Origin of the sequence: Microbulbifer guangxiensis, assembly GCF_021729075.1 — a bacterium.
Taxonomy (GTDB): domain Bacteria; phylum Pseudomonadota; class Gammaproteobacteria; order Pseudomonadales; family Cellvibrionaceae; genus Microbulbifer; species Microbulbifer guangxiensis.
The window spans coordinates 115,344-171,023 of record NZ_JAJSAQ010000004.1 but is presented as its reverse complement, the minus strand read 5'-3'; the positions used below and the strand labels follow the sequence as shown (position 1 = coordinate 171,023).

The 55,680-nt window shown below is 60.7% G+C and carries 54 protein-coding genes and 1 other RNA gene (1 of these 55 cut by a window edge); 29 read left to right on the top strand and 26 right to left on the bottom strand.

The window, feature by feature from the left end; translation table 11 throughout:
- The first annotated feature begins 243 nt into the window (after positions 1-243).
- From LVD12_RS10320 to LVD12_RS10310, 3 genes are all read left to right on the top strand, one after another.
- Positions 244-2,016, top strand: coding sequence for an ABC transporter transmembrane domain-containing protein (locus tag LVD12_RS10320; RefSeq protein ID WP_237067628.1), 1,773 nt, complete (start codon positions 244-246; stop codon positions 2,014-2,016).
- Between the two features lie 519 nt (positions 2,017-2,535).
- Positions 2,536-4,224, top strand: a complete 1,689-nt coding sequence (locus LVD12_RS10315; protein WP_237067627.1) for an Hsp70 family protein — start codon at positions 2,536-2,538, stop codon at positions 4,222-4,224.
- A complete protein-coding gene (locus tag LVD12_RS10310) occupies positions 4,224-5,090 on the top strand; it encodes a J domain-containing protein (RefSeq protein WP_237067626.1) in 867 nt (288 codons plus the stop codon). The genes LVD12_RS10315 and LVD12_RS10310 overlap by 1 nt, the downstream gene beginning before the upstream one ends.
- Before the next feature lie 159 nt (positions 5,091-5,249).
- On the opposite strand, the gene LVD12_RS10305 is transcribed toward LVD12_RS10310, so the two are convergent.
- From LVD12_RS10305 to LVD12_RS10265, 9 genes are all read right to left on the bottom strand, one after another.
- Positions 5,250-5,498, bottom strand: coding sequence for a VF530 family protein (locus LVD12_RS10305; protein WP_255771836.1), 249 nt, complete (start codon positions 5,496-5,498; stop codon positions 5,250-5,252).
- A 149-nt stretch (positions 5,499-5,647) separates the two neighbouring features.
- Positions 5,648-6,367, bottom strand: coding sequence for a polyamine aminopropyltransferase (locus tag LVD12_RS10300; RefSeq protein WP_237067625.1), 720 nt, complete (start codon positions 6,365-6,367; stop codon positions 5,648-5,650).
- A gap of 157 nt (positions 6,368-6,524) precedes the next feature.
- Positions 6,525-8,060, bottom strand: a complete 1,536-nt coding sequence (locus tag LVD12_RS10295) for a cryptochrome/photolyase family protein (protein WP_237067624.1) — start codon at positions 8,058-8,060, stop codon at positions 6,525-6,527.
- Positions 8,061-8,078: 18 nt separating this feature from the next.
- The gene (locus tag LVD12_RS10290; RefSeq protein ID WP_237067623.1) at positions 8,079-9,389 is read right to left on the bottom strand and encodes a DASH family cryptochrome; all 1,311 of its coding nucleotides are present in this window, start codon (positions 9,387-9,389) and stop codon (positions 8,079-8,081) included.
- Positions 9,386-9,565, bottom strand: coding sequence for a DUF2256 domain-containing protein (locus LVD12_RS10285; RefSeq protein WP_237067622.1), 180 nt, complete (start codon positions 9,563-9,565; stop codon positions 9,386-9,388). The genes LVD12_RS10290 and LVD12_RS10285 overlap by 4 nt, the downstream gene beginning before the upstream one ends.
- A gap of 28 nt (positions 9,566-9,593) precedes the next feature.
- Positions 9,594-10,790 (bottom strand): CaiB/BaiF CoA transferase family protein, encoded by a 1,197-nt coding sequence (locus LVD12_RS10280; RefSeq protein ID WP_237067621.1) that lies wholly within the window; start codon positions 10,788-10,790, stop codon positions 9,594-9,596.
- A 32-nt stretch (positions 10,791-10,822) separates the two neighbouring features.
- Positions 10,823-11,971, bottom strand: a complete 1,149-nt coding sequence (locus tag LVD12_RS10275) for an acyl-CoA dehydrogenase family protein (protein ID WP_237067620.1) — start codon at positions 11,969-11,971, stop codon at positions 10,823-10,825.
- A gap of 59 nt (positions 11,972-12,030) precedes the next feature.
- Positions 12,031-14,190 carry a 3-hydroxyacyl-CoA dehydrogenase NAD-binding domain-containing protein gene (locus LVD12_RS10270; RefSeq protein ID WP_237067619.1) on the bottom strand — a complete coding sequence of 720 codons (2,160 nt, stop codon included), beginning with the start codon at positions 14,188-14,190 and terminating at the stop codon, positions 12,031-12,033.
- Positions 14,191-14,205: 15 nt separating this feature from the next.
- Complete coding sequence (locus LVD12_RS10265) at positions 14,206-15,414, bottom strand: acetyl-CoA C-acetyltransferase (protein ID WP_237067618.1); 1,209 nt, start codon at positions 15,412-15,414, stop codon at positions 14,206-14,208.
- A 261-nt stretch (positions 15,415-15,675) separates the two neighbouring features.
- Here LVD12_RS10265 and LVD12_RS10260 point away from each other — a divergent pair, with 261 nt between their 5' ends.
- Complete coding sequence (locus LVD12_RS10260; RefSeq protein ID WP_237067617.1) at positions 15,676-16,872, top strand: OmpA family protein; 1,197 nt, start codon at positions 15,676-15,678, stop codon at positions 16,870-16,872.
- Positions 16,873-16,944: 72 nt separating this feature from the next.
- Here LVD12_RS10260 and LVD12_RS10255 read toward each other — a convergent pair whose 3' ends face one another.
- Positions 16,945-17,979, bottom strand: coding sequence for an AraC family transcriptional regulator (locus tag LVD12_RS10255; RefSeq protein ID WP_237067616.1), 1,035 nt, complete (start codon positions 17,977-17,979; stop codon positions 16,945-16,947).
- A gap of 111 nt (positions 17,980-18,090) precedes the next feature.
- On the opposite strand from LVD12_RS10255, the gene LVD12_RS10250 reads away from it, so the two are divergent.
- Positions 18,091-18,453 (top strand): helix-turn-helix domain-containing protein, encoded by a 363-nt coding sequence (locus tag LVD12_RS10250; RefSeq protein WP_237067615.1) that lies wholly within the window; start codon positions 18,091-18,093, stop codon positions 18,451-18,453.
- Positions 18,454-18,518: 65 nt separating this feature from the next.
- Here the strand turns inward: LVD12_RS10250 and LVD12_RS10245 are convergent, their stop codons facing one another.
- From LVD12_RS10245 to rpiA, 3 genes are all read right to left on the bottom strand, one after another.
- Positions 18,519-18,893 carry a DUF4168 domain-containing protein gene (locus LVD12_RS10245; protein ID WP_237067614.1) on the bottom strand — a complete coding sequence of 125 codons (375 nt, stop codon included), beginning with the start codon at positions 18,891-18,893 and terminating at the stop codon, positions 18,519-18,521.
- A 190-nt stretch (positions 18,894-19,083) separates the two neighbouring features.
- The gene (locus LVD12_RS10240; RefSeq protein ID WP_237067613.1) at positions 19,084-19,716 is read right to left on the bottom strand and encodes a transglycosylase SLT domain-containing protein; all 633 of its coding nucleotides are present in this window, start codon (positions 19,714-19,716) and stop codon (positions 19,084-19,086) included.
- A gap of 73 nt (positions 19,717-19,789) precedes the next feature.
- On the bottom strand, positions 19,790-20,464 hold the full coding sequence (gene rpiA, locus LVD12_RS10235; protein ID WP_237067612.1) for a ribose-5-phosphate isomerase RpiA: 675 nt from the start codon (positions 20,462-20,464) through the stop codon (positions 19,790-19,792).
- 173 nt (positions 20,465-20,637) lie between these two features.
- Between rpiA and ilvA the strand changes: the two genes are divergently transcribed.
- Both ilvA and LVD12_RS10225 read left to right on the top strand, forming a co-directional pair.
- The gene (gene ilvA / locus LVD12_RS10230; RefSeq protein WP_237067611.1) at positions 20,638-22,152 is read left to right on the top strand and encodes a threonine ammonia-lyase, biosynthetic; all 1,515 of its coding nucleotides are present in this window, start codon (positions 20,638-20,640) and stop codon (positions 22,150-22,152) included.
- Between the two features lie 240 nt (positions 22,153-22,392).
- Positions 22,393-22,533 carry a hypothetical protein gene (locus tag LVD12_RS10225; protein ID WP_162493443.1) on the top strand — a complete coding sequence of 47 codons (141 nt, stop codon included), beginning with the start codon at positions 22,393-22,395 and terminating at the stop codon, positions 22,531-22,533.
- 80 nt (positions 22,534-22,613) lie between these two features.
- Here the strand turns inward: LVD12_RS10225 and LVD12_RS10220 are convergent, their stop codons facing one another.
- The 4 genes from LVD12_RS10220 to LVD12_RS10205 all read right to left on the bottom strand — a co-directional run bounded on the left by LVD12_RS10220 (position 22,614) and on the right by LVD12_RS10205 (position 24,100).
- Positions 22,614-23,249 carry a 5-formyltetrahydrofolate cyclo-ligase gene (locus LVD12_RS10220; protein ID WP_237067610.1) on the bottom strand — a complete coding sequence of 212 codons (636 nt, stop codon included), beginning with the start codon at positions 23,247-23,249 and terminating at the stop codon, positions 22,614-22,616.
- A 60-nt stretch (positions 23,250-23,309) separates the two neighbouring features.
- Positions 23,310-23,489, bottom strand: a non-coding RNA gene (gene ssrS / locus LVD12_RS10215) — 6S RNA.
- A gap of 87 nt (positions 23,490-23,576) precedes the next feature.
- On the bottom strand, positions 23,577-23,897 hold the full coding sequence (locus tag LVD12_RS10210; protein WP_237067609.1) for a cell division protein ZapA: 321 nt from the start codon (positions 23,895-23,897) through the stop codon (positions 23,577-23,579).
- Positions 23,897-24,100 (bottom strand): TIGR02449 family protein, encoded by a 204-nt coding sequence (locus LVD12_RS10205; protein ID WP_237067608.1) that lies wholly within the window; start codon positions 24,098-24,100, stop codon positions 23,897-23,899. Before LVD12_RS10205 ends, LVD12_RS10210 begins: the two co-directional genes overlap by 1 nt.
- A gap of 306 nt (positions 24,101-24,406) precedes the next feature.
- Here LVD12_RS10205 and LVD12_RS10200 point away from each other — a divergent pair, with 306 nt between their 5' ends.
- From LVD12_RS10200 to LVD12_RS10165, 8 genes are all read left to right on the top strand, one after another.
- Positions 24,407-24,967 carry a UPF0149 family protein gene (locus LVD12_RS10200; RefSeq protein ID WP_237067607.1) on the top strand — a complete coding sequence of 187 codons (561 nt, stop codon included), beginning with the start codon at positions 24,407-24,409 and terminating at the stop codon, positions 24,965-24,967.
- Positions 24,967-26,295 (top strand): Xaa-Pro aminopeptidase, encoded by a 1,329-nt coding sequence (gene pepP, locus LVD12_RS10195; RefSeq protein WP_237067606.1) that lies wholly within the window; start codon positions 24,967-24,969, stop codon positions 26,293-26,295. The genes LVD12_RS10200 and pepP overlap by 1 nt, the downstream gene beginning before the upstream one ends.
- The gene (locus LVD12_RS10190; RefSeq protein ID WP_237067605.1) at positions 26,292-27,566 is read left to right on the top strand and encodes an FAD-dependent oxidoreductase; all 1,275 of its coding nucleotides are present in this window, start codon (positions 26,292-26,294) and stop codon (positions 27,564-27,566) included. The genes pepP and LVD12_RS10190 overlap by 4 nt, the downstream gene beginning before the upstream one ends.
- Positions 27,567-27,678: 112 nt before the next feature.
- Entirely contained in the window at positions 27,679-28,914 is a 1,236-nt protein-coding gene (locus tag LVD12_RS10185) for a UbiH/UbiF/VisC/COQ6 family ubiquinone biosynthesis hydroxylase (RefSeq protein ID WP_237067604.1), read from the top strand.
- A 120-nt stretch (positions 28,915-29,034) separates the two neighbouring features.
- A complete protein-coding gene (locus LVD12_RS10180; protein ID WP_237067603.1) occupies positions 29,035-30,039 on the top strand; it encodes a rhomboid family intramembrane serine protease in 1,005 nt (334 codons plus the stop codon).
- Positions 30,036-31,142 carry a CNNM domain-containing protein gene (locus LVD12_RS10175; protein WP_237067602.1) on the top strand — a complete coding sequence of 369 codons (1,107 nt, stop codon included), beginning with the start codon at positions 30,036-30,038 and terminating at the stop codon, positions 31,140-31,142. Before LVD12_RS10180 ends, LVD12_RS10175 begins: the two co-directional genes overlap by 4 nt.
- Positions 31,143-31,282: 140 nt before the next feature.
- Entirely contained in the window at positions 31,283-31,582 is a 300-nt protein-coding gene (locus LVD12_RS10170; protein ID WP_237067601.1) for a hypothetical protein, read from the top strand.
- 110 nt (positions 31,583-31,692) lie between these two features.
- Complete coding sequence (locus tag LVD12_RS10165) at positions 31,693-32,259, top strand: CBS domain-containing protein (RefSeq protein ID WP_237067600.1); 567 nt, start codon at positions 31,693-31,695, stop codon at positions 32,257-32,259.
- Positions 32,260-32,284: 25 nt separating this feature from the next.
- On the opposite strand, the gene LVD12_RS10160 is transcribed toward LVD12_RS10165, so the two are convergent.
- A complete protein-coding gene (locus LVD12_RS10160) occupies positions 32,285-32,971 on the bottom strand; it encodes a 2OG-Fe(II) oxygenase (protein ID WP_237067599.1) in 687 nt (228 codons plus the stop codon).
- Between the two features lie 254 nt (positions 32,972-33,225).
- Between LVD12_RS10160 and gcvT the strand changes: the two genes are divergently transcribed.
- On the top strand, positions 33,226-34,314 hold the full coding sequence (gene gcvT / locus LVD12_RS10155) for a glycine cleavage system aminomethyltransferase GcvT (protein ID WP_237067598.1): 1,089 nt from the start codon (positions 33,226-33,228) through the stop codon (positions 34,312-34,314).
- Between the two features lie 100 nt (positions 34,315-34,414).
- Complete coding sequence (gcvH, locus tag LVD12_RS10150; RefSeq protein WP_237067597.1) at positions 34,415-34,801, top strand: glycine cleavage system protein GcvH; 387 nt, start codon at positions 34,415-34,417, stop codon at positions 34,799-34,801.
- 112 nt (positions 34,802-34,913) lie between these two features.
- Here the strand turns inward: gcvH and ptsP are convergent, their stop codons facing one another.
- Positions 34,914-37,172: a phosphoenolpyruvate--protein phosphotransferase gene (gene ptsP / locus LVD12_RS10145; protein WP_237067596.1), complete on the bottom strand. Its 2,259-nt coding sequence runs from the start codon at positions 37,170-37,172 to the stop codon at positions 34,914-34,916.
- Positions 37,173-37,267: 95 nt separating this feature from the next.
- A complete protein-coding gene (locus LVD12_RS10140) occupies positions 37,268-37,906 on the bottom strand; it encodes an RNA pyrophosphohydrolase (RefSeq protein WP_255771823.1) in 639 nt (212 codons plus the stop codon).
- Positions 37,907-38,108: 202 nt separating this feature from the next.
- Between LVD12_RS10140 and LVD12_RS10135 the strand changes: the two genes are divergently transcribed.
- Positions 38,109-38,774, top strand: a complete 666-nt coding sequence (locus tag LVD12_RS10135; RefSeq protein ID WP_237067595.1) for a histidinol-phosphatase — start codon at positions 38,109-38,111, stop codon at positions 38,772-38,774.
- A gap of 54 nt (positions 38,775-38,828) precedes the next feature.
- A complete protein-coding gene (locus LVD12_RS10130) occupies positions 38,829-40,010 on the top strand; it encodes an imelysin family protein (protein WP_369413380.1) in 1,182 nt (393 codons plus the stop codon).
- A 101-nt stretch (positions 40,011-40,111) separates the two neighbouring features.
- Here the strand turns inward: LVD12_RS10130 and mepK are convergent, their stop codons facing one another.
- From mepK to LVD12_RS10105, 5 genes are all read right to left on the bottom strand, one after another.
- Positions 40,112-40,657, bottom strand: coding sequence for a peptidoglycan L,D-endopeptidase MepK (gene mepK, locus LVD12_RS10125; protein WP_237067594.1), 546 nt, complete (start codon positions 40,655-40,657; stop codon positions 40,112-40,114).
- Positions 40,658-41,010: 353 nt separating this feature from the next.
- Complete coding sequence (locus LVD12_RS10120) at positions 41,011-42,216, bottom strand: L,D-transpeptidase family protein (protein ID WP_237067593.1); 1,206 nt, start codon at positions 42,214-42,216, stop codon at positions 41,011-41,013.
- A gap of 3 nt (positions 42,217-42,219) precedes the next feature.
- Entirely contained in the window at positions 42,220-43,491 is a 1,272-nt protein-coding gene (locus LVD12_RS10115) for a L,D-transpeptidase family protein (protein ID WP_237067592.1), read from the bottom strand.
- A gap of 171 nt (positions 43,492-43,662) precedes the next feature.
- The gene (locus LVD12_RS10110; protein WP_237067591.1) at positions 43,663-45,618 is read right to left on the bottom strand and encodes a L,D-transpeptidase family protein; all 1,956 of its coding nucleotides are present in this window, start codon (positions 45,616-45,618) and stop codon (positions 43,663-43,665) included.
- A gap of 332 nt (positions 45,619-45,950) precedes the next feature.
- Positions 45,951-46,772, bottom strand: coding sequence for an NRDE family protein (locus LVD12_RS10105; RefSeq protein WP_237067590.1), 822 nt, complete (start codon positions 46,770-46,772; stop codon positions 45,951-45,953).
- Positions 46,773-46,903: 131 nt separating this feature from the next.
- On the opposite strand from LVD12_RS10105, the gene lgt reads away from it, so the two are divergent.
- The 10 genes from lgt (at position 46,904) to LVD12_RS10055 (ending at position 55,443) form a co-directional block, all read left to right on the top strand.
- Positions 46,904-47,740 (top strand): prolipoprotein diacylglyceryl transferase, encoded by an 837-nt coding sequence (gene lgt / locus LVD12_RS10100; protein WP_237067934.1) that lies wholly within the window; start codon positions 46,904-46,906, stop codon positions 47,738-47,740.
- Between the two features lie 3 nt (positions 47,741-47,743).
- Positions 47,744-48,577 (top strand): thymidylate synthase, encoded by an 834-nt coding sequence (locus LVD12_RS10095; RefSeq protein WP_237067589.1) that lies wholly within the window; start codon positions 47,744-47,746, stop codon positions 48,575-48,577.
- Positions 48,578-49,090, top strand: coding sequence for a dihydrofolate reductase (locus tag LVD12_RS10090; protein WP_237067588.1), 513 nt, complete (start codon positions 48,578-48,580; stop codon positions 49,088-49,090).
- A gap of 273 nt (positions 49,091-49,363) precedes the next feature.
- Positions 49,364-50,146 (top strand): DUF3450 domain-containing protein, encoded by a 783-nt coding sequence (locus tag LVD12_RS10085; RefSeq protein WP_237067587.1) that lies wholly within the window; start codon positions 49,364-49,366, stop codon positions 50,144-50,146.
- Entirely contained in the window at positions 50,143-51,525 is a 1,383-nt protein-coding gene (locus tag LVD12_RS10080; protein WP_237067586.1) for a MotA/TolQ/ExbB proton channel family protein, read from the top strand. The genes LVD12_RS10085 and LVD12_RS10080 overlap by 4 nt, the downstream gene beginning before the upstream one ends.
- A gap of 14 nt (positions 51,526-51,539) precedes the next feature.
- The gene (locus LVD12_RS10075; RefSeq protein ID WP_237067585.1) at positions 51,540-52,067 is read left to right on the top strand and encodes a MotA/TolQ/ExbB proton channel family protein; all 528 of its coding nucleotides are present in this window, start codon (positions 51,540-51,542) and stop codon (positions 52,065-52,067) included.
- A gap of 126 nt (positions 52,068-52,193) precedes the next feature.
- Entirely contained in the window at positions 52,194-52,595 is a 402-nt protein-coding gene (locus LVD12_RS10070; RefSeq protein WP_237067584.1) for an ExbD/TolR family protein, read from the top strand.
- Between the two features lie 5 nt (positions 52,596-52,600).
- Positions 52,601-53,224 carry an energy transducer TonB gene (locus tag LVD12_RS10065; RefSeq protein WP_237067583.1) on the top strand — a complete coding sequence of 208 codons (624 nt, stop codon included), beginning with the start codon at positions 52,601-52,603 and terminating at the stop codon, positions 53,222-53,224.
- Positions 53,225-53,235: 11 nt separating this feature from the next.
- Entirely contained in the window at positions 53,236-54,564 is a 1,329-nt protein-coding gene (locus LVD12_RS10060) for a tetratricopeptide repeat protein (protein ID WP_237067582.1), read from the top strand.
- Positions 54,565-54,792: 228 nt separating this feature from the next.
- Positions 54,793-55,443 (top strand): energy transducer TonB, encoded by a 651-nt coding sequence (locus LVD12_RS10055; protein WP_237067581.1) that lies wholly within the window; start codon positions 54,793-54,795, stop codon positions 55,441-55,443.
- A 66-nt stretch (positions 55,444-55,509) separates the two neighbouring features.
- Here the strand turns inward: LVD12_RS10055 and ilvD are convergent, their stop codons facing one another.
- A protein-coding gene (gene ilvD, locus LVD12_RS10050; protein WP_237067580.1) for a dihydroxy-acid dehydratase crosses the window boundary here: on the bottom strand, positions 55,510-55,680 show its 3' portion. Its footprint extends 1,665 nt past the window's final position; 171 of the gene's 1,836 nt are visible here — the last part of the coding sequence; the start codon falls outside the window, past its right edge — the gene reads right to left on this strand; it ends in the stop codon at positions 55,510-55,512.

Below are 55,680 nucleotides of genomic sequence, written 5' to 3'. Positions count from 1 at the left end.
CCTGACAGCCCTGCGGTTTTTTCAATGACACCATGCGGGAGAAAATCCTGCCTTTTAGAGACACTGTAATGAGGACATCTGCCGGGGTGGGCGTCCTTGCTGATATCTTTCCGCTTTTTTGGCCGTTACTATGTTTTAGCGACGTCCATCTGGCTCATCTAAAAGTTGTCTTCCATGCCGAATCTTGATGAACCTGACACCGGTCAGGATCTGAATAATACAAATTCCGGGGCCTCCGAGAGAATGAGTACCAGTGCCATGGCAGTCGTGCTATGGGGGTTTGTGCGCCCTTATAGGAGCACTATTCTCTGGGCAGGCCTGGCACTGGTATTTACGGCGGGCATCACCCTGTCCATCGGGCAGGGGATCAGAATTCTGGTCGATCAGGGCTTCATGGCGGGTTCAAGTGCCGCGCTGGGGAATGCCGTACTGGTGCTGATGGTTCTGGCTCTGCTGATGGCGGTGGGCACCTATGCGCGCCACTACCTGGTGTCCTGGTTGGGGGAGCGAGTGGTGGCGGATCTGCGCAAGGCCGTCTTCGACCATATCGTGACCCTGCACCCGAGTTACTTCGAGACCAACCGCAGTGGTGAGATCATGTCCCGTCTCACCACCGACACCACCCTGCTACAACATATCATTGGCACCTCCTTCTCCATGGCGCTTCGCAGTGCATTGATGTTTCTCGGTGCCCTGATACTGCTTTTGTTTACCAACCTCAAGTTGAGCCTGATGGTACTGGTGGGGGTGCCGCTGGTCCTGTTGCCTATCGTCCTCTATGGCCGCCGGGTCCGCAGGTTGGCCCGGGCCAGCCAGGACTCGATTGCTGACGTGGGCAGTTACGCCGGTGAGATCATCCAGCACATCAAGACCGTGCAGAGCTATACCCGCGAGGATCATGAAAAGCAGGCATTCGGACGCGAGGTGGAAACCGCATTCCAGGTGGCCCGGCGACGTATCCGCCAGCGCTCCCTGCTGATTGCCACGGTTATCCTGCTGATGTTCGGCGCTGTCAGCGGCCTGTTGTGGATTGGGGGTAACGATATGATTGCCGGGCGCATGAGCGCCGGTGACCTGGCCGCGTTCGTGTTCTACGCCATGCTGATGGGCTCCGCTGTGGCGACGATCTCGGAGGTCTACAGTGAGCTGCAGAGGGCGACCGGCGCCACCGAGCGGCTGGTGGATCTGCTGAATGTGGAGGCGGACATCCCCATGAGCGCGGGTGAGCCGGTATCGGAAAAGACGCTCCGGGATGCCGAAGCCGAAGTCGCCTTCGAGGCAGTGGTGTTCAGCTATCCCTCGCGACCTGATCAGGCCGCAGTCCGGGGGCTCAGCCTGGTTGTGGAGGCGGGCAAGAGCCTGGCCCTGGTCGGCCCCTCTGGTGCGGGCAAGTCTACGCTGCTGGAGCTCTTGCAGCGCTTCTACGACCCCCAGAGCGGGCGTATCACACTGGATGGTGTGGATATCCGTGAAATAGATACCGGAACCCTGCGCCGGCAACTGGCAGTTGTGCCGCAGCAACCGGCGCTGTTTACTGCCGATGTCTGGTACAACATCCGTTACGGCAGGCCGGATGCCACCGATGAGGAAGTGATCGCGGCAGCCAGGGCCGCCCATGCCCATGAATTTATCCAGCAATTACCGGACGGCTACGACAGTCACCTGGGAGAACAGGGCACCCGCCTGTCCGGTGGCCAGAAGCAGCGCCTCGCTATTGCGCGTGCCATTCTGAAAGACCCCAAAATTCTGTTGCTGGACGAAGCCACCAGTGCGCTGGATGCCGAGAGTGAATATCACGTGCAGCAAGCGCTAAAGACAGTGATGAAAGGCCGTACCACGATCATCATCGCCCACCGATTGGCGACGATCCTGCACGCAGACAGTATCGCCGTGCTGGATCGGGGAGAGCTGGTGGCTCAGGGTGGACATGAGGAACTCCTGCAGGCTTCACCTCTTTATAAACGGTTAGCTGACTTACAATTCCAGACTGATCGCCAGAAAAACGCTATCGATTAACGTGCGGACAACTCGGAAGCCAGAGGTACAACCAGAGAGAGGTATTGAGAGCTCAGATAGCGCTCTCCAAGTACTGAAGATAGGCACCATGGTTTTAAAGCCTGCCTGTGGCGACTAGGGCATCTTCACTCCCTTGTTGATTGGGTTCGGTCCTCATTCAGGGCTGCGAGGGACTTTTACTCTCTGGGTCCTCTGGCTCAGATCTCGGTTAACTGCCTGTCGCAGTTTCGGCCCGCTTCAAAGGGCAGTGTCAGTTTCTCCAGGAAAATCCCTGCAAATGTCGGCTCGATGATTGTCATGATGTGACATCCACAGTGGTTAATCCCTGTTACTAAAATTCAGGGCTGGGAATATTCATGGTAATGCGAAGTTTGGATGCACAGCTCGTGGATTGACGTGCCAACAGCAAGATTGGTGCGACCTTTTCTGGATTCGCAGGCTATATTATCAGGCTGCTGGAGCAGTTGAGTTTGATGCCGCAGCGTACATTCCCGTCATTATAAAAATTGAAGGGCAGACATGACCGTTCTTGCTATTGACCTCGGTACCACCAACAGCGCCTGTGCCGTCTGGCGTGGTTCGGAAGTAAAAGTGATACCGAACCGTATCGGGGAGCTGCTTACGCCATCGGTTATCGGCGTGGATCAAGACGGGGACATTCTCGTTGGGCAGGCTGCCAAGCAGCGTCTCATCACCCACCCTGAACAGACCGTTTCTGTCTTCAAGCGGTTGATGGGTACCAGTCACCGAATTGAAATTGGTTCCCTAAAACTCTCGGCCCCCGAGTTGTCCTCACTGGTACTGAAATCCTTGAAGGAAGATGCGGAACAGTTCCTTGGCGAACCGGTGACCGAAGCAGTTATTAGCGTGCCTGCCTACTTCAATGATAATCAGCGTCATGCAACCAAGCGCGCTGGGGAGATGGCGGGTCTTGAAGTACGCCGCATCATCAATGAGCCAACCGCGGCAGCCATGGCTTATGGACTGCACGAGCAAAAAGAGGGGTTGTTTGTAATCGTGGACCTGGGGGGAGGCACACTGGATGTCACCCTGCTTGAGTTCTTTGAGGGTGTGATGCAGGTCCATGCCAGTGCCGGCGATAATTATCTGGGTGGCGAAGATTTTGTGAACGAGATGGTTGAGGCAGCATTGAAGTCGACGGGTTGCGATCGAACCTTACTGACTCGTAACGAGCGCCATAAGCTACACATGAAAATGGAGACGGCGAAACGAAGGATTGGTGGTGAGCCTCAGCAATTAACATTTACTGTCGCAGGCGAAGAGCAGGCTCTGACAGTGGATGGAGAATGGTTCAATCAACTGGTCCTGCCCCTGCTGCTGCGCGTGCAGAAGCCGATCGAGAATGCAATCCGCGATGCAGGAATCTCGGTCCAGGAGGTCGATGAGGTGATCCTGGTCGGAGGCTCCACGAGACTCGCAGCAGTGCGATCTGCCGTTGGCAAGCTCTTCCGGCGCTTGCCGGCGACCACCATAGATCCTGATTTTGCCATTGTCAGGGGTGCAGCAGTACAAGCGGGGCTGATAGAGAAAGATGCTGCCCTTGATGATCTGGTTCTGACAGATGTCTGCCCTTTTACTCTTGGTATTCAGGCGGTTGAATTTGTCGAATCAAGGTATGTTGAGGTGTTTTGCCCGATTATCGAGCGTAACACCACTGTACCCGTGAGTCGCGTAGAGCGCTTTGGTACAGTTCAGGACTCGCAGACTGAAATTACCGTGAAAATCTTCCAGGGAGAGAGTCGTAATCTCTCGAAAAACGTTCTGCTGGGAAGTCTTGACGTAAAAGTTCCCGCAAACAAGGCGCATGAGGAGTCTATCGACGTCCGATTCAGTTACGATATGAACGGAATTCTGGACGTGGATGTGGTAGTCAACAGTACCGGGAAGAGATACAACAGGGTAATCAAAAACTCACCAATGGACCTGAGCGAAGAAGAGTTCAGGAAATCACTGGACCGCCTCAGCAGGCTCAAGTTCCATCCTCGCGATCAGGAGGTAAACCGGGTGCTGCTGGCGAGAGCGGAGCGATTGTACGAATCTCTGCTGGGTGACGATCGGAAAAACGTCGGTGATATCATTGCGGCTTTTGAGGGCGCCCTGAGCACACAGGACGAAATCATCATTGCCAAGGCACGCAAAGTCATGGCGCGTAGAATTGAAGAATTCGACCTGGAAGAGTGGCACTAATGAACTGCTGGTCTGTGTTGGGTATCCCGGAAGGCAGTGATCGCGCTCTCATCAGAAAAGCCTACGCCAAGCTTATCAAGCAGTATCGTCCTGACGAATACCCGAAAGAGTTCCAGCAATACAATGAAGCCTACGAACTGGCAATGGCTTCACTGCGGGATCCACAAACATCGGCTGAATTTGGGGCGGAGCCGGCTGAGGTCGCTCTTAATGGGAAAGCCTGTAATGGTCAGGGTCATTACGTTGAAAGCCTGGCCGAAGAGTTCTTTTCCGGGGGGGCGATCAGTGACGAGTCTCGAGAGGATGATGAGCTGCAAAATATCCTGTGTCATTTGCATCGGATACTCTCAGGCCCCGATCCAGCAAACGTTATGCACTGGGATTTCCTGGTGAATTGTGATCGGCTGCTCGATACAGATTTCCGATATCGATTAACAGGGGAAATTTTTTCAGCGATCGGCCAGTACAACCATGCTCTGGAACTTGATCCCTCCCGGAAGATCGGTGAAGACGTGATGTGGTGCCTGGATCGTTACCTCAATTTTATTGGGAGTGAGCATGGGGACTACCCCCAGGTAACCCTGGTGGAATGGTGTGCTTTGGAGCTTCCTTCGGAAGGGAGCAATCCCAGTGCCCAGGCGGAAAGCCTTCACGGTGTCAGGGGTGGCAAAATTCGAGCACCTGCTGAGGATGATGCATTGCCCGTTTGGGCGCGTATTGTGAAGGCTGTTTTGTTTGGTGTAATCGCATCTACAGTGATTCTGGGTGTGGTGATGATGGCAGTCAATGGCGGTGGAATATTTATCTACGTATTTATGCTCGTCGCTATCGTTCAATTTCTAACAGTATTACTGAAAAAATATTAATCATTTGTGCATTGATTTGCTGTTCTTGGGCGTGCCCTGGATTGGTATTTTATTGACGCTGAAAGGAAAACCGGTCCCTGTTACCAGGAAAGTAAGGGCCGAGTGCAACAGGTGACTCCAGTCTTTGAATTGGCGACTGTAGAGCATGAGTGGGTGGGGCTAGTCATGATTAGTTTTCCATGGATTTTTCTGCGTGAATGTCGTCAGGTAGAGATCTTCCACCTTGCTCCGGGCCCATGGTGTCCTGCGCAAAAACTTCAGGCTTGACTTCAGAGATGGATCATTCTTGAAGCAGTTGATGTCGATCCGCTGAGCCAGACCGTCCCAGCCATAGTATTGCTCCAGCCTCTCGACCATGGTGGCGAGTTTGATCCCGTGCAGGGGGTTGTTGGGCTGACTTTGTTGCATGACAGGGAGAGCGCATCAGCTAGCGGAATGTATCCCCAGTATAGGCTTCTATGGGCGTGTAGCTGAAGCCGAAAATTCAGGGTGCTGACTCGTCCATTACTCCTGGCACTACTTGCTGGAAACATCAGGGCAAAAGAGACGAGCTCACGTTATTTGACGCAGACATAGACCGAATTTGTCGATTCGCCATTCAGAAATGGGTTGTAGAAAGAAACCACATGGGAGGTGACGGACGTGAAAACGGTTTTCAATACGTTCTCAAAGCCAGCATCTGGCAGGTTCTGTGACCACATGGCGAAGACGCCGTTGGGTTTGAGCTGCTCTGCCATGAGCGCCAGATTGCTGGTGGTGTAGAAATCGGCATTGTCATCGTGCAGGTATTCGCTCGGAGAATGGTCGATATCGAGCAGGATTGCATCAAGTTTCCTGCCGGGATTGTTAGGGTCAAAGCCGGTTGTCGGCGCTGTAGCCATATCGAAAAAGCTGCCGAGGATATAGCGACTGCGGTTGTCTGCATTGAGAGTTTTTCCCAATGGTACCAGCTCATCCCTGTGCCAGCCGATAACGGTTTCAAGGGCTTCCACGATCAGCAGCTCCTTGACCCTTGGGTCCTGCAATGCGGCTACTGCAGTATAACCGAGGCCCAGACCGCCGACGACGACACTCAGGCCGTCACCGCGCGCGGCAGCCAGGCCAAGGGTCGATAGCGCTTCCTCAGCATCGACAAACATGCTGGACATCAGGAACTCTTCGCCCAGCTTGACCTCATAAATGTCCCTGTCCCCAAGTGCAGGGATCCGTCGCCGGCGTAGCGAGATCTCTCCCAGTGGGGACTGCTGGCTGTCAATTTCTTTAAAGAGGCTGGGCACGTTCAATGCATCCTGATGTGGTTCCTGGGGTAGTCATCCTACCTGAACAGGACTGCATTCTGCGAAAATTGGCATCAAATCCTGCAGCCGACGGGGAGTAATGCGGTACCGGAACGACTGTGACCTGTGTGCGGGTGAAGCCGCCAGGTCTGGATAACTAATAGCGATCCGGGCTGCGAAGGATCTCTCGTGCATGACTTTGCAGTGCTGCCAGTTGGTCGCTATCCATCTTGTCGAGGGTGCTCAGCATCATTGCCATGCGCTGGTTGCCCTCAAAATATTCTCGTTTCTCGGCAAGGAAGTTCCAGTACAGACTGTTGAAGGGGCAGGCGTCTTCGCCGGTTTTCTCTGTAACGCGGTAACGGCAGCCCTCGCAGTAATTGCTCATCTTGTGGATGTAGCTGCCGCTGCTGACATAGGGCTTGGTAGCCACCAGTCCGCCATCGGCGAACTGGCTCATGCCACGAGTGTTTGGCATTTCTACCCATTCGATGGCATCGATATAGATGCCCAGGTACCAGGCATCCACCTGATCGGGGTGTACGCCCAGCAGCAGGGCGAAATTGCCTGTGATCATCAGCCGCTGGATATGGTGGGCATAGGCGTGGTCCAGGCTGTTTCGGATGGCATGATGCAGGCAGTTCATCTGCGTGTCGCCGCTCCAGTAGAAGTCAGGCAGGTTGCGCTGGTTATCCAGCCGGTTGCAGCGGCGATAGCCGGGCATCTCTTTCCAGTAGATACCACGCATGTACTCCCGCCAGCCCAGGATCTGCCGTACGAATCCTTCGACCTGGCTGATCTCGATGTCTCCCTTGTTGGCTTCCCAGTGCTCGATCACCGTATCGATCACTTCCAGCGGTTGTAGTAGCTTGCTGTTCATGGCAAAGCTGAGGCGACTGTGAAACAGGTAGACCTCCTCCGGGTCCATGGCATCCTGGTAGTCCCCAAAGTGGACCAGCAGATGGTCGCAGAAGTAGCGCAGCACCTTCAGGGAGTCTGATCGGGTGGTGGGCCAGTTGAAGTTCAGCGGGTCGATCTTACCGATGGTCTTCACGCCGGCATCCTGAATGCGTTTGACCGTCTTGCGCACATCCTTGCGGAAGCCCTTTTCATGGGGGATATCCGGTTTTCCTTTCCATTTCTTGCGGTTGCTCTGGTCGTAGTTCCATTTGCCTCCCTCTGGTTTACCGTTCTTGTGCATCAGGACATCGTGCTTCCTGCGCATATGCCGGTAGAAGCTCTCCATCAGCAGGGACTTCTTGCCCTCGAAGAATTCCTTTAGCTCGTCGCGACCGGTGAGGAAGTGTTCGGTATCGAACGCCTCAGTCTCTACGCTGAGATCGTCGGCCAGTTGCCTGAGCTGTTCATCGAGGCGGTATTCGTCCGGGAGCTGGTACTCGAATTTGTCGATCCCGCGATCCTCAATCAGGGCTGCGATGTTAGTGCCCAGCTTCTGGGTATTATTCTTGCCGTCGAGTTTGTAATAGACCACCTTTTTGCCCTGGTCCCTCAGCCAGTCGACAAACGCTTCCATGGCCTCAAAAAAGGCCACCACTTTCTGTATGTGGTGTCTGGTGTAGTCGGTTTCCTGGCGCATCTCGACAACGAAATACAGGGTGTCCGCATCATCGTTTTTGTACCAGCTGTGCTTGTGATTGAGCTGGTCGCCAAGAATCAATCTCAGTGTTTTCATGGTTTTCCGTGTGGGGAGTTATCCCTTGTCGCTGAGCCACAGAGTGCGGAAGGCATGATCCGGATCGTAGCGCTCTGCCTGGCTGTCGATATTGAAGCGCCGGTCTCGCGGGTCGTTGCCGACGCCGCTGTTATACATCCAGTTGCCGTAGTTGCTGTGTGTGTCGTAATCCAGCAGCAGGCTCTCGAAATAGGCGGCGCCGATACGCCAGTCCTGTTGTCGTTCGCGGGCAAAATAGCTGGCGACGTTCTGTCGGCCGCGGTTGCTCATCCAGCCGGTTGCGGCGATCTCGCGCATATTGGCGTTGACGAAGTCGTACTCCGTTTCGCCGTCTATCCAGCGCTGCAGTTCTACGGGGGCATACTGCCACTCGTAGTCTTTCTGCAGGATGCCGCCCAGCTGGAAGATACGGTCACCATGCTTGAGGGAGACATACTTGAAAAAATCTCTCCACAGAAGCTCAAACACCAGCCAGTAGGTATCCTCGTTGGCAACCACCTGACGCTCGAACTCCTTGACCTGCCAGTACACTTGCCGTGCAGACAGGCTGCCGTTGGCGAGCCACGGTGAGAGCTTGGAGCTGTATTCGGTGCCCAATAGGCCGTTACGGGTCTGCTTGTAATCCCTCAGGTTTTCTGTCCGCCAGAAGTAGTGATCGATACGACCCTGTGCCGCCCGCTCGCCGCCGCTGAAGGGAAATGCAGAGCGCGGGTCAGTGGTGAATTCCTGCAGTCCGAGGTCCGGGAGTGTCGGAATCGGATCAGTGGCTGGTGCGCCCTCTGCAGCGGCAATGTTTTCCGCTGCCTGCGGCAGTGGTGGCGGAAGTGGCTTGCGAACCTGAAAATCCTTTTCCACTCGCTTGCGGAAGTTGGTAAATACAGGGGGAATGTCATTTGGAACGGTAAAGGGCAGATCGTCCGGGTGCACGAGGAACTGGTCCATTGCCTGATGGAAGTCGACGGTCTTCATCCCCGGGGCTCTGCGAACATTGTGCAGCACCTGCTCTTCGTCCCGTGTCCATTCGCGCTGTAGGTAGATGTTTTCGATTCCGAGTGTCGCGACAAGCTTTGGCAGTATGACTTCCGGTTGTTCACGGTACAGCAGCAGAGGGATATTCAACTGGGCCAGCTGTTGGCTGAGTGTCTGAATGCTCTCAATCAGGAAGCGTGCACGGTATTTTTCCGTGCGTACGAAGCCATAGTGGTCCTTTTCAAAATGGCGGGGATCAAAGCAGTACAGGGCTATTACGGGGCCGTGGCTCTGGCTGGCTTTTGCCAGGGAATTGTTATCAACACTGCGCAGGTCGTTGCGGAACCAGACCAGATTCATGAATCATGCTCCCCCGCCTGTGTCGGCTCCTGCCTGGCCTTCCGTCCCTGTCGGCGACAGCGTTCGCTGCAATAGATCACCGAGGCCCAGTCGCGTTCCCATTTCTTGCGCCAGCTGAATTCCCGCCCGCACACCGGGCAGATCTTATGGGGAAGGTGCACTTTGCGGTGGGCCATGGGCTGGTGTCGGTTGGTGTTTCGGGAGTCAGGCAATCACCTGGGCAGCCTGCAGTACCTCGATTTCGCTCTCCTCCAGGCCCAGCTCCGCCAGCACTTCACGGGAATGCTCTCCCAGCCCGGCTCCGGGCCGGTGATGGTCGGGCTTTTGCCGATCGAAGACGAATGGCGTATTGATCTGCTGCACGGATTCGCCACCGGTGAGCTCTGTGTTGCACAGCATCTGCCGCTGCCGCAGCAGAGCGCTTTCAGCGGCCTCCGCAAAGTTCAGCACCGGCTCAATGCAGGCATCCTCCTTTGCGAAGATATGCAGCCATGTCTCCAGGGGCCGACTCGCGATGACGGCGGCGATATCCGCTTTCAACATGCCGGGCGGCTCATCATTCGTCAGGCGCTCGGCCCACTGGGGTTTGCCAATCCCTGCAAAAAAATGCATTGCAAATTCGGGTTCCAGGCTGCCGACAGACAGGTAGCGGCCGTCCGCAGTGCGATAGTAATCATAGTAGCTGCCACCGTTCAGCAGTTCGTGCTCCAGCCCCGGGAGGTCGCCACCGGCCAGCGCATTGGCGCCGCTGATCGCATTCAGGGCGAAGGCACAGTCAGTCATGCTGATATCGAGGTGGCTGCCCTTGCCACTGGCATGGCGCTGGTAGACCGCGGCGAGGATGCCCATCACCGCATGGTGGGAGCCACCGGCGATGTCAGCAACCTGGGTGCCGGACAGGCTGGGGCCGCTGCCTGCGCGGCCGGAATAGCTGGCCAGACCGGAAAGGGCCAGGTAGTTGATGTCATGGCCGGCACGCTGCTGCAGCGGGCCGTTCTGGCCGTAGCCGGTGATGGAGCAATAGATGATGTCGGGGCGGGTTTCGCGCAGTGTTTCGTAGCCGAGTCCGAGCTTGTCCATTACCCCGGGGCGGAACTGCTCGACGATGATGTCGTACTCGGCCAGCAGGCGCCGCACGAGGTCACCGGCGCGCGGATCTTTCAGGTTCAGGGCCAGGGAGCGCTTGTTGCGGTTAATGGTGGCGTGGGCAGCGGACACGGCTCCACTACCACTGCCGACATAGGGTGGCAGAGCGCGCAGCATATCCGGGCGCTGGGGAGATTCGATCCGCAGCACGTCGGCGCCCATGTCCGCCAGCAGCATGGTGGCATAAGGGCCGGGCAGCAGGGTGGAAAAATCGAGGATCCTGAGGCCCGCGAGCGGGCCGGATTCTGGCAGCATGGTCTATTCCAGTTCAGCGGCTGTGCAGGGCATCAGCCGTCCTTCAGCATTTCCCGCGAGATGATCAGCTTCATGATCTCGTTGGTGCCGGCATAGATCCGCTGAACGCGAGCGTCGGCCCAGGCGCGGGCGATGGGGTATTCCCACATGTAACCGTAACCCCCGTGCAGCTGCACGCATTCGTCCAGCAACTTACACTGGAAGTCCGTGGACAGCAGTTTTGCCTTGGCGGCGGTGGCCACGTCCAGCTGCCTGTCGTAATGCAGCTCCAGGCAGCGGTCGATGAACACGCGCATGGCGGTGCATTCGCTGGCGAGCTCTGCCAGCTTGAACTGGGTGTTCTGGAAGCTGGCGACGGGACGGCCGAAGGCTTTGCGTTCCTTCACATAATCCACGGTCCAGCCCAGTGCCGCCTCGGCATTGGCGATGGCGCTGATGGCGACGCTGAGACGCTCCTGGGGCAACTCCTGCATCAGGTAGATGAATCCCTGGCCCTCGGCGCCGAGCAGGTTCCCTGCGGGCACCCGTACGTCGTCGAAGAACAGCTCGGAGGTGTCCTGGGCCTTCATGCCCACCTTGTCCAGGTTGGTGCCCTTCTTGAAGCCGGGGCTGTCGGCCTCCACCAGCAGCAGGCTGGTGCCGGCGGCGCCCGCGGCCGGGTCGGTCTTGGCCACCACGATCACCAGGTCTGCGTGTTGGCCGTTGGTGATGAAGGTCTTGGAGCCGTTGAGGATATAATCGCCGCCATCGCGCACGGCGGTGGTGCGCACACCCTGCAGGTCGGAACCGGCACCGGGTTCAGTCATGGCGATGGCGGTGACGATCTCGCCACTGATACAGCGGCGCAGGTATTTGTCTTTTTGTTCATCAGTGCCGTAATTGACGATATAAGGCACGGCGATATCCGAGTGCAGGCCCCAGCCGATACCCGTAAAACCGGTGCGGCCGATTTCCTCGTCGACAATGGCGTTGTAGCCGAAGTCCAGTTCCAGTCCGCCATAGGCCTCCGGTGCCTGCGGGCACAGGAAGCCCATTTCGCCGGCCTTGTTCCACAGGGCGCGATCCACCTGCCCTTCCTTCTCCCACTGGGCGTGATGGGGGGCGACCTCTTTTTCCAGGAACTTGCGTACGGAGTCGCGGAACTGCTCGTGCTCCTCATTGAAGACGGTTCTCGGGATCATCGCTGTTCTCCACGTTGCGGGGCCGTCAATCCGGCCCGTCTGGGTTATCCGCTTTCTGTTTATTCGTCGGTCAGTGGCTGGCCGGATTCCTCCAGCTGTCGCAGCAGCGACGGCGGGCTGAAACGCTCGCCGTAGCGCCTGGCCAGTTCCCGTGCCCGTTGGGCAAATGTTGCCGGCCCGTACTGGTTGACATACTGCAGTGCACCGCCGGTCCAGGGGGGGAAGCCGATGCCGAAAATTGAGCCAATATTGGCCTCGCGCACGCTGCGCAGGACCCCTTCCTCGTAGCAGCGAATGGTTTCCACCGCCATGGCGAACAGCAGTCGTTCGCGCACATCCTCGAACGGTGGCTGCTCAGTCTGCGGAAATTCCTTTGCCAGGCCTTTCCACAGGTGTTTGGCGCCGGCATCAGGGTAGCTGTAGAAGCCACCTCCCGCCGCCTTGCCGGCGCGGCCCAGCTCCAGCATATGGTCGATGATCCGGTCAGCGGGGTGGGACGGTGGGCTCTTGCCTTCGGACCCGAGATCCGCGATGGTCTGCTGGCGAATCTTGCTCATCAGGGTCAGGGACACTTCGTCGCTTACCGCCAACGGCCCCACCGGGAAGCCCGCCCGGGCGGCAGCGTTCTCGATGGTGGCAGGTTTCACACCCTCACCGAGCATGGCGATGCCCTCATTGGTGAAGCAGCCGAATACCCGCGAAGTGAAGAACCCGCGACTGTCGTTGACTACGATCGGGGTTTTGCCGATCTGCAACACGAACGCGTAAGCGCGGGCGAGGGTTTCCTCGCTGGTCTGTTCACCGCAGATGATTTCCACCAGCGGCATCTTCTCAGCCGGGGAGAAGAAGTGCAGGCCGATAAATTGCGCTGGTCTTTTTGAAGCCTGGGCCAGCCCGGTGATGGGCAGGGTGGATGTATTGGAGGCGAACAATGCGCTGTCAGCCAGGATGGCTTCGGTTTCCGCGGTGACCTTTGCCTTTAGCTGGCGATCCTCGAAGACCGCCTCGATCACCAGCTCACAGCCATCCAGATCCGAGGTGTTATCGGTGGGGTGAATGCGACTCAGGATCGCGTCCATCCGCGACTGGTCCGTGCGCCCGCGCTCGAGTCGCTTCTGCAGGGATTTCTGTGTGTAGGCTTTGCCCTTCTCTGCCGCCTCCATGGAGACGTCCTTGAGGACTGCCTCGACACCCTTGCTGGCGCAGGCGTAGGCAATACCGGCCCCCATCATTCCCGCACCGAGGACGCCGATTTTTTTCACCGGGTCCGCCTTCATCTTGCGCACAGACGCCGGCAGTGAGGCTCCGGCCTTGATGGCGTTGAGGCCGAACCAGAAAGTGCCGATCATGTTCTTCGCTACCTGGCCGCAGGCCAGTTCGACGAAGTAGCGCGATTCGATGCGGGTGGCCGTCTCGAAGTCCACCTGCGCTCCTTCCACCGCCGCGCACAGGATCGCCTCCGGGGCCGGGAAACAGCCTTTGGTTTTCTGCACCAGCATGGCCGGGGCCGCAGCCAGCAGCTGGGCGTTTTTCGGATTGCGCGGATCGCCGCCGGGCATTCGGTAGCCCGGTTGGTCCCAGGGCTGCAGGATTGGCTCGTCCCCCCTGCTATTGGCCAGCACAAAGGCACGGGCGTGCTCCAGCAGCTCAGCAGGGCTGGATGCTAGTTGCTGCACCAGGCCGGCGTCGAGGGCCTGTTGTGGACTGACCTGCTTGCCTTCCAGCAGGTAGGGCAGCGCATTCTGCAGGCCGAGCAGCCGCGGCATGCGCACACAGCCACCACCGCCGGGCAACAGCCCCAGGGTGACTTCCGGCAGACCGATTTTCACCTTGCGGTCGTCGAGGGCGATGCGGTGGTGGCAGCTCAGTGCCAACTCCCAGCCGCCGCCGAGAGCGGCGCCATTGATGGCGCCTACGACCGGTTTGCCCTGGGTTTCCAGCCAGCGCAGGTCAGCCTTCAGTGCCTCGCATTCACGGAAAAATTCCTCGGCATCCTCGCGCCTGGCTTCGTAGAGGCCATTCAGGTCGCCGCCGGCGAAAAAGGTAGATTTGGCCGAGCGCAGGATAATGCCGCGATAGTCCTCACCCTGCAGTTGCCTGACTGCCTCATTCAATGAAGCTGTGAAGTCACCATCCATTACATTGGCCGAAGCGTTCGGGTTGTCGAGCACCAGGTGGACGATGTTGTCGCTGTCTTTTTCGATTCGAATGGATTTCATGTTGTTGTCCCCCGCCTAGATTCGCTCGATGATGGTGGCCACACCCATGCCGCCACCGACACACAGGGTCACCAGGCCATAGCGCCCCTGGCGCTCTTCCAGTTCGTCCAGCAGCGTGCCGATCAGCATGGCACCGGTGGCGCCCAGCGGGTGCCCCATGGCGATGGAGCCGCCGTTGACGTTGATCCTGTCCGGATTCACGTCGAGCTCGCGCTGGAAGCGCATCACCACAGCGGCAAATGCCTCGTTCACTTCGAACAGGTCGATATCTTCAGCCTTGAGCCCGGCCAGCTTCAGCGCCTTGCGTGCCGCAGGTGCCGGGCCAGTGAGCATGATGGTGGGGTCGGTGCCGACGACAGCAGCGGAGACGATCCGGGCGCGAGGCCTGAGGTTGAGCCGCTGGCCGGCGGTCTCGCTGCCCACCAGCAATGCCGCGGCGCCGTCGACGATGCCGGACGAATTACCCGCCGTGTGCACATGCTCGATCCGCTCCACTTGCGGATAGCGCTGGCGGGCCACGGCGTCGAAGCCGAATTCGCCGATTCCGGCGAAGGCCGGTTTGAGCTGGGCCAGGCCCTCCATGGAGGTGTCGGGACGCACCAGTTCATCCCGGGCGAGTATGGTCAGGCCGTTCTGGTCGCGTACCGGTACCACCGTGCGCTCGAAGGCATTGCGCGACCAGGCAGCGGCTGCCTTTTGCTGGGAGGCGAGGGCAAAGGCATCCACGTCCTCACGGCTGAAACCTGCCAGGGTGGCGATCAGGTCTGCGCCGATGCCCTGGGGGGCGAAACCGGTGTCCAGCGCCGTGCGTGGATCCGCCGCCCAGGCGCCGCCGTCGCTGCCCATGGGCACACGGGACATGGATTCCACGCCGCCGGCCACCACCAGTTCCTCCCAGCCCGAGCGCACCTTGGCCGCGGCCAGGTTCACGGCCTCGGCGCCGGAGGCGCAGAATCGGTTCAGCGTGACACCGCCGTTGTCCCAGTCCCAGCCAGCCGCCAGTGCCGCTGTTTTGGCGATATCCGCGCCCTGGTCGCCCACGGGCGTGACGCATCCCATCACCACGTCGTCGACAGTGGCAGTCTCAAAGCCGCTGCGCCTCTGTAGTTCCCGCAGCAGGTTGGCGAGCAGGGTGACCGGTTTCACCTCATACAGGGCACCACCGGGCTTGCCTTTGCCCCGCGGGGTGCGGATCGCGTCGTAGATGAACGCTTCTCGGGTCATGTCGAAGCCTCTTTATTCTGGTTGTGTCCCTAACATAGCCCTGCAGCCGCTCCCGGCAATGATCAAAGGCGCCAGCCCCGGTGACCCGTGGACGCAGGTTCACTTTCTGGCGTGCTAGTCTTTTTTGGAACAACGTGACAAAACCGGTGAGTTTTTGAGGACGGCTTGCGGATCACTTATTCGGATTCGGACTAAGTGTGTCGCTGCGTTGCCTTACACTCATGGGAGACGTTTAGAGGTTTTAAGCGACGAGGTTTGATCATGGCTGACAATTTCCTGGAAATGGCCCTGAACCAGCTGGGCTCGGCAGGGCTCGAAGCACTGGGAAGTGCGATCGGTTTGCCCGGTGACAAGCAGAAGGAAGCGGTGAAGACGGGAGGCTCGGCCCTGCTCGCAGGTATGCTCAACAAGGGCACCAGCAAGACGGGAATGGCCAGCATCTTCAAGCACGTCACCGAGAGCGAGGATTTTGACTTTTCGTCCATCGCCGATGTGTTCAGGGACCCGGCCCGGGTCACCAGTCTCGAGGAAAAGGGTGCGGGGGTGCTCGATGCCCTGTTTGGCGGCAAGTCCAATAACGCCGTCAATATCTTGGCCAGTGCCCTCAACCTCGATGGCAAGACCGGTGGCAGCCTGATGAAGCTGCTCGGGCCGGTAGTGATGTCGATGCTGGGCAAGGTGGTGAAAGGCAAAAACCTGGATATCAGCGGCCTCGCCTCCTTCCTTTTCGGACAGAAGGAGCATATCAAGGGCCAGATACCCGATGGGCTGCTGAAAGAGCTGGGAGTGAGTGACTTCAGCAACCTCGGTTCCTCCCTCGAAACCCACGGGCACTCGGAGCCCCTGGAGGCCCGCCCGCAGAAAGTGAGGAAGGCAGAGAAAGGCCGCACGGGCTTTGCCAAATGGTTCTGGCCCATCCTGATTGCCCTGGCAGCATTGTGGGCGCTGAACATGTGTGCCAAGCGCGATGCGATCGAGGATGAACAGCCCGGCACCGTGATTCTCGAGGAAGAACAGGTGATGACCGGTGACGACCGGATGGAGGGGCAGGCTTCCACCGATGGCTTTGCCAGCAGTTTCCGGGACTACCTGCAGAGTGATGCCCGCGATCCCAATCGGGAATTCCCGCTGACAATCGAATTTGCCCAGGACAGCGCCAAACCCACCAGCGAGTCGGTGCCCGATGTCAACGAGCTGTCGGCCATCCTGCAGGAGAATACGGGCATGACCGTCGCCATCGAGGGACATACGTCCAGCGAGGGGGATGAGATGCGCAACCAGGCCCTTTCACAGCAGCGTGCCGAGGTGGTACGACAGATGCTGATCGACAAGGGCATCGATGGTAACCGCATAACTGCCACCGGCATGGGCTCGGCAAAACCGATTGCCGACAATGCTACTGAAGAAGGTAAACAGCGCAACCGCCGCATCACCGTACGGGTGGTGACTTTCGAATAAGTGTTTTCCTGGTAAAAAAAATCCCCGCAGTAGCGGGGATTTTTTTATTCGCTGGCTTTCTGGTCGCGATGATCAGCCGCGGTATTTTTCCCGATAGGCGCCCGGGGCCAGGCCGGTCCACTTTTTGAAGGCGCGGTTGAAGGCGCTGGGTTCGGAAAATCCCAGTCGCTCGGCGATCTCCGCGACCGCCGTTTCCTGTTTTTTCAGCTGGTACACGGCCATATCCCGGCGCACGGAATCCTTGATGTCCTGCCAGCTGTTGCCCTCATCTTTCAGGCGGCGGCGCAGGGTCTGTGGAGAGGTGAAAAGTCGCTCGGCCACATCGTCGAGGGAGAGATTCTCGATACCGTGCTGGCCCTGCAGCATGCGACGGATGCGCCCGGTATAGCTGTTGTCAGACTTGTACTGGGCCAGCAGGCATTCCGGTGCGCGGCCGAGGAATTCACTCAGTTGTTGTTCGTCGCGCACCAGTGGCATCTGCAGGTAACGGGTACTGAACACCAGGCAGGTTTCATCCTGGTAAAAGTAGTGCCGGCACGGGAACATATCACTGTAGTCCTCGTTGTAGTCCGGCGGCGGAAATGCCAGGTGCACGCGCTCCAGCAGAATGGTGCGGTCGATCAGCCAGCTGAAGAAGCGCAGCCAGATCACCGCCAGTGATTCAACGAAAATCTGGTTGGGCAGGGCTTTGTGGTTGCCGTGGTGGATCAGCAATCGTGCTTCCTCGCCATCCTCGATCAGTTTGATCTGCAGGTCATCACTGACCATGGAAACGAATCGGCTCGATCGCAGCAGTGCCCGGCGCAGGTTGGGGCAGCTGACACAGGCGTGGCCCATCATGGCAAAGGTGCCGGGCAGCCATGGGCGGGCAAGGAAGCCGCCGGACTCATCGGAGAGCAGGTCCCATTCCAGCCGCAGCAGGTGTGCCACCTGTTCCCGCCCCAGGCGGGCATCGGGCTGGTTAAGAAGCGCTGGATCGATACCGGCATCCCGCAGCAGCTGGTCGCTGTCCACTCCGCTGGCGGTTGCCCCCGCCAGCTGGGCGCGGATGGCGGCGGCGAGTATGCCCGGCTCTTTGACCGGGGCGGTAGCGTTCTCGGAGTCCACGTCGGTGCCCTCGCTGTTATTGTCATTCCGGTACAAAAGCAGCCGGATAGGGGATTATGCGCAAAGCAGGCGGGAAAGTCAGGTTTGTAGCCGGCGAGGTGAGCGGCCCCTATGGCTGTGGTACAAAAGGCAGTACGCCGTAACGAACAGGAACAACCTGCCATGGATAAATTGCTGTCGAGCCAGCTGAACCCGACCATCTGCCGCCGGATGCTCATCACCCACCTGATCGAGACATTGCCGAAACCGAACAACCCTGCACTGGAGGAGGCCACCGGCTGGCCGCGGCGTACGGTGCAGGATGTCATCGCCAAGGGATTACCCGGGCACGGCACGCAGGTGAGTTTTGTTCAGGAAGGTGTACGCAACAACGACGGCTTCTACGAGCTACACGATTGGGGCTCATTTGATCGGGATTGGGTGCGTGAACACCTGGCGGAGATCTGCCAGGTGCTGGATATCACCCTCGACTAGGGCGACGGGATAGGGCGATGCGGGAGGGGGTATGAAGCCGCGACCAGGGCCGCGGCTTCAGGTGTTCAATCCTGGGCGGATTTTTCCTGCAGAATCTGGTTTACCTGCTCCACCAGGTTCGGGTCCGATTTCAGGCTGGTGGCGATCTGCTGGTACTCCTCCTTTGACAGGCCGGCGTCCTGGATTGCGGACACCATCTTGCCCTGCGCTTCCTGATTGATCGCCTCAGCCTCCTGAATATCAGCGGCCGCCTTCAGCTTGGGCGCATACTCCTGGCTGAGTATCACAATGGAACGATAGGCATTGGCGAACTGTTCCAGCTTCGGCTTGCTGTAGCTGGCTGCTGCCTGAGCGACCGGCTGCGCGTTGCCCTGAGCCTGCGCGAGGGGGGCGACACACAGGAGTGCCAGAAGGGAGAACAGAATAGGGGAGGTTTTCATGGGCGTCTCTCCTCGGAGCATATTTGCTGAACGTGGGCGAAGTATGGGATGGCGAGAGTGCCCGCTGCGGCAGGTCTGCAAACGCCGGACTTTTGCCGGGCAAAAGTGGGGATTCGTCCCGTCAGGGTAGACAGTTTTTCACACCCTGATGGGGCATTGGGTGCCAGTTCTGCGGGTGAGTTCCCCTGACTCAGAAAATTCCGAGGAATTTTTTCCGCCGCTTGAGACCGCTTTCACAGCTGGCCAGTTGCCGGCGATATTTGTTCGACTGCGCGGAAACTTTTTTGGCCACCTGCTTGAGCCAGGTCTTGTTGCGGAAACTGCGCCGGTTAAAACCTCCATGACCCTCGTGGTAGGCGAGGTAAAGGTGGTAGGTGTCGTGTGGCTTGATGCGGCACTGTCTGGCGCTGGTGTTGTTGTACCAGGCCACGAAATCGATGGCGTCCTCGAAGTCATCCCGGTCGGCGCCGTAATTGAAGGTGGCGCGCTGGTAGCCGCGCCAGGTGGTGCCCAGGGCCTGCGAGTACCCATAGGCATCGGAGGGCCGGGGACCGGGGAATATCCACAGGATTTTCGTGCGTGGTGGTTTGGCATCGTGCACGAAGCGGGATTCCTGGTGCAGGAAAGCCATGGTAGTGGCCACCGGCGAACCCCATTTTTCCTCTGCGTCCTTGGCTGCGCCGTACCAGTCCTTTTTCTCGCGAAAAATACTGCAGATGTCATCCGGGTTAGCTGGCGGGCTGGTGGCGCAGCCGGCGAGGGTGCCGGCCAGCAGTAGCAGGATCCATCGTGCGGCCAGGCGGTGATTGTTATTCTTTTGCATCTCTCTCGCTTAATGGCGAATCTCGATCATCCGGGACCCCCTTCATCCGTGCGCCACGGACGGTGCCCGGCGTTCAGGAGGCGGTGAATGTCTTGACCCCTGCCGCCGTGCCCAGCAACAGGATATCCGCTGGACGGCGGGCGAAGATGCCGTTCGTCACCACACCGGTGATGTTGTTGATAGCCTCTTCCAGCGCCTGCGGCTGGGTGATCTGCAGATTGTGCACATCAAGAATGACGTTGCCGTTGTCAGTGGTCACACCCTGGCGGTAGACCGGATCGCCGCCCAGCCTGACGATTTCCCGCGCCACCAGTGAGCGGGCCATGGGTATCACCTCTACCGGCAGCGGAAAGTTGCCCAGCACCGGTACCCACTTGCTCTCATCCGCAATGCAGACGAACTCGTCGGAGCAGGCGGCGACGATTTTTTCCCGCGTCAGTGCGGCACCGCCGCCCTTGACCAGCTCCAGTGCCGCATTGGCCTCATCGGCGCCGTCTACATATACCTGGATGCCGTCGACCGCATTCAGGTCGTAAACCGGGATATTGTGGGCCTTGAGCCGCTCCGCCGAGGCCTCGGAGCTGGCCACGGTGCCGTCGAAGCGCCCCTTGATTTCGGCCAGCATATCGATGAAGAAATTGGCGGTGGAGCCGGTACCGACCCCGACGATGCTGCCGGCTTCGAGCCTGGGGGCGATGTAGTCGATGGCGGCACGGGCGGTGGCGCGTTTGAGTTCGTCCTGAGTCATGTCGTTCCTGTTCTGTGCAATATTCTCTTCGCGATTGCCACTTTGAAGAGATAAATTCTCGCGAATCTGGCTTTCCGGTGGCAATCCTGCTGGCGGAGGATTAGACTGGCGGGCCGGGGCATATTGCGTGCCCACTCCCTGTTATCGGTTGAAGACGGCTGCTGAATTTCGCCATGCCCAAGTCCTATATCAAGCGCATTTTAGACGCGCGCATCTACGATGTCGCCACCGAGACCCCGCTGGAGCCGATGCGCCAGCTGTCACACCGGTTCGGCAACCGCATTCTGCTCAAGCGCGAGGACCTGCAGCCGGTTTTCTCCTTCAAGATTCGCGGTGCCTACAACAAGCTGCTGCAGCTGCCGGCGGAGCAGCGGGCCAAGGGGGTAATTGCGGCGTCCGCAGGCAATCATGCCCAGGGCCTGGCCCTGGGGGCGGCCCAGCTGGGTGTACGTGCCACGATTGTCATGCCCACCACCACTCCGCAGATCAAGGTGAACGCGGTGCGGATGCGTGGCGCCGAGGTGGTGCTGCACGGGGATACTTTCGACGAGGCAGCGGCGCGGGCCCGGCAGCTGGTGGAAGAGCGGGGCCTGGTCTTCGTCCACCCGTACGATGACCCGGATGTGATCGCCGGCCAGGGCACGGTCGGCATGGAACTGTTGCGTCAGCATCCGGGCCACCTGGATGCGGTATTCATTCCCGTGGGTGGGGGCGGCCTGGCAGCGGGCATGGCGGCCTACATCAAGTATGTGCGCCCCGAGGTGAGGGTCTATGCCGTGGAGCCCGAGGAGGCCGCGTGTCTCAAGGTGGCCCTGGAAGCGGATGAGCGGGTACGCCTGCCGCAGGTAGGGCTGTTTGCCGATGGGGTTGCAGTGGCACAGATCGGGGAGGAAACCTTCCGTGTGCTGCGGGAGACGGTGGACGGCGTGATCACGGTATCCACCGATGAGGTGTGCGCTGCCATCAAGGATATCTTCGAGGATACCCGCTCCATCGCCGAGCCCGCCGGCGCCGTCGGCCTCGCCGGGCTGAAGAAATACATCCAGCAGAACGGCGGTAGCAACCAGGCGCTGGCCACCATCTGTAGCGGCGCCAATACCAATTTCGACCGGCTGCGTTACATCAGTGAGCGCACCGAGATCGGTGAGAAACGCGAGGCGGTGCTGGCGGTAACCATCCCCGAGCGCCCCGGTAGTTACCTGCAGTTCTGTCGCGACCTGGGCGACCGCGCGATTACCGAGTTCAACTACCGCTACGCCAACGGCGGCGAGGCCCACATCTTCGTCGGCCTGCAGGTGGCGGCGGATGGGGACCGGCACCAGTTGCTGGAGCGCCTCAAGGCGGGCGGCTACCGGGTCACGGACCTGACCGACAATGAGATGGCGAAGTTGCATATCCGCCATCTGGTGGGTGGCCGGGCCCCCGGGCTCGGGGATGAGGTGGTATACCGCTTCGAGTTCCCCGAACGTCCGGGAGCCCTGCGCAAGTTTCTCGAGCAGCTGGCCGGGCGCTGGAATATCACCCTTTTCCATTATCGCAACCACGGGGCTGCCTACGGCCGTGTGCTGGTGGGGATGGAGGTGCCACCCGGGGAACGGGAGGCGCTGAGGGAACTGCTGGAGCAGCTCCACTACCCCTTCTGGGATGAAACCGACAACCCGGCCTACAGCTTCTTCCTGGCCAGCTGACTCGCTGGACAGTCGGGACAGGTAAGGCTGGTTAATTGGGGCATTGGTAGACCACGAGTCGAAGGTTGTCGAATAACGGCGGCCAAAAATGAGACAAAGGTCTCAAAATTTGACCGGAAATCGGTTAGTATTTACTCGCTAACGATTTTTATCGCCCGCTCTGGAACTTTCGCGATCCGGGAAGTCCAACGCGTGGTGAAAAGCCCATAACAAGAAAACGAACCCTACAGGATGGTCCCAATGAAACCCGATGCAATGACAATCGCAGTGGTTGTCTTTGTTGCGGGCGTGCTGCTGAGCAGTACCGGTCTCACCGAGGTCTTCTCCTCGGAAGAGCCGGAACCGCCGGCGGCATTGCAGCAAGGGGTCGTGACGCGCTGAGCGCAACACCCTCCGCAAGAACAGAAAAGCCGAACGCTCGCGCGTTCGGCTTTTTTGTGCCCGCTCGTTGACGGCGATGTTCAGCGGCAGCGGTAGCTGTGGCTCTCTGTCACCACGCCATGTAGTGGAATATCCCAGCTGTCGGTTGGCAGGAAGGGCGCGCACTGGAGCTGATGGGCGATGCCCAGCAGGCGCGGGCCGGCGCTTGGTAAAGTGCGCTGGATGGCGAAGGTGCGGTCGTAAAAGCCCGCCCCCATGCCCAGGCGAGCCCCGCTGGGATCAAACGCTACCAGCGGCATCAGCACGAGGTCGAGATGCTCCGGAGCACGGCTGCGCCCCCGTACCGGTTCGGGAATGTGGTAGCGGTTGCGGTAGGTCAGCGACTCGCCCCGCCACTGCACGAATCGCAGCTGTGGGTGGGGCGCATGAGGTAGTACCGGAAGGTAAAAGCGCCTGTCGGCAAAGCGCGAAACCAGGCCGCGTACATCCACTTCACCGTCCATTGGCCAGTACAGCGCGATATCCCGGGCTTTCAGCAGCGCCGGATGACTGCTCAGGCGGTTGACCACGGCCTGACTGGTGACCCGCTGTCGATTGGCGTTCAGCGCGCGACGCGCGGAACGCATACGACGGCGCAGCTGCCATTTGCCCTCAAAAGAGGAGGCAAGGCTGGCGTTGTCGGGACTTTCACTGGTGGGGTGGTTGGTTTTCGGCACGATGGGCGAGGGTTCCGCTCGCTTTGAAATCTCTCTTCCGGAGAGACTTTTCTTGAAATCAGGCACCCCGAGCGTGCGGCTGATGACGTAGCCTTGAACCGTTAAGTTCAAGGTGGTGGTCGCCGGAGTGCATTAGGCTTTCCGCTGCGTGGCGGACCTGCTCATCAACACCCACTGGAGACCTCCAGGGTAAAAGTATCGGCTCAGGACATTGTCAACTGGCCAACACCTCAGGGCTTAAGCGCAGTATAACTCTCATGCCCGTGAAAGGCTAAGGTCGCAATTCGCGGCTGAAGATGAATTTCCCGTTTGTCAAATGACGGCGGGTCAGGCTTTTTCGCTATCCATTGAGGAGAGGGCGGACTGGACCTTGTCCTGCAGGCGGTCGAGCATTTCCTGCTCCAGCGGCACGCGAGTCAATTCTGCCTTGGCCTGGATCAGCTCATGGGCGATGTTGAGCGCGGCCATGACGGCAATGCGCTCGAGGCCGATCACCGAACCGCTGGTGCGGATGCGAGTCATGCGCTCGTGCAGCAGGCGGGCGGAAGCCTCGAGCTCTGCGCGCTCGTCTTCTGCGCAGGCCACACGATACTCCTTGTCGAGAATGGAGACCGTGACAGTTTCGGATTTTGTGGCTGAGTCACCCATCAGGATTCTTGCGCTAGGCCTTTGAGGCGGTTGATCATGGCTTCGACCCGCGTGCGGGCGACTTCGTTATTTTTTATCAGGCGCTGGCGCTCGCGGTGCCAGTCTGCTTCCTGCTGGCGCAGCGCGCGGTTATCCTCGGCCAACTGCTCACAGCGGGCGATCAGCGAGTCCACGGTGCTTTCTAACGCTTGTAACTTATCCATAAATCCTGCGTTTTGTGACTGCGCCTCGGGCATCTTCTGCGGACGCCGCACTTCGTGGCGCCGGGAGGCTGAAGCGCAGCACTCCACTTTCGCATGCTACACGACAGACTGCGAGGGATTCCGCTACTATATTGCCGGCTCATGGGAGGGTCAATTGTCCCGCCAGAGCGGCCAATCACAATTTTGTGCACATTTTCCAACACTGTATGACTGCCGTGCCTCTCTCCCGGGTGGTGTTGCGGCAGAAAGACACAAGTTGCGCAAATCCTGACCAGGGTTTGCGCCGCAGCAAGTATGAGCGGTGACATGACCAGCAGCCCCAGTGAATTCGACAAACTCGCCAATGCGATACTCGCTTCCGGTGGCCACACCAGTCCCAGTGAGTTGCACGGCTTCGTGTGTGGTGTGCTGGCTGCCGGAGCGCGCCCGGATCGCCGCCGGTGGCAGGATGAGCTGGCACAGTTACTGGATCAGGATGCGGTGCCGGCAGATCTGTCGGCAGAGTTCCAGCGCATCGCTCAGGAGAGTGCGGAGCAGCTCGGTGATCGCAATTTTGATTTCCAGTTGTTGCTGGCGGAGGATGGCGGTATTGCGGAGCGCACCCTCTCACTGGGCCAGTGGTGCCAGGGATTCCTGCACGGTTTCGGTGTTGGTGCGCACCGGGGTGAACTGCCGCCGACCAGCAAAGAGGCGCTGGAAGATCTCAGCGCCGTCAGCCAGGTGGACGCCGACACGGTGAGTGAGGGCGAGGAGGCGGAACATCAGCTGTTGGAGGTGCAGGAGTTCGTCCGCGTGGCGGTGATGAATATCTTTACTGAGGCGGCCCCGCCGCCCGCCGGCGGCAGCAAGGGAGCCACGCTGCACTGATGGGTATCAGCAGGGCGGAATATGCTCGTCGCCGCGCGCGGCTGATTGCCAGTCTCCCGCGCGGCAGCCTCGCCATTGTGCCGGCAGCACGGGAGCAATTGCGCTCCCGGGACACCTACTTTCCCTTTCGCCAGGACAGCGACTTCCTCTACCTCACCGGCTTCAGGGAGCCGGAGGCTCTGCTGGTGCTGGTACCGGGCCGGGCTTCCGGTGAGGCCATTCTCTTCTGCCGGGAACGCAATGCCGAGCGGGAGCTCTGGGACGGTCCGAGACTGGGGCCGGAGCGGGCCGCTGAGGAGTGCGGACTCTGCGATGCTTTCCCCATTGGCGATCTCGATGACATCCTCCCGGGCCTGCTGGAGGGGCGCGAGCGGATTTATTTCACCCTGGGACGTTTCCCGCAGCTGGACCGCCGCCTGCAGGGTTATCTGCGGGCGATCGAGCAGGCGCCCGCCAGCGGCGTTGCGCCGGAGCTGGTGGACCTGGACCATCTGTTGCACGACTTGCGCCTCTTCAAGAGCGCGGCCGAGATCCGCCTGCTGAGTCGCGCCGCCGCGATCACAGCCGAGGCGCACCGGCGCGCCATGGCCCGCTGCCGTCCCGGCGTGTATGAATATCAGCTGGAGGCGGAGATACTCCACGTATTCGCCGACGCCGGTGCCCGTGAACCCGCCTACCCGAGCATCGTTGGCGGCGGCACAAACGCACTGGTGATGCACTACTGCAGCAACCACATGCCCCTGAAAAACGGAGACCTGGTGCTGGTGGACGCTGGCTGCGAGTATCGTGGCTACGCCGCCGATGTGACCCGCACTTTTCCCGTGAATGGCCGCTTCACCGGTGCGCAGCGCGCGCTGTACGAGGTGGTGCTGGAGGCACAGCAGGCAGCCATCGAACAGGTGCGCAGCGGCAACGACTGGGACCAGCCCCACATGGCGAGCGTCGAGGTGGTTACCCGGGGCCTGGTGGACCTTGGTCTGCTGAAGGGGGCGCCCGCTGAACTGGTCGAGTCCGGGGCCTACCGCCGCTTTTACATGCACCGCGCAGGACACTGGCTCGGGATGGATGTGCACGACGTCGGCGACTACCGGGTACACGGCCAGTGGCGGCAACTGGAGCCGGGCATGGTGATGACCATTGAGCCGGGCGTATACATTCCGGAGGATGCCGATGTGCCGGCCCAGTTCAAAGGCATCGGAATCCGGATCGAGGACGATGTTGCCTTGCTCAAGGAGGGGGCGCAGGTGCTGTCTGCCGCGGCGCCGAAGTCCGTGGCGGATATCGAACACGCCATGGGGCAGGGGGAATTCCAGGAGGCGCTCTGGTGAGTAGAGATACAGCCATAAACGACAGCCCGGTTCACCGGCGCCGGGTGGATGTCGCCATCGTCGGTGGCGGCATGGCGGGAGCCAGCCTGGCATTGATGCTGGCCCACCACTGTCCGGAACTGCGGGTGGCGCTACTGGAGCAGAAACCACTGCCCGCGGGCGGTGAACAACCGGTATTGCCCAGCTTCGACACCCGTGCCACGGCACTCGCCGCGGGCAGCCTGCAGATTTTCGAGCAGCTCGGACTCTGGTCTGAGCTCAGTGGCTACTGCGCTCCGATTCGCGAAATTCATGTCAGTGATCGCGGGTGTGGCCTGGGCGCACGTCTGTCTGCGCTGCGCGAGACGCGAGCGCAGTTTCGGGGGATTTTCGGGGCGGTGGTGGAAAACGCTGCCCTGGGACCGGTGCTCTACCGTGCGCTCGCGGAGACCCGGGTGGAAGTCCTGGCGCCAGCCGAAGTCCAGCGGGTGACCTTTGATGACAGTGGCGCGGACATGAAATGGTGTGATGGCGCCGGCAGGGCGCAGCACCTCAAGACGGCATTGTTGGTCGCCGCGGACGGGGTGGATTCGGTAATGTGCCGGCAGCTGGGTATCGAAGCGGAGCGCGTTGATTACCGTCAGCGCGCGCTGGTGGCCACGGTCGGCCTGCAGCGGGCTCACGGTGGTGTGGCCTACGAGCGCTTTACGGACAGCGGCCCCATGGCCCTGTTGCCCCTGCCGGACCGGGAGGGTGTCCACCGGGCTGCCCTGGTCTGGACCTGTGACGAAGAAGCGGCGGACGCCCTGTGTGCGCTGGAGAGTGACGCTTTCGTGGCCCGGGTGCAGAAGGCATTCGGCTGGCGCGCGGGGCGCCTGGTGCGTGCCGGTGCGGTTGCCTCCTACCGCCTCAGCCTGAGTTTGGCGCGGGAGCAGTGGCGCCGCAACCTGGTTCTGGTGGGCAACTGTGCGCATTTCCTGCACCCCGTGGCCGGGCAGGGCTTCAATCTCACCTTGCGCGACTGCGATGCGCTCGCACAGGTGCTCTCGGGGCGCGGCAGTGACCTGCTGGCGCAGAACTCTCGGGCCGCACTAGACTTGTTGGAAAGCTATGGCCGCGGGCGACAGCGGGATCAGCAGCTGACCATTGGTTTCAGTGACCGGGTGCCGGCACTGTTCGCCTCGGATAATCCGTTACTGCGGAGTTCCCGGCAGCTGGGTCTGCTGGCGATGAATGTGGTTCCCCCTCTGCGGGCGAGTTTCCTGAGCCAGGCTGCTGGTTTTGGGCTTTAATAGTCCGCACCGCAAATAGTCCGCACCGCTGCCAGAGGGTGGGAGTCGCCTGTGGAGTACCGCAGGAGCACCCAGCGGTACTCGAGCGTAAAAGTCGCGAAATGGTCAATCTATGAAGAGAAATCGCCTGGATGTTGCCATTGTTGGCGCCGGTATGGTGGGCATGGCCCAGGCCGCGCTGCTGGCAGTGCGGCATCCGCAACTCCGGGTAGCGGTGCTTGAGGCTTCGACCGGGCGTCCGTCGGTACCGGAGGATCACTACGACCCCCGGGTCGTTGCCCTGACCCGTGCCTCACAGGAGCTGCTGACCGAGGTCGGTGCCTGGGATGACATCATCGCCGCCCGCGCCTGCCCCTATACGGATATGCGGGTCTGGGATGCCGAGGGCACTGGCTCTGTCAGCTTCAGCTGCCGCGACGTACACCAGCCGAACCTCGGACATATCGTGGAAAACTGCGTGGTCTCTGCAGCACTGCGGGCGCGCATCGACGCGCTGCCCAACGTAGAGATGATCGAGGGTTTCCGGCTCGACAGCTGGTGGCGGGACTGCGGTCACTGGTACCTGCAGTCACGGCCGAAGGACGAACATCTGGTTGAAGGCCTGGATGATCGCGGTGAAGTACTGGAAACGCGACTGCTGATTGGTGCTGACGGTGCCCGGTCAAGGGTGCGGGATCTGCTGCGTATCCGCTGCAAGGATACCGACTACCACCAGACGGCGCTGGTATGTGTCGCCCGCTGTGCCGAGGGTCACCGGCATGCCGCGCGGCAGCGCTTTCTGCGCACCGGCCCACTGGCGTTCCTGCCCCTTTCCGGCCTCGGGGACGAGAATCACTGCGCGGTGGTCTGGTCGGCGGACCAGGATCTGGCGCGGGAATTGTTGATGTTGGACGACGCCGCCTTTGCCCTGAATCTCGAGAAGGCTTTCGAGAGCCGCCTCGGGCCGATCGAGTCGGTGAGCGAGCGCTTCTCATTTCCCCTGCGCAGCCGGCACGCGGAAAGCTATTACGGGCCCGGTGCCGTGCTTGTCGGCGACGCTGCACACACGATCCACCCGCTGGCGGGGCAGGGAGTGAACCTCGGCCTGCAGGATGTCCGCGTGCTCGGTGAGGAAATCCAGCGCGCCCTCAAGCGCGGGCTGGAGCCCTCGGACAGTTCTGTACTGGCCCGATACCAGCGCCGTCGTCGCGGTGACAATGAAGCGACCCTGAAGGCGATGAGCACCTTCAAGTCCCTGTTCGGCGCCGGTGAGCTCCACTGGCGTTGGCTGCGCAACACCGGCCTGAGTATGGTGGATGCCAGCCCACTGCTGAAGAAAAGGATTATCCTGCGCGCCATGGCGGTGTGAATCCGGTTCGGTGCGAAGCGCTCGGGCAATGCGCTTGTGTTTGACCGCGTCAGCCCAATATCCTCTGCAGCGTTATTCATCGAGCTTTTGACCTTCATCTGTAAAGGCCCGGACTGACTTTTGAGCGACTGGACCGCTGTCTATCAATTTCCCGTCGACAAGGATCTGAGCGAGCTGGCGCAATTCATCGCGCGCTGGCGCTTGCCCCTGCGCATTACTGAAGAGAACAATCGCCAGGTGCTGTGGGCTCCGGATGCTCGTTTCCAATCACTGCTGCAGCCGCTGCTGGAACGCTGGGAGTCCGGCGAGCTGCGCCTGGCGGATGTCCGAATGGAGCCCGTCACTGAGACGCCTGCGTCGGAACAGGTGCCGGTGACCAGTGAGCTGACACCCGGTGGAGACGAAAGCCGGGAACCGGCGGGGCACGCTCCAGCGGGCGCCGAGGTACGCGCGGATGCGGTCAGCCCGTCGGCACTGCCGAGCTGGCCGCTGCAGGCCACGCCGCTGTGTCTGTTACTGATCGCACTCTGCTTTGTCGGCTGGTTCCTGTGGCGGGAAAACCTGGTGCAGGCGCTGGTGATTTTCCCGGACCGACGCGAGGACTTCGAACTGGCCTCCTCCACGCTGGCGTGGCATTTGTCCCAGCGGGAGTACTGGCGTCTCTGGTCCCCGGCCATCGTGCATTTCTCCCCGCCCCATGCGCTCTTCAATGCCCTGGGCATCTGGATTCTGGGCCGCTCACTGGAAGCCCGCGCCGGCACCGTGGCGCTGGCCTTGCTGGTGTTGGTCACGGCGGTGGTTTCCAACCTGGCCCAGTATCTCTGGTCTCCCGGGATTGTCTTCGGCGGCATGTCCGGCGTGGTCTATGGCCTGGTGGGCGCGGTACTGGTGTTACAGCGGATGGCGCCCGGCTGGCGCGATGTGCCACCGGGTATCGTGACACTGGCGGTTGGCTGGCTACTGGTCTGTGCGACCGGGCTGGTGACACTGGTGCTCGGTGTCGGTGTTGCCAACGCAGCCCATGTGGGTGGTTTCATCAGCGGCCTGCTGCTGGCATTGCTGTACTGCCTGCTGGGGGGTGACCGAAAGTTTTTGCCGGAAGGGGGCGCGGCTGAGAGACCATGACACTGCTGATTGTCTACGTCATGATTGCGCTGGGTTTTTCCTTCCTGTGCTCCATCGCCGAGTCGGTCATCCTGAGCGTGACCAAACCCTATATCAGCCTGCTCGAGCGTGAGGAGCATCGCGCGGGGCCCCTGCTGCGTCGTCTCAAGGATGATATCAATGCCCCCCTGGCGGCGATCCTCACGCTCAATACCGTAGCTCATACCGTGGGCGCGGCGGGTGCAGGGGCGCAGGCGGCGGCGGTGTTCGGCAACCAGTACCTGGGGGTTATCTCCGCCATCCTTACGCTGCTGATCCTGATTTTCTCGGAGATCATCCCCAAGACCCTGGGGGCCGTCTACTGGCGGCAACTGGCGCCAATCACTGCATACACCGTGCAATTCATGGTGTGGGTGCTTTATCCATTCGTGAAGATGTCCGAGTGGCTGACCCGCGGGCTGTCCCACGGCCCGACCCTGACCGGCTTCAGCCGCGAGGAGTTTGCCGTGATGGCGGAGCTCGGTGAGGCGGAAGGGCAGCTGGAGCGACGCGAATCCAACATCCTGCGCAATCTCTTTTTTACCCTGCGGGACCATTCGGTGCGGGAAGTGATGACGCCACGCACGGTGGTCTATTCACTTTCACAGGATGCCACGGTGGGTGAGGCATATGAGGAAGTCGAGAAAAGCCGCTTTTCCCGCATCCCGGTCTACGAGCGCAGCGATCCAGATTGTGTGGTGGGATTTGTTCTCAAGCAGGAACTGTTGCTGGCTTATGCCAAAGGCAGTATCGACGAGAAGCTGTCCCAGTTTCGTCGTGACATGTTGATGCTGCCGGAGACTGCCACTATCTACCAGGCCTTCCAGAAAATGCTCTCGCGGCGGGTGCAGATCAGCGCGGTGCTGGACGAGTATGGCAGCCTTGAGGGGCTGGTGACCCTGGAGGATCTGCTCGAAACCCTGCTCGGCGAGGAAATTGTGGATGAGGCGGACAAGACGCCGGACCGGCAATTGCTTGCCCGCCGGCTCTGGCGCTGGCGTTCCAAGCGCTACGGATTAAAAGTGGACGAATCGGCAAAACAGGAGGATGATCCCGATGAGGACGAAGACGAGCGTCCGCAGTGAGCTCACGGGAACTTCTGCCGTTCCGATCGTGTCCACTGACTTATGACATAGCCGGTCGCATTTTCAACCGGCTCCGTGCCGGCGGGCTTCCCGCAAGTCCCCGGGCACGATAGCACCAACCATTCATCGGTATTTTCGCTGTGCGCAAAAACCTGCTGTTCATTCTGCTCCAGTCTGTGCTGCTGTGCTCGGCCGTACTGGCGGAGCCGCCGGCGCAGCAGGATGAACGCCTGCAGGAGACTGGCGGGCAGCTCGAGGTTTCCACTGCACATCTGCTCGATACCATCGACGGTGATACGGATGGTGTCCCGCCGCGGCGTGTAGCCCTCACTCTTGAAAATTCCGCCCCTGCGATTGCAAAGCCATTCAGTGCAGTTGCCCTGCCCGTCTCCCCGCTGCACGGTGAACATGCCATTCGCGCACCCCCGTTCCAGGCCTGACTCTCCTTTCCCCTATTCCAGCGGGTCGCGACTTTTCTGGTCGCAGGTTGGCTCGCTACTGAATTTCAACGGCTGCCGCTGAGCGATGGCCGAACAGAAGAGTTATTGCCATGAAAAATTTAGATGTGTCGCAATTACAGCAAGTGGACAGGCTGGTCTTTCCCGACGACTTCTGTGAGCTTTCACTGGATTCCCCCGCCCTCGAGTTTATTTCAGACTTCAGGGAGCATTCCGCTGCAGTGCTGGTTCCATCCATGTCCGCACTGAACGCCGCGCTGGTAATGCGGGTTGGCCATCGCAACACCATGCTTGTCGTCGACGGCAGGGGCGAGCTGGCCGGTTTATTGGGGGTCGAGGATGTTTCGCACCAGCGGCTGATGCAATGGGTGGCGTCGGGGGTGTCGCGGCAGGAGCTAACGGTCGGGGACCTGATGCGCCCGCGCCGCCTGCTCAAGTCCTTTTCCTACGCACAAGTGGAGTGCAGCACCATCGGTGAGGTGCTGGCAGCCATGCGCCGGGATGGCGAGCGGGATTGCCTGGTGGTGGATACGTCAAACCACCAGGTGCGGGGGCTGATCAGCGCCGGGGAGGTCGGGCTGCGCCTGCATGCAGATATTCGCATCGATGATGTGCCCAATGTGGCCGAGCTGATGCGAAGCCTTTCGCTGGTGCATTGATCCGGTCTGGATAGCCAACCGAGAGTCAGGATGCCGGGTCGACAGTGCCTCCAAGGCTGCTGTTGACCCGGAACCAGCCGGTGACACTGTAGCGTGCCCGCTGCACCGGTAATACCTCGTGGGGAAATTCCTCGCTGAGGAAGATCACCATCTGTCCGAAGCGGGGCGTCACCCGCAACAGAGGCTCCTCGGCATCGGGATCCCCATGCAGGACTGACGGATAGATTGCCAGCTCGCCGCCATCCCGTGGCTGCCAGTTGGGTGTCAGGTACAGGACGGTACTGAGCACCCGGTTGGTGCTGCCATGGAAGGCATCCAGGTGCTTCTTGTAACACGTCCCGCGTTGGTAGTAGGCGTAATGGCACTCGTAGTCGAACAGGCCGAGGATGAGGTGCCGGTTCAGCCCGAGGCGCAGTGTCTCCATCCAGTTCAGGTACGCCGAGACATAGGGATTGTCCCGATCCAGCCAGAAGATCCGGTCACTGCGGATGCTGCGGTCCAGCTGGTGTTCATCCTCGCGACCGATCCCCGCCCGCTTGAAGTGATCATCGTCGATGGAGCGAAAGTGCCGCAGCATGCCGCCCAGCAGTGACGGAGGCAGGGGGGCGTGCAGGACAATGTAGCCATCCCGGCGCAGTGCATCGGCGATATTTTCCAGTACCGGCTCCTCGATCGAGGGCCGGGGAGGGGCCAGGTTCAGGCTTGTGTTCAACGAGGGGCTCCGGGGCAGGTCTGGCGGCCTGGAGTGGCCGCGCTCGTGGCGCCTTATATACTGAAAGTACCCGCTGGCAAAGCCTTTTCTCATCCCCCCTTTGAGGCGCCAAGGACTTTTGTCGGTGATCGTCAGCCGGGGCAGGTTTTCATCCCGGCGCCTGCTAGGCTTGCAGAATATTGGCATCTGGTAAGGCCTGTTGCCGCGCCGTTAGAATACGCGGCTTTATTTATCACTGGATTTGAGAACAAAAGATGGGAAACAGAACGCCTCTGTATGACACGCATGTCGCCATGGGCGGCAAAATGGTTGACTTTGGTGGTTGGGACATGCCCCTGAACTACGGTTCCCAGCTGGAAGAGCACAACAAGGTGCGCACCGCCGCTGGCATGTTCGACGTCTCCCATATGACCGTGGTCGATATCGATGGCGATGGGGCCAGGGACTACCTGCGCTACCTGCTGGCCAACGACGTGGCGAAGCTGGATGGCAAGCCCGGCAAGGCGCTCTACACCGGTATGCTGAATGAGCGCGGTGGCGTCATCGACGACCTGATCGTCTACTTCCGCGATCCGGGCTACCGGGTAGTGGTGAACTGCGCCACCCGCGAGAAGGACCTGGCATGGATGGAGCAGCAGGCCCAGAATTTTTCTGTGACCCTCACCGAGCGTCCGACCCTGGCGATGGTGGCGGTGCAGGGCCCCGAGGCACTGGAAAAGGCCAAGGCGGTGCTCGGCATCGAATGGACCGCGATCATCGACGACCTGAAGATCTTCGAGAGTGTGGCCCGCGGTGACTGGTTCGTTGCGCGCACCGGTTACACCGGTGAGGACGGCCTGGAAATCATGCTGGCGGCCGAGGATGCGCCCGGTTTCTGGCAGGCACTGGCGGATGCCGGTGTTGCTCCCTGCGGTCTTGGCGCCCGTGACACCCTGCGCCTTGAGGCTGGGATGAACCTGTACGGCCACGAGATGGACGATGACACCTCGCCGCTGGCGGCCAACATGGGGTGGACCATCGCCTGGCAGCCCGAAGAGCGCGATTTCATCGGCCGCAAGCCGCTGGAACAGGAAAAGGCGGCCGGGCCGAAAGAGAAGCTGGTGGGGCTGGTGCTGGAAGAGCGCGGTGTACTGCGCGCGGGCCAGCCGGTTGTGGTGGACGGTACCGAGGAGCGCGGTATTATCACCAGCGGAACCTTCTCCCCCACCCTGGGCTACTCTATTGCCCTGGCGCGGGTACCGGTGACGGTGGGCGACAGCGCCCAGGTGGAAATCCGCAAGAAATTGATGCCGGTGAAGGTGGTCAAGCCCTGCTTCGTCCGCAACGGCAAATCCGTAATTTAATGCCGCTGTAGCCGGGGTTCTTTCCGGATGGCCGCAGAGTGCGGCTGTCAGCCCCGGCGGCGGGCAAGCCAATTCAAGAGCTTAATCGAGGGAACACAGAATGAGCGAGATTCGCAGCGAACTGAAGTATCTGTCCAGCCACGAGTGGGCACGGCTGGAGGAGGACGGCACCGTCACCGTCGGAATCAGTGACCACGCCCAGGATGCCCTGGGAGATGTTGTCTATGTGGAGCTGCCGGAAGTGGGCACTACCCTGGCAGCGGGCGACGAAGCCGGTGTGGTCGAGTCGGTCAAGGCGGCCAGCGATATCTACTCGCCGGTTTCCGGTGAGGTGGTTGCGATCAATGAGGATCTCGAGGATGCCCCGGAGACCGTCAATGGCTCCCCTTACGACGATGGCTGGTTCTTCCGTGTGAAACCGAGCGATGTCAGCGAGCTGGACAACATGCTCGACGCCGATGCCTATCGCGAGGAAGCGGAGGACTGATCGCTGCTGCGATCACGGCCTGACTGAGATTCAGTCGGGAGTAAAAAGCCGCCTGGGTGATCCCCACGCGGCTTTTTTTCGTCTTGTGCTTTTGTTCTTACCCGGCCAGTGACTACATGGGTTGCAGCAGGGATTTCAGCCCCACTCGCTTGAGGTAGCTGCTCAGGGTCTCCTCGATCTGCTCCGGGCACTGCAGGTTGAGGCACTGGCGGAGCAGCTGGTCCAGGTCGGACTTGGTGACGGCCCGCAGGGCGGCTTTGACCCGCGGCAGGTTGGTGGCGTTCATGGACAACACGTCATAACCCATGGCCACCAGCAGCAGGGCGCCGCCGGGATCACCGGCGAGTTCACCGCAGATACCGACCTTGGTGTCTGCATCGTGACTGGCATCCACCACATGGTGCAGTGCCCGCAGGACTGCCGGGTGCAGGGCGTGGTAGATGTTGGCGACACGGCTGTTGTTGCGGTCCACGGCCAGCAGGTACTGGGTCAGGTCATTGCTGCCCACCGACATGAAATCGGCGCGCTCGGCCAGTTCCCGGGCCTGATAGACCGCGGAGGGAACCTCGATCATGATGCCGAGTGGTGGCATGGCGATGTCATAGCCCTCATCCACCAGTTCCCGGTAGGCGCGCTCCACCAGTTTGCGTGCCGCCTCCAGCTCGCCGAGGCCGCTGACCATCGGCAGCATGATGCGCAGGTTATCCAGGCCGAGACTGGCCTTCATCATGGCGCGCACCTGGCCCAGAAAGATTTCCGGATGGTCGAGGGTGACGCGGATACCGCGCCAGCCCAGGAAGGGATTGGTCTCCTCGATGGGGAAGTAGGTCAGTGCCTTGTCGCCGCCGATATCCAGGGTGCGCATGGTCACCGGCCGCGGTGCGAAGGCCTGCAGTTGCTCGCGGTAGATCTCCCGCTGCTCCTCTTCCGAGGGGAAGCGGTCCCGCAGCAGGAAGGGGACCTCGGTGCGGTAGAGCCCGACCCCCTCGGCGCCGCGCTCCAGCGAGCGCACCACATCCGCCATCAGGCCGGTGTTGACCCACAGGCGTACCCGGTGGCCGTCAGCGGTTTCGCCCGGCAGGCCGGCCAGGTGGTCCAGGTGACGGGCAATTTCCCGCTCCTCCTCGACAATGCTGTCATAGCGGCGCCGCAGTTCGGTAGACGGGTGCACATAGAGTTCACCGCGATAGCCATCCACCACCAGTTCGGCGCCGTCGATCCGTTCGAACGGTAGTTCCTGCGCGCCCATCACGGCGGGCAGGCCCATGGCGCGGGCGATGATCGCCACGTGGCTGTTGGCCGAGCCCTTGATGGATACGAGGCCAATGAGTTTCTCCCGCGGGACATCGGCCAGCGCCGCGGCGGTGAGCTCTTCGCCGATCAGGATGGCGTTGTCCGGGTAGTCCCGCTGGCTCTGTTGCTGCTGGCGCAGGTGCATCAGTACGCGGGCCCCGAGGTCGCGCACATCGGCGGCGCGGTCGCGGAAATAGGAATCGGACATGGCCTCGAAGCGTCGTACATGCTCCAGCATCACCTCCGCCCAGGCGCGGCTGGCACTCAGTTGCTGGCCGCGGATGCGGTCGCAGACTTCCACCGCCAGGGAACTGTCGTCGAGCATGCTGATATAGGCATCGAACAGTGCCCGCTCCTCCCGGTTGAGCTCGTCCTTCAGTCGCTCGCCCACGGCCCGGATCTCTTCCCGGGCAGCCACCAGGGCCTGGTGGAAAAGTGCCAGCTCCGCTTCCACATCCATACAGCAGCTGTAGGGCACGGTGGACAGGCTCGCCGGCGGCGCCACGATATGGGCACAGCCGATGGCGACACCCGGGGAGGCGGCAATACCGTCAAACTTGGCCTCGCGGCGCTGCTGGCCGATGGTAGCCAGGGCACCGGTGGCCTCGGCATGGGCAATGACGCCCGCCAGTTGTGCTGACAGGGTGACAAGGAAGGCTTCCTCCCCCTCATCGAAGCGGCGTTGCTCCGCCTGTTGCACGACCAGTACGCCGAGCACATTGCGATGGTGGATGATGGGGGTGCCCAGGAAAGCGCTGAAACGCTCCTCACCAGTGGCAGGAAAATACTGGTAGGCCGGGTGGGCTTCGGCCCGCTCCAGGTTGATGGGCTCCTCGCGAGTGACCACGTTACCCACCAGACCCTCGCCGGGTTCCAGGCGCACCTGGCCGACGGAGTCGGGATTGAGGCCCTCGGTGGCCATCAGCACGTAGGAGCCGGACTGCTTGTCGCGCAGGTAAACGGAACAGACGCGCGTGTCCATCACCTCCCGCACCCGGTGCACGATGATATCGAGCACTGCGGGCAGGTCACGGGCCGCGTTGACTTCCTGAACGATGCTGCGCAGTGATCCGAGCAAAGGCCTTTCCTCGCCGAGGTGCGGAGTGGGTGAAGTTCTGCGGGAACCGGGAGGTCCTGGCAGTCAGAGACATCCTCGACTGACTCAGAGGTTTCCTAGTCCTGTTCCCGCTCCCAGCGCTTTTCCAATTGTATTTGCTGTGGAGCCAGCTCTGTCAGCGCGCGGCGATACACCTCGCGCTTGAAGGTCACCACCTTTGTCAGCGGGTGCCAGTAGCTCACCCAGCGCCAGTGGTCGAATTCGGGTTTGTAGCCGTTGTTGAAGCTGATGGAACTCTCCGGCGCCTGCAACTGCAGCAGGAACCACTTCTGCTTCTGCCCGATACAGAGCGGCTCGGAACGGCGGCGAACCAACCGTTGCGGCAGCCGGTAGCGCAGCCAGCCGCGCGTGCAGGCGATGAGGCTGACCTGATCCCGGGTGAGGCCGATCTCCTCGTAGAGCTCCCGGTAGAGCGCCTGCTCCGCACTTTCGCCCGGATTGATGCCGCCCTGGGGAAACTGCCAGGCGTCCTTGCCGCCGACCCGTCTCGCCCACAGCGCCTGGCCGCGGTCATTCAACACGATGATGCCGACATTGGGGCGGAAACCCTCGGCATCGATGTTGCTGCTGTTTTCGGCGCCGCGCCCGCGATGCTTGCGCCCGCCGTTACTGGCGGGGGCATCGTTTCGGTTCGACTGCCTGGCGGACCTGCGGCGGTTCTTGCGTCCGGCGGATGCCGGCTTGCCGTCGCTCAAAATTCTGTCCTCGATAGCTCTTTCGCGCAGCCTTCAGCTGCGCATACTTGCTCAGCATTGTTCCACAGCGACGGTATTACGGCAATTCGCGCAGGCGTCACTGTGAACACTGGCGGGGAAAGGTAAAATGGCCGCGACCAGGGGGGGAGCTGTCGGCGGCAAAAGCCACCTCTGGCACCTATAGTTATTGGGGGATACCGTAGTGCGACTGGCAATTTTTGACCTGGATAACACCCTGATCGGAGGCGACAGTGACCACGCCTGGGGCGAGTTTCTCGTTCGGCATGAGCATGTGGACAGTGAGCGCTACCGCTCTGCCAACGACCGCTTTTACCGGGATTACCAGCGCGGTGAACTGGATATTTTCGCCTATCTGGAATTTGCCCTGGAGCCCCTGGCACAACTCAGCCGCGGGCAGCTCAACAACCTCCACCGCGCGTTCATGCAGGAGGTGGTGAATGAAATCTGGTTGCCGCGCGCAGAAGAGTTAATCAGTCGGCATCGCAGCCAGGGCCACCATATTATGATCATCACCGCCACCAACCGGTTTGTGGTGGAGCCGATTGCCGAGCGCTTGCGGGTGGACAGCCTGCTCGCAACGGAACCCGAGGAAATCGAGGGCCGCTTTACTGGTCGGGTGGTTGGCGAACCCTGCTATCAGGGGGGCAAGGTGGTGCGGCTGCATCAGTGGCTCGCCCATAACCCGGAGTTCGCGGGCGATGAAAAGTGGTTTTACAGCGACTCCATCAACGACCTGCCTCTGTTACAGGAAGTCGACCACCCGGTGGCGGTGGACCCCTGCCCGCGATTGCGGGCAGAGGCCGAGAAGCGGGGCTGGCCGGTGATCAGCCTGCGCGATGAGGCATGAGTGTCCGCGGCTGCGTGTTGCGGCGGATGATATTGAGTTGGACAGGGGAAACGAGTGACAAGAGCGATGATTGAGCGGGCCCGCGGTGTGCTGTTGCTGGTCACACTGGCAATGCTGGGGGCTTGCGATGGCAAACGGGCGAGCGAGGAAGTGCCGCCGGCAGCGGAGCAACCACAAGTGGTGGAAGCGGTGGACCCACAGGCAGCCGAGTCTCTCTCTCGTGCCGTCTGGGAAGCCGGTCTTGCCCAGGTCACCGACGTGCAGGCTGCCATCGAGGCCCTCAACCGCGCCCTGGCCGGACTATTGGACAAACCGTCCGAGGATCATCTGGAGGCGGCAAAGCTGGCCTGGCTGGATGCCCACCGCGAATTTGCCGCCGCGCTGCCCTATATCCGGCTGGCGTTCGCACCGGCGCCGCTTCGTGAGCAGGGGCGCGAGCTACTGCTGACCGTCGACAGCTGGCCCGCACAGCCGGGCTACCTGGATACCGTACCCGGTTATTCCGACAGCGGCATCGTCAATGACACGGCGGTGGAACTGACCCTTGCCAATCTTCGCCGTCAGCACCGGCTCACCGCCCATGAGGAGGCGAGCACCGGTTTCCACGCGCTGGAGGTGATGCTCTGGGGGCCCACCAGTGAGCGGGTGGCGGACGACTTCATCGCGGTAAGCACCGGGGAAAAGCCCGAGGCACTGGCGACCAATCGGCGTCGCCAGTTGACCCGGCTGATGGGAGAGGCACTGGGAGAGGATTTCAACCGGCTGGCAAAGCGCCTGGCCTATGGGGCCAATGACCTGTCGCAGCCGTTCCTGGCGCTGGAACCTGTTGCCCGTCTGCAGCAGATCCGGGCCATCCATACCCAGGTGATCGACGAGGAATTATTGCGCCGGTTGCCCGAGAGCTCGGAAAGTGACGTGGAGAGCAGTCGGGCAGCGGACTCCAAACAGGCCATCCTGGCCACGTTGCGCACCCTGCAGGCGAACTGGCTGCCGGCCAGCGGTGCCGGCCTGGCGGAACTGCTACTGGATCGCAACCAGCAGCAGGCGCTGGCTGAGCACTTTGTCGCCCTGGAAGAACTGCTGCTTGGGATGGAAGATCCCGTAGAGCTGGCGGAACTGGACCAGCTGGCCCGCGGGCGGCAGCTGATGGAGGCGCTGGCGGGCCTGATGAGTGGCACGGTGGATGTACCGGCGGCTGATGAAGACATGACGCCGGTCTCCCTGCAGGGGCAATAAGCCGCCGACGAGAAATCGTTAAGGTGCAAACAGAAACGACGAACCCCGGCAATTGCCGGGGTTCGTGTTTGGGGGCCGGTCCCTGTGGGCCGGCGCCGGTGTTACCAGCTACGTACGGGGCCGGTGTCGACGTGTACGAAGCCGCTCTTCGGGTAGTGACCTACACCGCCTGCTCGCAAAGCCTTCGCGGCATTTTTCAGTCGCGTGGTGCTGATGCCCGGCATGCGGATGTCCAGGGCCATGCCGCGAGTGTGGTAGCTGCGGCGGGCCACACCGCGGCCAGCGGCACGCAGCTTGGCGTTGGTCTTGGCTGAACGGTAGCCGGAGATAATCTCCACCTCACCATTAAAGTTCAGCTTTTCCTTCAGCTTGTACACGATGTCGAACAGCTTCGGGTCCATACGCGTGACTTCGTTGGCACGGTGGTCCCGCAGCAGTCGGTTGAACTGCTTCAGTCCAGCGCTGTCATAGTCGCCATTAGACCAGTAAGTGGTGTTCAGGCGCTCGCCAGTGTGCAGGTTGCGCATTTTCAGGGTGCGCGCGTTGCCCACTTTTGCGAAAGTCGGGCCGGCGGCGACGGTTGCTGCTGCTGCACCAGTCACAGCCAGGAATCGACGTCTGGAAAGCTTCTTCATATCCTGTTTCATACCCTAATCTCCGCCTCTCAAATCTCTTCGTGGCAAGCCCGCTTCGGCGTCTTTGGTTGCCTTCGGGCTCGGGAAGTAATGTACAAAAAATAACCATTGGTTACAAATCGTACAGCCCTGATGAGGAATTGATCGAAGGGGAAACTTGGAATTTTTTCCTTTTGGGCTAAGGGAAACTGACCTTAACCCTGCTCCATGGTCGAATGCAGGCCCATTTTCCGCGACAACGTTGTCATTTAGGGCATTTGTGCTGAAATTTCATTTTTTTGCGACTGCCGGGTTCTGTTTTGGCCGGAAAGGGCTGAATCGGCCTGCGGCGCCCGTGATCCGGGCGCCTGGCGGGGTATGACGGGTTATTCAGCGGCGGGCTCTTGGTCCGGGGAGGCCTCTTCAGGCTGGTCTTGCTGATAGATATCCCGGCGGAAGTGGGCGCGCCCCTTTCCGTCTACCCAGGCCGTGAGGTAGGTAATCACCAGGCGCGGTGGGTCATCCACGCGAATATTGAGGGTCTCGTTGCCCGTGGCTGCTTCAGCCACACGGGTGCGGTCCCACCCCTGTGGTCGCAGCAGTGCATAGGCGAGCTCCTCCGGTTCCTTCAGGCGGATACAGCCGTGACTGAAGGCGCGTTCGTTGTGCTCGAAAAGGCTCTGGGCCTGGGTATCGTGGAGAAAGATTGCCTGTTTGTTGGGCAGGATGAATTTTACGTGCCCGAGGGTATTACCGGGGCCGCTGATCTGTCTCAGCGTAGCCTGCCCCTCTGCGGCGCGGGACAGTGTCTCCGGGGAGATGGGACGCGTGTCCCTGCTGCCGTAATTGACCACACGATAGCCGCGGCGGTGCATGGCCTCGGGGTTATTGCGGGCTTTGGGCAGCAGGTCTGTGAGCAGGATGCTGCGCGGCACGGTCCAGGTGGGGTTGAACACTACGTTGGTGATGCGGCTGCGCAGGGACGGTGTGCGGGTACTGGTCTTGCCCACCACCGTTTTCATCTGGAGGGTGATACGGCCCTTTTCCACCAGCTGTAGTTCGAAGGCAGGTACATTGACCAGCAGGTAGCGTTCGCCGGTCTGGCTGGCGAGCTTTTTCCATCGGGCTGCGTTCACCTCCAGCTGGCGGGCGCGTTCGGTAGGCGGGGTGGAGAGCTGCAGCAGTGTTGTGGTATCGGCGTTGCCGGTGACCTCGAGCCCGTGGCGGCGCTGGTAGCGCTCCACCGCGCGTGCAAGGGCGCTGTCATAACGCTGTGCGTCCGGCTGGCTGTCTGGCGGTAGTGGAGCGGGAGTTCCCCGGTAATCCCCGTAGAGTCGCAGAATCTCGCGCAGCTGCGCGACGCGACGGTGCCGCTGGCCCTGGAGGAGCGGTTGACCCTGGTCCGGGGGCTGCCACCGGTCGGCCAGGCCGCGATAGCGTTCGGCTGCTGCACCCATGGCCGTTGCGATTGCAGCGGGGTCCAGCGCTTCCTTACCGGCTTCCGGGCTGGCAGCCCAGCTTCCGGTCAGGGAGCCGATGGAGAGTGCGATACCTGCCGCCAGCCGTTGCCAGCGGCGCCGCTTGGCAACCATGACTCACCCCGACTGACTCTGTTCAGAAGCCGCGCTGCCCCCGTCGGCACTCTCGTTCTTCTTGCCGTCCCGATCATAGATGTCGGGGCGAAACTGCAGCAGACCGTCCTCATCAACCCACGCCGTCCAGTAAGCGATATAGACGGGCAACGGGGTTTTCAGGGTCACGGCACGGGTTCGGGCGGTGTTGAGATACTTTTCCGCCCGGGCCGGTTCCCAGTTGTTCTGCTCCAGCAGCATCATGCGGGCAAACTCCAGCGGTTTCTCCAGCCGGATACAGCCGTGACTGAAGGCGCGCTGTGGGCGCTTGAACAGATGCTTGCTGTTGGTGTCGTGGAGGAAGATGGCTTCCCGATTGGGAATAATGAATTTGACCCGGCCGAGGGCATTCTCCGGCCCGCCTTTCTGGTGCAGGCTGACCTTGCCGCGGCGGATGCCGGCGATATTACCGGCGGTAAAAGGCACCGCGCGGCCGCTGTGGCTGACCAGCTTGAAGCCCCTCGCCCGCAACGCGGCGCTGCCCTTGGGCAGTAATTCACGCAGGGCGATACTGGGCGGTACCCGCCATACCGGATTGAAGACTACCCGGGTCATGCGGGTGGTGAGTTGCGGCGTGGCGTGCTCCGGCTTGCCGACCACGACTCTCATCCGGTACTGCTCGCGACCGTTCTCCATCAGCCGCAGGCTGAAATCCGGGATGTTGACCAGGATGTGGCGTTCTCCCGGTTCCCGCGGCATTTGTTGCAGTCGCTCGAGATTGGCAGCCAGGGTGTGGGCACGCTCGGCGGGGGGCACATTCAGCCTTGCGCGGGTGCGGTCGTCCACCAGTCCGTCCTCCCGCAGGCCATGGCGACGCTGGAAGCGGCGCACTGCAGCCTGGAGATCGGGGTCGTACTCATCAGCACGCCGGCTATCACGGCCAGTCTGGTCATCCACCACCAGGTCGCCATACAGCATCATCAGGCTGCGCAGTTGCCGAACCCGGGGCTCCTGAGCTCCCGGCGCGATGGCCTGTCCCCCGGGCAAAGGCTGCCACTGGTCGTCTTCTGCCAGTGCCCGGTAGCGAGCCAGTTCCTCGCGCATCAACGCATGCTGGCGACCGTAAGGGGTAAATGGGTCAGTGTCAGCGAGCAGCCGATCGATGCCGGATTGGGAATCTGGCACAGGGCTGGCGATGGTGGATTCTGCGCCCAGGCAGAGCACCAGGGCCAGTGCCAGGGCGCTGCAGTGCGGAGGTTGCGCGTGCAAATGTCTGAGGGAATTGCCAACACCCATAACTTACCCCTGTGAGTCGGAAAGCGTCAGGCGGACGGATTGCCGTGCTCACAGTGGTAATTTGTGACTGGGGTGGCCCCAAGTTTTTTCCGCTATGCCCTGCAACCGGGGGCGCGAGTGTCGGTAGGAGAGATGCCGGGGTGACCCTTTCGGGTCAACCCGGCATGGGCTTCAGAACTGGTTGGCGGCCAGTCCGTCCTTGCCATAGATGTCCGGACGGAAGTGGAGGCGACCCTGGCCATCCACCCAGGAAGTCCAGTAGGTGATGTACACCTTCACGTTTTCCTTGAGCCGGACCTCAGTGGTCTCGTCGCCGACAGTCAGCTGGTCGATGCGCCACTGATCCCAGTCGCCCTCGGGGCCGAGCAGCGCCTCGGCCAGGTGGCGGGGGTTCTCCAGGCGAATACATCCATGGCTGTAGGCCCGCTCGGTCAGCGAGAACAGGCTGCGGGCCCGGGTGTCGTGCAGGTAGATTTCATCGGTATTGGGGATCTCGAACTTCACCCGACCGAGAATATTCTCCTCGCCGCCAAGCTGGCGCATCAGGAAGGATCCCTGGCCGGCGGCGGAGAGGTTCTGTGGGGTCAATGGCAGGTGGTCGCCACTGCCGTTGACAACCCGGTATCCCATGCGTTGCATGCCGCCGGGGTTGGCCCGCGCCTTGGGCAGGATCTCCTTGACCAGGATGCTGCGGGGCACGGTCCAGGTGGGATTGAACACCACCCGGCTGACGCGGGTATTGATTTCCGGCGTGGCGTGCTGGGGCTTGCCCACCACCACGTTCATGGCCAGGCGGACACGGTCATTTTCCACGTATTTCAGTCGGTAGGCCGGAATGTTGACCTGGATAAAGCGCTCACCGAGCTGGGTGGGCAGCGCCTCCCGACGGCGGATATTGTTCTCGATAATGCGGATGCGCGCCGTCGGCGACAGGTTGAGTCGCTTGCGGGTCTCGCGCCCGACGATGCCATCGGCTTTCAGACCGTGACGCTCCTGGAAGCGCAGCACCGCTTCATGCAGGCCGCGATCGAACTTGTCGCGCTCACCGCCACCGTAGCCGTAATAACCGCGGTAATCACCATAGAGAGTCAGCATGTCCCGTAGCAGCGCTACATGGGGGTGCTTGGCGCCGATGGTCATGGCCGGTCCCGGTGGCATCGGGCGCCAGCGGCCACTGGCTGCGATCTGGCGATAACGGTCCAGCTCATAGCGCAGGGCAGAGGCATCGTTACCGAAAGGGTCATTGCCCGGATAGTAGGGACCCTCGCTGTTTTCCGGCACGCGGCCGACGCTGGGCAGGCCGTTTTCGCTGCGCAGGTAGGGTTGGTAGCCGTTGCGGGGCGGCAGGCCACCAGCGGCGAAACGGGAAGTGTTGCCCCGCGTGCTGTAGCTGCTTCCGTAGGAGGAGCGCGGTACTGCACGGTAGGAGGAACGGCCGCTGGAATAATGACGCGAGCGGTCGATGCCGTCGCCGCGGTCATCGCTGTTGCTGCCGCTGGTGGCACCGCGGTTATAGCCGCGGAAGTACTGGCGTCCACTGGGGCTGGGTGAGGTCTGGCGTCCAGCCGGGTAGCTGGCCAGGCGGAAGCCGCCCTCCAGTGTGCTGACCGGGGTGATGTCACGCTTGGGGCGCATGCGGGGCTTGAGGTTATCCAGTTGCGTGTCCCGGGCGTAGGATACGAAGGCATCGGTCAGCAGTACATCCAGTACCGCCGCCATCTGCAAACGCTGCGGAGCATCGCGCAGGGTGCGGTCAAAGTGGCCCAGGTGATAGCGGTAATCCACCATGCTTTGCGTACCGGAACTGGTGGCCTTGAGTTGTTGGATCAGGTCCAGGGCGGTGTCGCTCAGCCTGTAGTTGTCGAACCACAGCAAGCGGTAGTCGGTGCGCTCATAGATGCGCCGCACTGCGGCGTGATTAAAGATGGGCTCCTGCGATGGCCAGGACTCCGGGTTGTCCACCAGCCAGCGGATCAGGTGTGGCTGTACGGCGTTGGCCGGCAGCACCGGTACCGTTTTCTGGTTGGCGCTAAAGGCATAGTAGAGGGCAAATACGCACAGGCTGCCGAGAATCAGCAGCGGAAACGGTGATTTGCGTGTGCGGCGCTCTGGGTTGAAATACGACATGGTACCTCAGCGATGCTGCAGGGCCCGTCTGCTTATCTGTTTTGATGAGTAGCCGGGCGCCAGATCGTTTATACCTTCCCAACCTGCGGCGAGCCGGTCCTGTTGTTCGTCGAATACTATCGACGGCTCGCCATTGTCATGCGTCCCGCGCGACTTTCCTTTTCGGGGCCCGGTTGGCGGCACGAAACTCAACCAAACTGACCCCGTGAAAGTAAGTATGGCAACAAATGCAAAATTTGCTTGGCACCCCATCAGCACCACCCTACGTCAGTGGGGAGACTGACCACGCAGTGCTGGTCAGGGATAGTGGCTGCGTATGGTCGGAGGGAGTCTCAGGGCGGGGAGAGCGTGAACTGGCGCACCTGGCCGGCCGGCCTGCCCGCCCGGTAGCCCTGCTCCCACAGCTGGGTGGTGCCGTCGCGGTGGACGGCGATCACGGTGCTGGCACGGGTACCATAGGGGCCCGGGGCCGCGGCGGCGATACTGCCGGGAAAATTCCCCTGTTCGATGCGCACGAAGATTGGCGACAGGGCCTTTTCCAGTTCCGGGCCTACCCCGGTATGGGGCAGCTCCTCCGGGCGGGCGGGCTCTTGGTCCCGGAGCAGCGTCAGGGCGCGGTCGACGAAGTGGTCTTCCCTGAGGTCAGCGGCCATGCCGTTGAGGAGCTCCGCCAGGGCGGTGCGTCCACGCTCAACTTTGGGCCAGGGCGCATCGGGCGCGCCGTTTGAGATGCCATGAACGCCCGGTGCGAAGCGGAAGGGCTGGTGGCGGTTGCCCGCGCAGACCAGTTCGTCCGTCGCACCCAGGCGGAACAGCAGAGTGTTGAAACCGCGATAGCGATCCCCATCGAGTGACAGGGCGAAGTCCAGCGGGCTGGATTGCCCCTGGAGGAAATCCCTGGGGATATCCCCCCGGGACAGTGGGGCCGGCGGGCTCGGGATCTGGGGCTCGCGGATGTTGGTGACTGCCGCGACCCGCCCGGGGGCGATCCCCGCCCAGGTACCGCCGCCCTCGAGGTCCCGGCCGGCCACCATGGGGGCGCCGGGCCAGGCTTGTGCCGGCTCGGTCGGGCGATGATAAAACTCATCGCGGTTGGCCAGCATCAGCAGCGGATAGTTCGGGTGGCAGTGGTAGGCGAACAGCAGCAGGCACATAGACGATCACGGTTTCCGCTCCGGAACCGGAATGATAGTTGCGCGCACGGGGGTGAGGCCATTACCCGGCGCTGTCGGGCTTCTGGTAAGATTTGCGCCTTGTCTTCGACGCCAAAAATAGTAAAGAGCTGATGATTCCCTACCCGCAGATTGATCCCGTCGCCATTGCCATCGGCCCGCTCGAGGTGCACTGGTATGGCCTGATGTACCTGGGCGGCTTTATCGCCGCCTGGTGGCTGGCACTGCGCCGCAGCCGCAAGTCCTGGTCGCCGGTGATCAAATCCGAGGTGGAGGACCTGATCCTCTACTGTGCCCTCGGTGTGGTGATCGGTGGGCGGCTCGGTTACATGTTCTTCTACAACTTCCCGCAGCTGGTGGCCGATCCACTGTCTCTGGTACGTGTCTGGGAGGGGGGCATGAGTTTCCATGGTGGCCTGATCGGTGTGATGGTGGCTGCGGCCATCTATGCGCGCAAGATCGGCACCACCTTCCCTGCACTGATCGATTTTGTCGCCCCGCTGGTGCCGATCGGGCTGGGACTCGGCCGGCTTGGGAATTTCATTGGTCAGGAGCTCTGGGGCCGTCCCACCGATGCGCCCTGGGGCATGGTGTTCCCCCGGGACCCGGAGCAGCTGGCGCGCCACCCCTCCCAGCTGTACCAGGCATTTCTCGAAGGCCTGGTGCTGTTTGCGGCGCTGTGGTGGTTTTCCAGCAAGCCGCGACCGCGGCTGGCGGTGGGTGGCCTGTTCGTCCTTCTTTATGGCATTTTCCGCTTCCTGGTGGAGTTTGTGCGCGAACCGGACGGTCACATCGGCTTCGACCTGTTTGGCTGGATGACCCGGGGGCAGTTGCTGAGCCTGCCGATGATTGCCGCCGGCATCATCCTGCTGGTGTGGAGTTACCGCACCCAGCCCCTGCCCGAGGGGCGCAGTGAGGCCAAGTCCAGTGAAGCCAAGAGTGGAGCCTGATAGATGAAGCAGTATCTCGATCTCATGCGCCACGTGCGCGACAACGGCACCCGCAAGAGCGACCGCACAGGCACCGGCACGCTGAGTGTTTTCGGTTACCAGATGCGATTTGACCTGGCCGAGGGGTTCCCCCTGGTGACCACCAAGAAACTGCACCTGCGCTCGATCATTCACGAACTGCTGTGGTTCCTGAAAGGGGATACCAATATCGGTTACCTCAAGGAGCACGGGGTGCGGATCTGGGACGGGTGGGCCACCGAGAGTGGTGATCTGGGCCCCGTCTACGGCCACCAGTGGCGCTCCTGGCCCACCGCGGACGGTCGCCAGATTGACCAGATAGCGGAGCTGGTGGAACAGCTGAAAAGCCGGCCGGATTCCCGTCGCCTGATTGTCAGCGCCTGGAACCCTGCCGACCTGCCGGATGAGGGTGTCTCCCCGGCAGAGAACGCCGCAGCCGGGCGCATGGCGCTGGCACCGTGTCACGCGCTGTTCCAGTTCTATGTGGCGGACGGCAAGTTGTCCTGCCAGCTCTACCAGCGCAGCGCCGATATTTTCCTCGGCGTGCCGTTCAATATCGCCTCTTACAGCCTGCTGACCCTGATGCTGGCCCAGGTCTGCGGCCTGCAGCCGGGTGAGTTCATCCACACCTTCGGCGATGCCCACCTGTACCTGAATCACCTGGAGCAGGTAGAGGAGCAGCTGTCGCGGGAGCCGCTGCCCCTGCCGCAGATGCACCTCAACCCGGATGTGACCGATCTGTTCGCGTTCCGCTTCGAGGATTTTGAGCTGAGAGGCTATGAGGCCCATCCCCATATTCCCGCACCGGTGGCGATATAAATGAAGGAAGTACCCATTGCGATGATCGCGGCCATGGCGCAAAACCGGACCATCGGCCGCGACAACACCCTGCCCTGGCGGATTTCCGGCGACCTGAAGTTCTTCAAGCGGGTGACTATGTCGAAGCCCGTCATCATGGGGCGCAAAACCTTTGAGTCCATCGGTCGACCGCTGCCCGGCCGCACCAATATTGTCATCACCCGCAATCCCGAATGGCGGGCAGAGGGTGTGACTGCGGTCTCCAGTCTCGAAGAGGCGCTGGTGGTGGCTCGTCAGTCGGCTGCCGACAGCGGCGCAGAAGAGGTGATGGTGATTGGTGGAGCAGAGATCTACCGCCAGGCGCTTCCGATGGCGCGCCGTCTCTACATCACGGAAGTGGAGGCGCAGGTGGAGGGCGATGCCTTTTTCCCGGAATTTGCGAATGGCTGGTCAGAAACCGGTCGGGATTGTTACCCGGCGTCGGACAGGGATGAATATAACTACTGCTTAGTCCAGTACGACAGGTCAAAATAAATTCGACTTGATCAATAATTGATCGCTCTGTTAGTTTACGTGATTGCTCGTACAATTTGCGCCGCCGCATTTGTGTGCATGCGACTCGGATTTGTTACCCGGGTGTTACCTTGCTACCCATGCGGGCCGAGACTGTCAATCGGCATTTGAATAATCAAATCGGCTGTTTACAATGTGCGGCTCTTAGCTGTCTTCAAACCAAAATCCAACCGCGTTGTGGCAGCTAAACCATCGCGACCATGTTGTGAAATATTGAACCCACTGGGGGGTCTAATGAAAACCAAGCGATTCATGGCTGTGGCGCTGACCACTGCGCTGTCTGCCGGCGCACTCTATGGCAGCGTAGCCACTGCGGATACACTCGATAACGTCCTGGCTGTCGGCCAGCAGAAAACTGCTGCCGCTCAGGCGTCCCAAAAGCGCATCGACAAGATCGCCGAAGAAACCACCAGCCTGCTGCAGGACTTCAAGGTGGTGAACAAGGAGATTGACGGTCTGCGTGTCTACAACCGTCAGCTCGAAAAGCAGCTGGCCAACCAGCTCGCCGTGATCAAGGACCTGGATGAGTCCATCGAAAACGTCACCGTCATCGAGCGCCAGATTCAGCCGCTGATCCTGCGCATGCTGGAAGGCCTGGAGCAGTTCATCAAGCTGGACGCACCGTTCAAGCTGGAAGAGCGCATGGCGAACCTGCAGGGCGTGAAGAACAATATGGACCGTTCCGATATCACTGTTGCGGAGAAATTCCGTCAGGTGCTGGAACTGTACAACTTCGAAGCCGAATACGCGCGTAAGATCGACAGCTACGGCGACACCCTGGTAGTGAATGGCCAGGACCGCGAAGTTAACGTACTGCAGATCGGCCGTATTGCCCTGGTTGCCCAGACCACCGATTCCAAGGTTTCTCTGGCCTACGACAAAGAGCAGAAGGCTTGGGTTGAGATCGACGCTGGCGACTACCGCCGCGCTATCCAGAATGGCCTGAAGATTGCCCGCAAGCAGGCTACCCAAGACATCATGACCATGCCGATCCACGCTCCGGAGGCTGCGCAATGAAAACCAATTTCGCCAAACGCCTAGTATCTATGACGGCCGCAGTCGTGGCGGCTGGTCTGATTAGCAGCACTGCCATGGCCCAGGACGAAGCCAAGTCCCTGGATCAGCTGCTGAAAATGGTTCAGCAATCCAAGATTGCCGAGTCTGCCGAGCACAAAAAGCGCGAAGCAGAGTTCCGTCGCCAGAAGGCCAATCAGCAGTCCCTGCTGAACCAGGCCAAGCAAACCCGCACTGCTGAAGAAGAGCGTTCCGCGCGCCTGGAAGCCAAGTACCAGGAGCAGGAAGTCGAGGTTCAGAACAAGCGCGAGCAGCTGGACGAGCGTATGGGCTCCCTGAAAGAGCTGTTTGGTCACATGACCTCTACCGCTGGTGACCTGCGTGCCAACATGGAGTCTTCCATCGTTTCCGCGCAGTATCAGGGTCGTACCGAGTTCCTCGACACCCTGATCGACAAGATGAACTCCCAGACCAAACTGCCGACCATCGCAGAGATCGAGCGTCTGTGGTTCGAAATGCAGCGTGAAATCGTTGAGTCTGGCAAGGTCGTCAAGTTCAGCGGTACCGTCATCAAGCCCGATGGTGAGCAGGTAGAGCAGGAAGTTGTCCGTGTAGGTAACTTCAACCTGGTTTCCAACGGCAAGTACCTGGAAATGACCGACGCCAACAAGATGGCCGAGCTGATTCGCCAGCCCGACGGCAAGTACCTGTCCATGGCTGAAGACCTGCAGAACGCCACCTCCGGCTTCAGCGCATTCGGTGTTGACCCGACTGGCCCGACCGGCGGTTCCCTGCTGAAGGCCATGATCAACAGCCCGAGCCTCGTTGAGCGCTGGCACCAGGGTGGCATCGTCGGCTACATCATTACCGGTGTTGGTGCGATTGCCATGCTGCTGGCCATCTGGCGCCTGATCGTGCTGTCCGGTGTGAACAGCCGCGTAAACGCCCAGCTTCGCTCCGAGACCCCGAACACCAACAACCCGCTGGGTCGTGTTCTGGCCGTTGCTGAAGAGAACAAGGGTGTGGACGGTGAAACCCTCGAGCTTAAGATGGAAGAGGCTGTCCTGAAGGAGCGTCCGGAGATCGAGTCCGGTCTGAACCTGCTGAAGATCATTGCCATGGTCGCCCCGCTGCTGGGTCTGCTGGGTACCGTTACCGGTATGATCATCACCTTCCAGGCGATCACCATCTTCGGTGCTGGTGACCCGAAAGCGATGGCCGGCGGTATTTCCTCCGCTCTGGTAACCACCGTACTGGGTCTGTGTGTGGCCATCCCGACTGTGCTGATGCACACCATCGTCAACGGCCGCGCCAAGCGTATCCTGCACATCCTGGAAGAGCAGAGTGCCGGTATCGTGGCGGAAAACGCCGAGCGTAAATAAGAGGAGGCGGCAACATGCACGCATTGATTGACGCATGGGCCGCCGTCAACGCCTTTATGGCGTCGGGCGGGCCAGTACTGCTTCTGATCGCCGGCCTGACCTTCTTTATGTGGACGCTGATCTTTGAGCGCATCTTTTACTTCAACAAGAGCTTGAAGTCCGATGTGCAGGGTGCACTGGACCAGTGGGAGGAGCGCCCCGAGCGCAAATCCTGGGGTGCGCACCAGATCCGCTTCGCGCTGATCTCCCGGGTATCCGAGAAGATTCAGGACAATATGGACATGATTCAGGCCTGTGTTGCTCTGGCGCCCCTGTTCGGGCTCCTGGGTACGGTCTGGGGCATGATCAACGTGTTCGAAGTTCTCGCGATCACCGGTGGTGGTGATGCCAAACAGATGGCCAGTGGTGTATCCATGGCCACCATCCCGACAATGGCGGGCATGGTGACCGCACTGTCTGGCGTGTTTGCCAACACCTACCTCCAGCGTAAAGCGGAGCGTGAAACCCAGCTGCTGGAAGACCATCTGACGATGGATCACTAAGGCACCGCATAAGGCAATGAGCCAGGCCGAGGCGCAAGCTTATTTGCTGTGAAGGTTTAGCCAAGCCAGAAACTCTCGCGGGGCCCCGCAGGGGCTCCGTCGAGGAAGTTCGCTAAGAGAGTTGCTATGAGCAAGAGACAAAAAACGGCAGAAGAAGAAGCTGGAGCAATTGACCTCACGCCCATGCTGGACGTGGTGTTCATCATGCTGATCTTCTTTATCGTCACCGCGACCTTTATCAAGGAGCCGGGCGTCGACGTGTTGAAGCCGGAAGCGACAACCGCTGAACTCAAAGCCGCCTCTATTCTGGTAGCGATTAACGAAAACGACGAAATCTGGATTGCCAAGGAGCAGGTGGACGATCGACTGGTAAAAGTTACCCTCGAGCGTCTCTATGCCGAAAACCCCAAGGGTTGGTTGGTAATTCAGCCTGATAAGAAAGCGAGTATCGAGAAGGTTGCCCTGATTGCAGATGCTGCCAGGAGAATCGGTATCGAGAAAGTTTCGGTCGCGACAGAAAAGAGTTAACAGCTATGAACCCGGTAAGATTATTAGGGGCGGGTGTACTGGCAGTCGCCACCACCTTTGCCCTGATCTTCACCATGCATGCGCTGATCGAGGCCAACCTCGGCGCTCCCGAAGAGGAGGAGCAGATCAAGGTTGCCGACGTCGTGATGCCTGAGCAGAAGATCGAAACCCAGTACGACACCAGTAAGCCGGACAAGCCGGAGGAGCCGGAGCAGCCGCCCCCCGAAATGCCGGAACCTGAGTTCGACGATCCGAACCTGGATGATTCCATCAATATGTCTGCACCGCGTGCTTCTGCCTCGGTACAGGTTGGTGGTATCGGCGGCTTCGCCAGCGAGGGTGATTACCTGCCCATCGTGAAGGTGGCTCCGCAGTACCCGCGTCGCGCACTGCAGCGTGGTATCGAGGGTTACGCCATCGTCGAGTACACAGTAACCAAGAACGGCTCTGTACGTGATGCGCGGGTCGTGGAGGCCTTCACCAGTGACGGTCGCCCCACCACCATCTTCAACAGCGCGGCAATCAAGTCTGCACTGAAGTACAAGTACAAGCCGCGGGTGGTCGACGGTGAGCCGATCGAGGTCCCCGGAGTGAAGACCAAGATCAGCTTTAACCTGGCCCAGAACTAAAGGGGAAGCATATGAAGTTGACGACCATGACGAAGGGAATCTCCAGATTCGTCTTGCGAACGTCCGTGGCGCTGCCCTTGGTCTTGGCTCCCGCGGTCAGTGTCACTGTCCTGGAAGCGCTCGGGGTCTCCGCCCCGTACGCCCAGGCGGCAGCGGAAGAGACGCGCAAGGTCCCGGCGATGCGGGAAAACGTGTTCAAAAAGCTGGGTGCAGTGCAGGAAGCGGCCGACGCCGAGAACTGGCCAGCGGCCCTGCAGGCGCTGCGGGAGATGGAGTCCGGCGCGGACAAGTACAACGCGTATGAACGTGCGCAGATGTACTATTTTTACGGCTTTGTTTACTACAGCATGGAGCGGTACCGGGACGCGATTAACGCGTACAAGAAAGTACTGGCCCAGGGTGTGGAAAACATTCCGGTGGGTGTCGAGCTGAACACGCTCAAGACCATCGCCCAGCTGTACTTCGTGACCGAGGACTGGAGCAACGCGCTGAACTACCTGAACCAGTGGTTCAGCCGCGCGGACACCATCGGAGCCGCTGACTACGCTCTCCGTGGCCAGGTCTACTACCAGGCCGGTCAGGAAGGCAAGGCGCTCGCGGACATCAACAAGGCGGTGTCCATGTACGAGGCCGAAGGCAAGGTGCCGAAGGAGAACTGGTACGGCTTGCAGCGTTACTTCTACTTCGAGAAGAACGACTACAAGAAAGTCACCGACATCCTGGAAAAACTGGTCAAGCACTACCCGAAAGGGGAGTACTACAAACAGCTGTCCGGCATGTACGGTGAGCTGAAGCGCGAGAAAGACCAGTTGCACATGATGGAAGCGGCTTATATCGCCGGTGCCCTGGAAAAAGAGAAAGAGCTGTTGAACATGGCTTATCTCTTCATGGGTAACGAGATGCCGTACAAAGGTGCCAAGGTCATCAAGAAAGGACTCGACGAGAAGAAGATCGAGCGTACCTCCAAGAATCTGGAAACCCTGGCTCAGGCTTACCAGATGGCTCAGGAACTGCAGAAAGCAATTCCGGAGCTGGAGGGTGCGGCCAAGCTGTCGGACAAGGGTGAGCTCTATTCACGTCTGGCCGGTATCTACCTGGACCTGGACAAGAACGAGCAAGCCGTGACCATGGCAAAGCGCGCTCTGAACAAGGGCAGCCTGAAACGCCCGGATCAGCTGTACATCGTACTTGGAATGGCACACGCCAACCTCAAACAGTACGACGAGGCTCTCGAGACTTTGAAGAAGGCGCTGAAGGATGAGCGCTCGAAGAAATTCGCCGAACAGTGGATTTCTTACGTCGAGAACGAGAAGAAGCGCGAGGAACAGCTGGCAATCTGATTGCCGGATACTTCACCGCCGAAAAGGCCGCACATCGTGCGGCCTTTTTTGTTTGTGCGCAGGATGCGAGTTGGCGCTGTGCTGCTGGCGAAAAAGCAGCCTTCCAATTGCGAATAATTTGCAAAAGCGCCATTTTCGACTAATTAGTTAAGTAGCTGATCAGCTTTTCCAACGATGGCAGCACGGGCTGCCACTAATGACACCCCAATAACAATGAGGAATGGTGTTATGGACAGAGCTTATCCGCTGAATCCAACCACTGCGTATACCCTGAACCAAAACTTCCTTCGCACCCTGCAAAGCTGGGGCCTGGCGGCCCTGGTCACGCTGTTGCTGATCCTGCTCATGAGTCGGCTGATTGCGATGGAATACAGAGCCCCCACTCCTGAGCAGTTTCCGAGGGTCGAGAATATCCACCTGCCGGAGCTGCAGCCGACGGTGCAGAAATTCCAGCCGCCGGAGCGGGTGGTGGCTCCGGAACCCCAGCCGTTACCACCCAGGACACGGACGGAAGTCGATCCCGGCAAGACGATTCTGGTGATCACACCGCCGGCCCCCGGCAATGAGGTCCGCGGTCCGATCCTTGAAAACAGTGGTCCGGTGCCGATCTTCAAGCCCGCTCCCCGTTATCCGGCAACAGCGCTGCGCCGTGGCATCGAGGGCTACGTTGTAGTGGAATTCAGTATCGGGCTGGCCGGCAACGTTCTCGATCCTGTGGTTGTCGGTGGTTACGACAGTGCTGGGAACCCGACCGAGATTTTCAATCGCGCTGCGGTCGCTGCGGTGGCGCGATTCAAATACCGGCCGCAACTGGAAGATGGCAAGCCGGTTGTGCGACATGGTGTGCGCAATCGGATTCGTTTCAAGCTGGCCAACTGAGGGGCAGTGGTCAAACAGGCGGTGCCCAGCACCGCCTGCTCACATCTGGATGTACAAGCGGTTGGTCTAGCCGAGATCCCTGATCGCACCGCGATCCGCACTGGTGGCAAGCATGGCGTAGGCCTTCAGGGCGGTGCTGACCTTGCGTGGGCGCTGTTCCTCGGGTTGCCATGCATTGCTGCCCCGGCTCACCATGGCGTCACGGCGTTGCTGCAGCTCTTCGTCGGACAAGAGAAC

What these genes read in the sequence shown, in the direction of transcription:
- LVD12_RS10320 (WP_237067628.1), top strand. Translation starts at nt 244, where the DNA reads ATGAGTACCAGTGCCATGGCAGTCGTGCTATGGGGGTTTGTGCGCCCT.
- LVD12_RS10315 (WP_237067627.1), top strand. Translation starts at nt 2,536, where the DNA reads ATGACCGTTCTTGCTATTGACCTCGGTACCACCAACAGCGCCTGTGCC.
- LVD12_RS10310 (WP_237067626.1), top strand. Translation starts at nt 4,224, where the DNA reads ATGAACTGCTGGTCTGTGTTGGGTATCCCGGAAGGCAGTGATCGCGCT.
- LVD12_RS10305 (WP_255771836.1), bottom strand. Translation starts at nt 5,498, where the DNA reads ATGCAACAAAGTCAGCCCAACAACCCCCTGCACGGGATCAAACTCGCC.
- LVD12_RS10295 (WP_237067624.1), bottom strand. Translation starts at nt 8,060, where the DNA reads ATGAAAACACTGAGATTGATTCTTGGCGACCAGCTCAATCACAAGCAC.
- LVD12_RS10290 (WP_237067623.1), bottom strand. Translation starts at nt 9,389, where the DNA reads ATGAATCTGGTCTGGTTCCGCAACGACCTGCGCAGTGTTGATAACAAT.
- LVD12_RS10285 (WP_237067622.1), bottom strand. Translation starts at nt 9,565, where the DNA reads ATGGCCCACCGCAAAGTGCACCTTCCCCATAAGATCTGCCCGGTGTGC.
- LVD12_RS10280 (WP_237067621.1), bottom strand. Translation starts at nt 10,790, where the DNA reads ATGCTGCCAGAATCCGGCCCGCTCGCGGGCCTCAGGATCCTCGATTTT.
- LVD12_RS10275 (WP_237067620.1), bottom strand. Translation starts at nt 11,971, where the DNA reads ATGATCCCGAGAACCGTCTTCAATGAGGAGCACGAGCAGTTCCGCGAC.
- LVD12_RS10270 (WP_237067619.1), bottom strand. Translation starts at nt 14,190, where the DNA reads ATGAAATCCATTCGAATCGAAAAAGACAGCGACAACATCGTCCACCTG.
- LVD12_RS10265 (WP_237067618.1), bottom strand. Translation starts at nt 15,414, where the DNA reads ATGACCCGAGAAGCGTTCATCTACGACGCGATCCGCACCCCGCGGGGC.
- LVD12_RS10260 (WP_237067617.1), top strand. Translation starts at nt 15,676, where the DNA reads ATGGCTGACAATTTCCTGGAAATGGCCCTGAACCAGCTGGGCTCGGCA.
- LVD12_RS10250 (WP_237067615.1), top strand. Translation starts at nt 18,091, where the DNA reads ATGGCTGTGGTACAAAAGGCAGTACGCCGTAACGAACAGGAACAACCT.
- LVD12_RS10245 (WP_237067614.1), bottom strand. Translation starts at nt 18,893, where the DNA reads ATGAAAACCTCCCCTATTCTGTTCTCCCTTCTGGCACTCCTGTGTGTC.
- LVD12_RS10240 (WP_237067613.1), bottom strand. Translation starts at nt 19,716, where the DNA reads ATGCAAAAGAATAACAATCACCGCCTGGCCGCACGATGGATCCTGCTA.
- rpiA (WP_237067612.1), bottom strand. Translation starts at nt 20,464, where the DNA reads ATGACTCAGGACGAACTCAAACGCGCCACCGCCCGTGCCGCCATCGAC.
- ilvA (WP_237067611.1), top strand. Translation starts at nt 20,638, where the DNA reads ATGCCCAAGTCCTATATCAAGCGCATTTTAGACGCGCGCATCTACGAT.
- LVD12_RS10225 (WP_162493443.1), top strand. Translation starts at nt 22,393, where the DNA reads ATGAAACCCGATGCAATGACAATCGCAGTGGTTGTCTTTGTTGCGGGC.
- LVD12_RS10210 (WP_237067609.1), bottom strand. Translation starts at nt 23,897, where the DNA reads ATGGGTGACTCAGCCACAAAATCCGAAACTGTCACGGTCTCCATTCTC.
- LVD12_RS10205 (WP_237067608.1), bottom strand. Translation starts at nt 24,100, where the DNA reads ATGGATAAGTTACAAGCGTTAGAAAGCACCGTGGACTCGCTGATCGCC.
- LVD12_RS10200 (WP_237067607.1), top strand. Translation starts at nt 24,407, where the DNA reads ATGACCAGCAGCCCCAGTGAATTCGACAAACTCGCCAATGCGATACTC.
- pepP (WP_237067606.1), top strand. Translation starts at nt 24,967, where the DNA reads ATGGGTATCAGCAGGGCGGAATATGCTCGTCGCCGCGCGCGGCTGATT.
- LVD12_RS10185 (WP_237067604.1), top strand. Translation starts at nt 27,679, where the DNA reads ATGAAGAGAAATCGCCTGGATGTTGCCATTGTTGGCGCCGGTATGGTG.
- LVD12_RS10175 (WP_237067602.1), top strand. Translation starts at nt 30,036, where the DNA reads ATGACACTGCTGATTGTCTACGTCATGATTGCGCTGGGTTTTTCCTTC.
- LVD12_RS10165 (WP_237067600.1), top strand. Translation starts at nt 31,693, where the DNA reads ATGAAAAATTTAGATGTGTCGCAATTACAGCAAGTGGACAGGCTGGTC.
- gcvT (WP_237067598.1), top strand. Translation starts at nt 33,226, where the DNA reads ATGGGAAACAGAACGCCTCTGTATGACACGCATGTCGCCATGGGCGGC.
- gcvH (WP_237067597.1), top strand. Translation starts at nt 34,415, where the DNA reads ATGAGCGAGATTCGCAGCGAACTGAAGTATCTGTCCAGCCACGAGTGG.
- mepK (WP_237067594.1), bottom strand. Translation starts at nt 40,657, where the DNA reads ATGAAACAGGATATGAAGAAGCTTTCCAGACGTCGATTCCTGGCTGTG.
- LVD12_RS10120 (WP_237067593.1), bottom strand. Translation starts at nt 42,216, where the DNA reads ATGGTTGCCAAGCGGCGCCGCTGGCAACGGCTGGCGGCAGGTATCGCA.
- LVD12_RS10115 (WP_237067592.1), bottom strand. Translation starts at nt 43,491, where the DNA reads ATGGGTGTTGGCAATTCCCTCAGACATTTGCACGCGCAACCTCCGCAC.
- LVD12_RS10110 (WP_237067591.1), bottom strand. Translation starts at nt 45,618, where the DNA reads ATGTCGTATTTCAACCCAGAGCGCCGCACACGCAAATCACCGTTTCCG.
- LVD12_RS10105 (WP_237067590.1), bottom strand. Translation starts at nt 46,772, where the DNA reads ATGTGCCTGCTGCTGTTCGCCTACCACTGCCACCCGAACTATCCGCTG.
- lgt (WP_237067934.1), top strand. Translation starts at nt 46,904, where the DNA reads ATGATTCCCTACCCGCAGATTGATCCCGTCGCCATTGCCATCGGCCCG.
- LVD12_RS10095 (WP_237067589.1), top strand. Translation starts at nt 47,744, where the DNA reads ATGAAGCAGTATCTCGATCTCATGCGCCACGTGCGCGACAACGGCACC.
- LVD12_RS10090 (WP_237067588.1), top strand. Translation starts at nt 48,578, where the DNA reads ATGAAGGAAGTACCCATTGCGATGATCGCGGCCATGGCGCAAAACCGG.
- LVD12_RS10085 (WP_237067587.1), top strand. Translation starts at nt 49,364, where the DNA reads ATGAAAACCAAGCGATTCATGGCTGTGGCGCTGACCACTGCGCTGTCT.
- LVD12_RS10080 (WP_237067586.1), top strand. Translation starts at nt 50,143, where the DNA reads ATGAAAACCAATTTCGCCAAACGCCTAGTATCTATGACGGCCGCAGTC.
- LVD12_RS10075 (WP_237067585.1), top strand. Translation starts at nt 51,540, where the DNA reads ATGCACGCATTGATTGACGCATGGGCCGCCGTCAACGCCTTTATGGCG.
- LVD12_RS10070 (WP_237067584.1), top strand. Translation starts at nt 52,194, where the DNA reads ATGAGCAAGAGACAAAAAACGGCAGAAGAAGAAGCTGGAGCAATTGAC.
- LVD12_RS10065 (WP_237067583.1), top strand. Translation starts at nt 52,601, where the DNA reads ATGAACCCGGTAAGATTATTAGGGGCGGGTGTACTGGCAGTCGCCACC.
- LVD12_RS10060 (WP_237067582.1), top strand. Translation starts at nt 53,236, where the DNA reads ATGAAGTTGACGACCATGACGAAGGGAATCTCCAGATTCGTCTTGCGA.
- LVD12_RS10055 (WP_237067581.1), top strand. Translation starts at nt 54,793, where the DNA reads ATGGACAGAGCTTATCCGCTGAATCCAACCACTGCGTATACCCTGAAC.